Source organism: Streptomyces rubellomurinus (assembly GCF_000961885.1).
GTDB lineage: Bacteria > Actinomycetota > Actinomycetes > Streptomycetales > Streptomycetaceae > Kitasatospora > Kitasatospora rubellomurina.
Genome location: NZ_JZKH01000031.1, coordinates 1 through 56,678 on the forward strand (window position 1 = coordinate 1; position 56,678 = coordinate 56,678).

The window sequence follows — 56,678 nt, forward strand, 5'->3', positions numbered from 1 at the left end:
GATGCGGGACGCGAAGATCACGCAGATCTACGAGGGCACCAACCAGGTCCAGCGCATCGTGATGGCCCGCAACCTGCCGTAACGACCCCACGAACCGACACCCCGGCGGCCGGACCGGCGAACGGCCGGCCGCCGGGGCCGATGCCGCCGGTCGTCGGCGCGGGCCGATGCCGCGCGGCGGTGTTAAGTTGCCGGGAATGAGCGAGAAGGAAGAGCAGGACCAGCCCATGAACGACGGGCCCTCGAAGCCGGCGATGCGCGAGGCGCTGGTGGCCGCGGCCTTCGAGCTCTTCCTGGAGCGCGGCTTCGAGCAGACGACCGTCGACGACATCGTCTCGCTCGCCGGCGTCGGCCGGCGCTCCTTCTTCCGCTACTTCCCGGCGAAGGAGGACGTGGTCTTCCCCGACCACGAGCGCAGCCTCGCCGAGATGACGGAGTTCCTCGCCTCCGGCACCGGCGAGGAGGACCCGGTCAAGCACGCCTGCGACGCCGCCCGCCTGGTCCTGCGGATGTACGCCGAGCAGCCCTCCTTCTCCGTCCAGCGCTACCGCCTCACCCGCAAGGTGCCCGGCCTGCGGGCCTACGAGCTGTCGGTGGTCTGGCGCTACGAGCACACCCTCGCCGCCTACCTGCGCGGCCGCTTCGCCGACCGCCCGGACGGGCCGCTGCGCGCCGACGTGATCGCCGCCGCCGTGGTCTCCGCGCACAACCACGCCCTGCGCACCTGGCTGCGCTCGGGCGGCGAGAGCGACTGGGTGGCCGAGGTGGACGCGGCGATGGCCTTCGTCACCGAGACCTGGAGCGACCGCCCGGCCGAGCCCGCCGGGCCGGAGGGCGGGGCGCCGGACGACGACGTGGTGGTGCTGGTCGCCAGCCGCCGGGCCCCGCTGTGGCGGATGGTCCAGGGCATCGAGAGCGCCCTCGACGACCCCCGGCGGATCTAGGTCCGCTCCAGGTCTTCTGAACCGCCCCTCGGCACGGCCGTGTTGCGCCGTGTCAATCTCCTGTGTCGGTCAACCTCCTCGGGGGGACGGCAGGTGAACATCTCCCGATTCGGCCGTCCCGGCCGGCCTCGGTGCGCGATAAACGGAGGGACCCCCGCCCGGTCGGGCCGTCCCGGCCGACCGGTCGCCGACGCACCGAGGAACAGAGGCCCCACCCATGCCGATCAGCGACTACGGCGTGCTCGCCGCGAGCGCCGTCGACCGGCGCCGCGAGGGCGGCACCGACACCCCGCACTACCAGATCCACCTGCGCGACGAGCAGGGCACCGACTACCGCGCGGCGGTCAACGTGCTGTCCCAGCAGGCCCCGCCGGACCTGCGCTACTTCGCCTCCGAGGACTTCCGCCACCCCGTCACCGCCCTGCTGCCCAAGGCCGGCAGCGGCTGGACGGCGCTGCCCTCGCGGCCCGGCGCGGCGAGCCTGGACTTCGTCCGCGGGCACCTCTTCGACCCGGCCGCCATGCGGGTGCTGCCGCCGGACGGCCCGGGCCCGGACGACCTCGGGGACCAGCTCGACGCCCACGTCCGGCGGGCGATCGGGGACAGCTCCGCCGCGGTGTACGTGTTCGGGCAGCGCTTCGGCCCCGAACCCGGCGTCCCGGACAAGGTGTTCGGCTTCCTGCCCGGCAACGGCGTGCACGACGTCCACATGAACCAGGGCAACAGCGGCCGGTTCAAGGCGGACGACGGCGTCTACCAGGACGGCGCCCTGCTCATCCACTTCCCCGCCGAGAACCGCTGGGCGGCGGTCTTCCTCGCCTTCCAGTCCCAGTCCTGGCACACCGACGACCGCACCGGCCACGCCGGTTCCGCGTCCGTCCCGCACCAGCCCGGCGCCCCGCGGCCCACCACCCACCCCACCCACTGAACCCGGCCCGCTGAACCGGCAGTCGACACCGGGCCCCTCGGCTGAACCGGAGGGGCCCGCCCGACGTTGCGTCAAGGGGGCCTGGGCAGCGGGTTTGCCCTACCTGTCATGTTCTGGTCGGATGGTGGCGAAAGGGCTGGTGTGGGGCGGTTGTTGACGGACGAACAGAGTGCACGTCAACGATCCGCCGAGGCCGGGACGGGCCGAGAGAAGGGCTTCATCCGATGATATGATCACGGCGCTTGCCGGGGGGTGGGGCGGGTGCGAGACAACAAGATCGCAGGGACGGTCCGGGCGGTGAACCCGGTACGGACGGTCAGCCGGTCACCCCAGAATTGACGGTAATTCAGCAGCTGGCCGCCAGTCTCCTGAAGTGAGTCCTATGACGCATTCCCTACAGAACCCAGTGCTCTGGGCTCTCCTCGTCGTCCTCCTCGGTGCGATCGCCGTCATTGTCCTCCAGCGCAGGGCGGCAGCGTCGACCCGCCAGGAGTTCGACGGGCTGAGAGCCCATTACGCCGCGTTGGAGAGCGATTTCTCGCAATCCGTCGAGGCGGCCCACGTGCGCGCCGACGAGGAGACCAAGACGGTCCTCAAGTCCGCGATGCGCACCCTCCAGGGCCTCGCCGCGGAGCAGCAGTTGGTCGTCTCCCGACTGCAGAGCAAGTACGGCGACTCGGTCATCCTGGAGGACCTCCTGGAGATCGACCACACGAACTCGCAGTTCGGCCGGCGGGCCCAGTCCATCGCGGTGCTCTGCGACGGCTGGCTCGGGCGCCAGCGCGAGGTGGCGTCGATCTACGACGTGGTGCGCAGCGCGCAGGGCCGGGTGCGGCACTTCCGGCGGGTGGAGATCCTCTCCCAGGTCGACTTCGGCATCACCAGCCGCGCCGTCGAACCGGTCGCGCTGGCACTCGCCGAACTGCTCGACAATGCTACCAGTTACTCCAGCCCCGACACGGTCGTGGAAATCAACATCCGCACCGTTCCGAAGGGCATTTGCATCGTCGTCGACGACGCCGGAATCGGCATGAACGACGAGGAGCGCGCCCGGGCGGAAAAGCTTCTGACGAGTGATCGGGTTTCCGGTGTCTCCGCGCTCGGAAATCCGCCGCAATTCGGTTTCGCGGTGGTCGGCGTGCTCTGCGAGCGATTCGGCTTCGAGGTGTCCGTGGACTCCTCCTCGCCGTACGGCGGCGTCCGCGCGGTGCTCCTCCTGCCGCACGAACTCCTCACCGGCATGCCGGAGCTGAAGCCCGCGGCGCCGGCCCCGGCGGCCGCCGCCACCGGGCCCGCCGACCCGGCCCGGAACGGTTTCGAGACCAGCTCGGCCGTGCCCGCGACCGGCCCGGACGGCCTGCCCAAGCGCCGCCGCAAGCGCCCGATGGCCGTGGTGCCCAGCGCCCCGGCGACCGGCGCGCCCCAGGGCCCCGGCGGGCGGCAGGACTTCGCCCCGCAGGGCTACCCCACGCAGGGCTATGCCGAGCAGGCCCACCCCGAGCAGGGCTACCCCGCGCAGGCCTACGCCGCGCCGGCCTACCCCGGGCAGGGCTACGCAGCGCAGGGCCACGCGGCGCAGGGCTACGACACCCAGGGGCTCGGCGCTCCGGGCTCCGGTGCGCAGACCCGCTCCGGCGCCCGTTCCGGCGCGGAGACGGCGGCGATCATGGGTGCCTTCCAGCGAGGCACGCAGTCGGGTCGGGCGACGAATCCGAACGCCGCGGAAACGACGAGCAGCACACCTGCTGCAGGCAGTGAAGGACATGAGGTTCCGTGAACAACGATCTGTCATGGATGCTTGACAGTGCCTTGGAGATCCCCGGTGCCCTGCACGCCGTCCTGATATCCGCGGACGGCCTGCTGATGGCCCGGACGAAGGACTTCGACAAGGACGACGCGGACAGGGTCGCCGCCGGCATGAGCGGCGTGCAGTCGCTCAGCCGCTCGCTCGCCTTCTTCTGCAACGGCTCCAACCAGCAGTGGCGGCAGACCCTGGTCGAGTTCGACGGCGGCTGGGTCTTCCTGATCTCCGCGGGCGAGGGCGCCTACCTCGGCGTCTCCGCGTCCCCGGACGTCGACATGGCGGACATCACCTTCCGGATGCAGCAGCTCGTCGGCCAGCTGGGCAAGGCGCTGATGACGCCCCCGCGCGAGAATATCGGCGCGCGCCGATGACCACCCCGGACGAGCAGCCGTCCGAGGCGCCGCCGCTGGTGCGGCCGTACGTCATCACGAAGGGCCGCGGCCTGCCCGATGACGAGCAGTTGTCGCTGATCACCCTGGTGACGGCGGCGGACGACGAGCAGCGGCGGCCCACCCGCCGACTGACCCCGGAGGAACAGGGGCTGCTGGAGTTATGTGCCGCGGGCTACCTCACGGTGGCCGAACTCGCGGGACACACCCGGCTGCCCCTGGGGGTGGTGCGGATCCTGCTCTCGGGCCTGACGGAGGGCGGCTTCGTCATCGTCCGGCCGCCGGTCGAGCGTGCCTCCCTGGTGGATGCGCGAATCCTTGAGGAGGTGCTGAATGGACTCCAGGCCAAGTTTGGATGAGCGGGCCTACGTCCGCGGCGGGGAGACCCAGACTGCCGTCAAGATTCTGGTGGTCGGGCACTTCGCGGTGGGCAAGACGACCTTCATCGGGTCGATCTCCGAGATCACGCCGCTCTCCACCGAGGAGCGGATGACCCGGGCCGGCGAGGCGGTCGACGACCTCAAGGGCGTCAAGGGCAAGACCACCACGACCGTCGCGATGGACTTCGGGCGGCTGACCCTCAGCGACCGGGTCGTCCTCTACCTGTTCGGAACGCCCGGGCAGCTGCGTTTCGTGCAGATGTGGGAGGACATGGCCCGCGGCGCCCTCGGCGCGCTGGTGCTGGTCGACCCCGACCGGCTGGCGGACTCCTTCGCCGTGATCGACCTGATCGAGCAGTACGGGCTCGACTACGCGATCGCCGTCAACCGGTTCGACGGCACCCCGGTCTACGAGGAAGCGGCGCTGCGCGACGCCCTGGACCTCCTGGACGACACCCCCGTCGTCACCTGCGACGCCCGGGACGAGAAGTCCTCGGCCGACGCATTGATCACACTGGTCCGCCATCTGCTGGACCGTGCCAACTAGGAGCAGACATGGACGCTGAGTCCACCGCACTCGTGCCCCCGCCCGGGTGCCCCGCCCACGGCACCGGCGCCCGAATACCGCTGTACGGACCGGAGTTCGCGGCCGACCCGCACGCCTACTACGACTACATGCGGCAGTTCGGCGCGACCACGGCCGTCGAGCTCGCGCCGGGCGTCGAGGCGACCCTCGTCACGGACTACACCGCGGCGCTGCAGATGCTGCAGGACCCGGCCTCCTTCCGGAAGGACTCCCGCCGCTGGCGGGACCTCAAGGAGGGCCGCGTCCCCGCCGACAGCCCGGTCCTGCCGCTGCTGGCCTACCGGCCCAGCTGCATGTTCAGTGACGGCGTCGAGCACCTGCGGCTGCGTCAGGCCGTCACCGACAGCCTCGCCAGGGTGGACTCCCGCCGCCTCACCCAGCGCACCCAGCAGATCTCCGACTACCTGATCACCCAGTTCAGTTCGCGCGGCTCCGCCGACCTGGTCGGCGAGTACGCCAAGCAGCTCCCGCTGTTCGTGTTCACCGAACTCTTCGGCTGCCCCGCGGACATCGGCGACCGGGTGCTGTTCGGCATGTCCGGCATGTTCGACGGTGTCAACGCGGGCAAGGCGGCCGAGGTCCTGGTGCAGGCCACCGCCGACCTGGTGACCCTCAAGCGGACCAAGCCCGGCGACGACGTCACGTCCTGGCTGATGCAGCACGAGGCCGGCCTCAGCGACGAGGAGATGGCCCACCAGCTGGCGCTGCTGCTGGGCGCGGGCGCGGAGCCGCTGCGCAACCTGCTCGGCAACACCCTCCACCGGCTGCTCACCCACGACCAGTACGCCCACCGGGGCGGCCTGATCTCGGACGCCCTCGACGACACCCTGTGGGACAACCCGCCGCTGACCAACTTCCTCTGGCACTACCCCGCCGGCGACATGGAGTTCGCCGGGACGAAGCTCGGGACCGGCGAGCTGGTGATGGTCAGCATCGCGGCAGCCAACAACGACCGGGTGCTCACCGCCGCACGACAGTCGGGCAGCAACCGGGCGCACCTGTCGTTCGGCGCCGGCCCGCACGCCTGCCCGTCCAAGGAGATCGCCCGGCACATCATCGTGACGGCGGTCGAGAACCTGCTCAACCAGCTGCCGGACATCGAGCTGGCCGTCCCGTCGGACAGCCTCACCTGGCGCCCCGGCCCGTTCAGCCGGTCGCTGACGGCGCTGCCCACCCGGTTCACCTCGGTCCAGGCGGTGCAGCGGCCGACGACGCAGCAGTCCCGGCAGGAGAGCCCGGCCCGCGAGGAGTTCGTGGCCCCGCCCCGCAAGTCGGAGCGCGGAGGCCTGTGGAGCTCCTTCCTGTCCTGGCTGGCGAAATGACGAGCGGTAGACAGGCCTCCTGCGAGGCGGGGACGCTGGGCGCCCTCACGGCGGGCCAGCTGCAGCGGCTGTGCCGCGTCGCGGGCCTGGAGGCCCGCGACGCGGAGGGGTACGGGCAGGTCCTGCGCGAGTCGCTCGGTCTGGTGGCCGACCGGCCGCTGGACCTGCCGCCGCCGTACCGGACGTTCCTGTCCGACGACCACACGCCGGTGGAGTACTCGCTGTCCTTCCGGGCCGACGCGCCACCCACCCTGCGGGTGCTGCTGGAGCCGGGCTGCGGCGCGGCCGGGTGGGCGGAGAACGGCAAGATCGGGCTCGCCTTCGTCCGCGAGCTGGCCCGGCGCTGGGACTTCGACGCCAGCGGCCTGGACGAGGTGGAGGACCTGTTCTTCCCGTCCGAGCCGGCCGGGCCGCTGGCCCTGTGGTGCGCCCTGGAGCTGTGCTCCGGCGGCGTCCCCAAGGTCAAGGTGTACCTGAACCCCTCCGCGCGCGGCGCGGACCGGGCCGCCGAGACGCTCCGCGAGGCGCTGGAGCGGCTCGGCCATCGGCAGGCGTTCGCCTCGCTGCCGCCGGGTGACGGCTACCCCTTCCTCGCCATGGACCTCGGCGCCTGGGAGGCGCCCCGGCTCAAGGTGTACGTCCTGCACGCCGACCTCTCGGCCACCGAGGCGACCAGCCTGTCCCGGATGCACGCCGGGCCGACGCCGGACATGGTCCGCGAGTTCTTCGCCACCGTCGCCGGCTTCGGGCGGGAGGAGGGCGACGGCACCCGGCTCGCCGGGCTGCCCGCGCAGTCCCACCACGCCTTCACCGACGTCGACGACGACCGGCCGAGCGGGTTCACCCTGTACATACCGGTCCGCGACTACGCGCCGCACGACGGCGAGGCCCTGGCCCGGGGCGTGGCGCTGTGCCGGCAGCACGGCATCGACCCGGCGCCGCTCGCGCAGGCGCTGACCGCCGTCACCGACCGGCGGCTGGAGGACGGCGCGGGCCTGATCTCCTACCTGGCCGTCAACCACCAGCGGGGCAGCCGGCCGAGGGTGACGGCGTACATCTCCTCGGAGGCGTACGCCGTCCGTCCGCCCGCCGGCGGTCGCTGACACACCGAGGGGCGCCGCCGGCGGCGCCCCTCCGGCGTCGGGTCACACGGTGTGGGGCTCCCGCTGGAGTTCCCGCTGGTAGGGCACGACGTCGATCTGGACCGAGGCGCCGAGCCCGTGCCCGTAGCGCTCGGCAATGGACTCCAGGTAGGTGTCGATCTCCTGGCGCATGCCCTCGTAGGGCGGCAGCTCCGCCTCACCGGCGATCAGCCGCGCGACCCAGTCCGCCTGGGCCTCCAGGGAACGGGTCAGCGCGCCGACCGGGCGGATCAGGCCGACGAAGTACAGGCCGGGCCGCTCGGGCGCGACGATCCGCCGGTACAGCTCCACCCGGCCGCTCGGGCCGATCGGGCAGCCGTCCGCCAGGAACGGGTGGGCCATCCGGTAGCCGGTGCACCAGACGATGGCGTCCGCCTCGACCGTCGAGCCGTCGGCGAACCGGACCGACTCGCCGTCCAGGGCCGCGATCGCCGGCTTGGGGGTCACGGCGCCGTGGCGTATCCGGCTGAAGATCTCGTCGGAGACCGTCACGGCGGAGGAGAACAGCGGGTGGTCGGGCTCGGGGAGCCCGTAGTCCGACAGCCGCCCACGGGCGACGAGCAGGGCCTGCTCGATGTACTCGCGCCGCTCGGTCATCGACATCGCGGCGAACCAGGGGGCCTCCGCGATGATGTCGCAGGACATGCCGTACAGCTGCTTCGGGATGACGTGGAGCCCCCGGCGCACCGAGATGACGGTCTGCGCCGCGAAGCGGGACAGGTCCGCGGCGATGTCCACCGCGGACGGCCCCAGGCCCACCACGACCACCCGCCGGTCCTCGAACTCGCGGGCGTCGTGGTAGTCGATGGCGTGCAGCATGCGCCCGGTGAACGACCCGGCCCCGGCCGGCAGGGTGTCCGGCAGCAGCGGTTCGGCGTACGCCCCCGAGGCGACGATCACCCGCGCGAAGCGGCGGCAGAGCGTCTTCCCGTCGGAGCCCCGGCTGTCGACCAGCCAGGAGCCGTCCGAATCCTGGCGCACCGAAAGCACCTCGGTGCCGAATTCGATGTGCGGCAGCAGGCCCGCCCATTCGGCGAACGACCGCAGATAAGCGGCGACCTGGGTGTGCCGCGGATAGGCCGGATAGGAATCCGGCATCGGGAACGCGGCGAAGCCGGTCACTTCCTTCGCGGTGTTGATGTGCAGCGACCGATAACCGGGACCGCGCTCCCCGGCGCCGGGCTGCCGCCAGAGACCGCCGACCTCGGGCGCCCGCTCCAGGCCGACGAACCGGATTCCCCGACTCGCGAGGGCGTGTGCCGTCGCCAGCCCGGACGGCCCCGCACCGATGACGCACACCGGTGCCGTCCCGGGAGCGTCAGTGACGTACGGGCTGCTCAGGAAATCTCCCACGGGAACACCATCCGTCCTCTCCCCCCGGAATGATCGAAGCCCGCCGCGTACCGGCACTGAGCTGCGGAATCGGATGTCCCGGCCCGCCCGCTCCAGTGCCCGCCCGGTACCCGGCGAGCGATGCGGCCCCAGTAAACCGCAAGCGGTGCCGATCGAACAGTGATCGATTGCGATACGGAGAGTGTCCGGGCCGGAAACAGGCCGAGTCTGCTCGCCGGTTGGCTGGAATTCCTCACGGGTGCGGGTGGGAAAAACGAAAAGCGGGCCAGGAGAATCTCCTGACCCGCTTCTTCGGTGTCCGAGGGGGGACTTGAACCCCCACGCCCAATAAAGGGCACTAGCACCTCAAGCTAGCGCGTCTGCCATTCCGCCACCCGGACGGGGTGTCGTCCTCGCGGCTTTCGATCTCTCGTCCGTCGCGCTGACAGATGTAACTGTAGCAAAGATCGGCTTGAGCTCCCAAAACGGCCCCCGGGCCCCCACCCGGGAGGGGTGGCGCGGGGGCGCTTCCGTGGCGGTCGTGTGACCTGGGGGTTTCGGGGCCGGGGAAGGGGGTGGATGCGGAGCGGGGGCTGGGGGAGGATGGGCGGACGTGCTCGTACGGCCCGGGCGGAGGTCCTGGGGGTGGCGCGCTGGCGCGCCGGTGCGGGCCCAAGACGAGGAGTGACCGTGAGCGAGCGGAGCGAGTCGGCGGCGCCGAAGGTGACGGCTGAGTCGGAGGTCGCCGAGATCTGTCGCGACCTGATCCGGATCGACACCAGCAACTACGGTGACGGTTCCGGCCCGGGCGAGCGCAAGGCGGCCGAGTACGTGGCCGAGCAGCTGGCCGAGTTCGGGCTCGAACCGCAGATCTTCGAATCGGCCAAGGGGCGGGCCTCGACGGTGGTCCGGATCGAGGGCGAGGACCGCTCACGCCCCGGCCTGCTGATCCACGGCCACACCGACGTGGTGCCGGCCAACGCCGCGGACTGGACGTACGACCCCTTCGGCGGCGAGATCGCGGACGGCTGCGTCTGGGGGCGCGGCGCGGTCGACATGAAGGACATGGACGCGATGACCCTGGCGGTGGTCCGCGACCGGCTGCGCACCGGGCGCAAGCCCCCGCGCGACCTGGTGCTGGCCTTCCTCGCCGACGAGGAGGCCGGCGGCACCTACGGCGCGCGCTTCCTGGTGGACAAGCACCCGGAGCTGTTCGAGGGCGTGACCGAGGGCATCGGCGAGGTCGGCGGCTTCTCCTTCACCGTCAACGACCAGGCCCGGTTCTACCTGGTGGAGACGGCCGAGAAGGGCATGCACTGGATGCGCCTGACGGTCGAGGGCCGGGCCGGGCACGGCTCGATGGCGAACGACGACAACGCGATCACCGAGTTGTGCGAGGCGGTCGCCCGGCTCGGCCGCCACACCTTCCCGCTGCGGATCACCGACAGCGTCCGGGCCTTCCTGGACGAGCTGTCGGACGTGCTCGGGTACCGCCTGGACCCGGAGGACATGGACGAGGTGGTCCGCGTCCTCGGCGGCATCGCCAAGATGATCGGCACCACGTTCCGCAACACCGCCCAGCCGACCATGCTCGGCGCCGGCTACAAGGTGAACGTGATCCCCGGTCAGGCCACCGCGCACGTGGACGGGCGCTTCCTGCCCGGCTACGAGGAGGAGTTCCTGGCCGAGCTGGACAGCGTGCTCGGCCCGCGCGTCAAGCGGGAGAGCCTGCACTCGGACCGCGCGATCGAGACCTCCTTCGACGGTGCGCTGGTCGAGGCGATGCAGACCGCGCTGCGGGCGGAGGACCCGATCGCCCGCGCGGTGCCGTACTGCCTCTCCGGCGGGACGGACGCCAAGTCCTTCCAGGACCTGGGCATCCGCTGCTTCGGCTTCGCGCCGCTGCAGCTGCCGCCGGAACTGGACTTCGCCGGGATGTTCCACGGCGTGGACGAGCGGGTGCCGGTGGACGGGCTGAAGTTCGGCGTCCGGGTGCTGGACCGCTTCCTCGACGCCTGCTGATCGCGCGACGCCCACTGATCACGCGACTCGGTCGGCCCGCTCCCGGAGTGCCGGGGGCGGGCCGTTCGCATTGTCGGAGTGCCTGATGGTGGGACGGGGTGAGGGAGATCAACAGAAACGATTCTGCCCGAAGTTCCGGGCCGCTCATTCGTGCGAGGCCTCACCGTTGCGGGTGAATGGCAAATCTGTTCCGTACCCCGTTTGCCGCAGCGTCGTTCATTCCTGTGCAGCCCGCCGAACGGGTTGCGTTGTCCATACAGGAGGAATGATGAAGGTCAAGAAGATCGCCGCTGTCGCCGCCGCCACCGGTGGCCTGGTGCTCGCCGCCGCCGGTGCGGCCTCCGCCACCGGCGGTGCCGGTGCCGAGGGTGTGGCCGCCGGCTCCCCGGGCGTCGTGTCCGGCAACCAGATCCAGGTTCCGGTCCACGTCCCGCTGAACCTGTGCGGCAACACCGTCAGCGTGATCGGCGTGCTGAACCCGGCGTTCGGCAACCACTGCGCCAACTTCTGAGCCGGCTTCCGGGTCGCTGAGGCCTGTTGAGCGGACACACTCCAGCCCCCGGGCGGCGGACGCGCCGTGCCGGGGGCGTTCGCCTGTCCGGGGCCTGGCGGTTCCGTGCGAGTGCGGTGTTCGCTCGATCGGGTGAAGACGCTTCATTCGGCCCAACCTCCCCGTTGGCCCCTCGTTAACTCCTGTGCAGTCGAAGACCTTGCGTGATTTCCGGATATACGGAAATTCCGACTTTCCGACAGGTCATGTCAACCGACAGGCCGGTTCGCGAAGGGGACGAGCCAAGGTCGCCACGTCGTCTCGAAAACGTCAGGGGAAAACATGAGGAATGTAGCCAAGAAGGGGCTCCTCACGGCCGTGGCCACCGGCAGCGTGCTGGCCTCGACCGCCGGCTACGCCTACGCGGGCGCCGAGGCGCAAGGCACTGCGACGGGCTCGCCCGGCGTCGCCTCGGGGAACTCGGTCCAGGTGCCGGTCGAAGTACCGGTCAACGCCTGCGGCAACACCGTCGACGTGATCGGCGCGCTCAACCCGGCCTTCGCCAACCGCTGCGCCAACGCGAGCGGCGGCCGCCACGCCGCGCCGGCGCCCGCCCAGGGCGGCCAGCAGGGCGGCGGCTCCGGCCAGGGCTCCAGCACCGGTGGCAGCCGGACCACCACCGCCGGCTCCTCCGCCTCCGGCACCGCGGCGGGCTCGCCCGGTGTGCTCTCCGGCAACAGCGTCCAGGCCCCGGTGCACGTCCCGGTCAACGCCTGCGGCAACTCCGTGAACGTGGTCGGCGCCGGCAACCCGGCGTTCGGCAACAGCTGCGGCAACGTCGCCGCGCCCGCGCCGTCCCCGGCGCCGACCGACGACTGCCCCGAGGGCCACACCCCGCCCGCCACCACCCCGCCGTCGACCAGCCCGACCACCCCGGGCAGCGGGCGCGGCGGCGGACCGTCCGGCGGCGCCACGCCCAGCACCCCGGCCGCGCCGGTGAGCGCGGTCGGCGCCGACACCTCCGGCCCGACCGGCGGCACCCAGGCCGCCCCGGCCGCCGCCCGCACCGCCGGATCGAACACCGCCGTCGGCGGCCAGCTGGCCTCCACCGGCGCCGGCGACGTGGAACTGCTCGGCGCCGCCGGCCTCGCCCTGCTGCTGGGCGGCGGCGTGCTCTACCGCCGCACCCGCGCTGGCGCCCGCTGACAGGAGAGCGCCCGGTCCGCAACGCGACGCGCCCGCGGCCACCCGTTCACCGGGTGGCCGCGGGCGCGTGCGTGCTCGACGCCCCGACCGTCACCAGCTGCGGACCTGCCGGATGATCCTGCGCTTCAGCCGGACCGTCCGACTGCCGTCCGGGAACAGCCGCAGTCGGTCCAGCTCCCAGTGCCCGTACTCGGCGTGCTCGGTGAGCAGTTGGCGCGCCGCGTTGCGCGTGGTACCGCGCGGCATGCGCAGCGACTGGTACTCGTACTCCGGCTGCCGGACCGTCTTCGGTGGGGTCAAAACGCTCCTCCTGAGGATCAACTGCACGCAAGCCTACGGCCTGCCCCCGACAGCCGGTCCGGGTATTTCCGGCCGTCCTCCGGCGGGCCGGGGAGCGGCCGGGCGGCCCGGACCCGACCACCCGACTGACAGTTCATCAGTTCTGTTGCGCCTGTGGAGGGGATACCCCGATCCCGGCGCGCGAAGCGACATCCGGACGGCCCCGCACGGCCCGTCGTGCGCCCCCTCGCGCCGCCCCGGCGCCCTCCGGGTGCGGGGACAGAACGGACCGGATCGGACATCAGGGGGGAAGTTGCGGTGAAATCGCGGGTGTAGGCGACAACCGCTGTGCGTACTCGCGTCGTGGGGAGATAGCGTCTGCACCATGTCTGATGCCGCGCAGCCCACCATTGCCGAGGTACGCGCCGCCGCCGAGGCGGTCAAGGCCGCCATCGACCGTCATCTGGAAGCGGTGTCAAGCCCCAGCGCAGCGGATGATCCCGCTGTGTCCGCCGCCTACGAGCAGCTCGCGACGGCGGCCATCGCCTACGACCAACTCCTCTACGAGGTCTACGACGAGGTCACCCCCTTCGAGATCCCCGGGGACGAGGGGCCGGGTGGCTACCACGGCCCCGAACAGCCCGAGGCGATCAGCGTGTTGATCCGCCGCGACTACCACGTGGTCGACCCCGAGCGGCTGCGCGCCCAGGCGGAGCGGCTCGACGAGACGCTGACCCCGGGCGGGGCCGGCGGCGTCAACGCCGCGCTCGGCGTGCTGTTCGGCGAGTACGAGCCGGACGAGATCGCCGCCCGCAGCGAGGAGTTCGGCCTGGAGGAGGCGGACTCGACGCTGTGGGTCGCCGCGGCCGAGCCGACCGAGCCGGGGGAGTGGCTGCCCGAGCCCTTCGAGCACGCCGATCCGCAGCTGCTGATCTGCCGGTTCGACGTGAGCGAGGTCTACGACGACGAGGAGCCGGAGGACTGAGCTCGCACTGCTGAGCCAGGACAGCCCCCGGACGCGACGGGCGGGCCCCCGAGGAGGCGGGCCCGCCCGTCGCGCGCGTTCGGATCAGCCCTCCGGGACGGCGTTCTCGGCCAGGATCGCCCGGAGCCGGGTGGTGCGCGGCTGCGCCGGGCGCTCGGCGACGGCCTGGGCGAGCGCCGGGCCGGCCGCGTGCACCACCGACAAGTGCCGCTCGCCCCGGCCGAAGGCCGTGTACACCCACTGCCGGGTGAGCGCCGGGCCGGCGTCCTCCGGCAGCACGACCACCGCGCCGGGCCAGCGGCGGCCGAGCGCCTGGTGGACGGTCAGCGCCCAGCCGTGCCGCAGCCGGCCGGCCTCGGCCGGCGGGACGGTCCGGCGCGAGCCGTCCGCGTACTCCAGGTGCAGCCCGCTCGCGTCGCCGTCCAGCACCCGCGCCGCGCGGGTGACGCCGGGCGCGGGGGAGTCGACCACCCGGTCGCCCGGGTCGAAGCCGCCGAACCGGCCGGGGCCGGGGTTCAGCCGGGCCTTGGCGGCGGCGTTCAGCGCCCGCGTGCCGCCCGGGCCGCCGTGGCCCGGGGTGAGCAGCACCACCTGCTCGGCCGGGATGCCGAGTGCGCGCGGGATGGAGTCGGTGAGCAGCTGGATCGCCCGGTGGACGGCCTCGGCGCCGTCCTTGGCGGTCAGGAGGACCACCTCCTTGTCCGGCGCTTCGACCGGTTGCAGCTCGCCGACGCCGACCCCGGAGACCAGCTCGCCGATCGGGCCGAAGTCCGGGGTGCGGGAGGCGACCGCCGGGCAGGCCCTGGCGGCCAGCAGGTCGGCGAAGAACCGGCCGGGGCCGGGCGACCAGAGCTGGCCCGGGTCGCCGCTGAGGACGAGCCGGGTGCCGTCGGCGATCGACTCCAGCACGGTGGCGGCCAGTTCGACGTCCAGCAGGGGCGCGTCCAGGACGACGAGCAGGTCGAGCGCCAGCGTGCCGTCCGGGGCGCGGCCGGGGCCGGCGGAGCCGGACAGCAGCTCGGCGAGGGTGACCACCGGGGTGTCGGCGGCCCCGCCGAGCGCGGCGAAGGAGTCCCGGCCCTGGTCGGTCCAGGTGGCGGCCCAGGCCCGCAGGCCGAGGCCGGTGGCGGCGGCGACCAGCGCGGCCGGTTCGGCGCGGGCGGCCTCGCCGCCGGTGTGCAGCACCAGGGCGGCGTCGGCGACGGCCCGGATCAGGGCCTTGGCGGAGGAGGAGGGCGCGGCTTCGGCGGCGGCCCCCCAGGCGGCCGGGCCGGGGGCGGCGGGGGTGCCCTCCCGGTCGGACTCCTCCGACTCCTCCGGCTCCTCGGATCCCGCCGGCGCCTCGGCCGTGTCCTCGGTCGTGTCCTCGGCCGTGTCCTCGCCCGGGACGAAGGTGGCCATCAGCTGGAGCAGCTTCTCGGCGAGGCTGTCCTCGGCCATCGCCGGCCCCTCCAGCGCGAGCAGGGTCCGGGTCGGCGCCTCCTCCTCGTCGTCGCCCTGCGAGCCGTGGGCCTCGGCGCCGGTCAGCTCCTCCTGGAAGGACAGCACCTGCCCGTCCAGCACGGCGGCCGCGATCGCTCCGGCCGGGTCGGGCACCCGGAGCCGGCCGAGCTCGGCCGCCACCTCGGTGAGCTCCAGGGCCGAGTTCCCGCGGAAGGTCGCCTGGGCCAGCAGCCACACCACCAGCGCGCCGGCGCGGCGCGGGTCGTCGGGCCGGGCCTCGGCGCCGAGCAGGCCGCGGGCGAAGCCGTCCGCGTGCTCCGGGCGGACCCCGGGCAGGCCGAGCACCGCCCACGGGTCCTCGCGCAGCCGTTCGGCGGCGTCGTTCCCGAGGGCGGTCACGGCCGGTGCCGCGAGCTCGGCGGGGGCGCCGCCGGCGGCCAGCACCTCGGCGACGGCCCGGAGCGCGTCGCCGTCCGCCGGAGCGGGTGCGGCGGGCCGGGCCGGGGCGGGTGCGGCCGGCCGGGGCACGGCCGGGGCGGGCGCCGGCGCCTTCGGTGCCGCCGCCTCGGCGGCCTCGGCGGTCTCGCCGGCTTCAGCGGCTTCGTCGGCCTCCGGCGCGGCCGTCGGCTCCGGGAGGACGACCGGCGGGGGCGTGCCCGCCTTCTTGAACGGCGCCATCCCCCGGATCTGCTCCGCCAGCTGCGCGAATTTCGCCGCCTTCTCGGCGTCCCCGGGAGCGCCGCCGCCCGTCTCAGTCATCGTCGTCCGCTCCAAAGGTCACTCCACGTGCTCGACGGACCGGGCCTAGAGCTCGCTCCAGCCCTGGTCCGGGTAGCGGTGCACCGGGGACGAGATGTCGTCCAGCGCGCCGCGGATCTCATCCGGAAGCGTAAGCGCCTCCACCGACAGTGCCGCCTGCAGCTGGGTCACCGTCCGGGCCCCGACCAGGGCGCTCGCCACGCCGGGGCGGTCGCGGACCCAGGCGAGGGCGACGGCCAGCGGGCTGCTGGCGAGCCCGTCCGCGGCGGTGGCGACGGCGTCCACGATCCGCCGCGACCGCTCCCCGAGGTACGGCTGGACGAATCCGGCCAGGTACGGCGAGGCGCCGCGCGAGTCCTGCGGGACGCCGTGCCGGTACTTGCCGGTCAGCACCCCGCGCCCGAGCGGCGAGCCGGCCAGGATCCCGACCCCGGCGTCCAGTGCGGCGGGCAGCGCCTCGCGCTCGATGCCGCGCTGCAGCAGCGAGTACTCCAGCTGCGCCCCGGCGAGCGGCACCCGGCCGTGGTGGGCGCGCTGCCAGGTGGCCGCCCTGGCGAGCTGCCACCCGCTGAAGTCGCAGACCCCGACGTAGCGGGCGCGCCCGGAGGTGACGGCGATGTCGAGGGCGCTCAGCGTCTCCTCGACCGGGGTCGCCGGGTCGAAGGCGTGCACCTGCCACAGGTCCACGTAGTCGGTGCCGAGCCGGCGCAGCGAGGCGTCCAGGGCGGCGAGCAGGTGGCCGCGCGAGCCGTCGAAGCGGCGGGCGGACTCGGGGGCGCTGCCGGCCTTGGTGGCGATGACGAGTTCGGAGCGCGGGATCAGGCTGTCGGTGAGGCGGGAGAGCAGGTACTCGGCGCCGCCGTCCGCGTACACGTCGGCGGTGTCGACCAGGTCGCCGCCGGCGTCGACGAACTCCTTGAGCTGCTCGGCGGCCTCGTGCTCGTCCGTGTCGCGGCCCCAGGTCATGGTGCCGAGGCCGAGCCGGGAGACCTGCAGGCCGGTTCGGCCGAGGTGACGCTTTTCCATCGGACGGGCCCTCCACTGGCCTGTAAACGCGCAGGTGGGGAGAGCGCTCCCCACGTCGGCAGAGCGTAGCGGCCGGTGTACGGGCAGGAGCGGAGACCCGCAGAAGGATCACGGCGGCCACGCGGCGGCGGTGTGACCCACCCCACTACTACCCGTCAGTATCCGACCGGCCGGGACACGATTACCCTCACCCCAAATCCCCCGACTGGAAGGTTCGGCAGATGCGACTGGGTATCAACCTCGGCTACTGGGGACTGGGCATGGACGCCGACAACATCGCCGTCGCCCAGGAGGCGGACCGGCTCGGCTACTCGGTCTGCTGGGCCGCCGAGGCGTACGGCTCGGACGCCGCGACGGTGCTCAGCTTCGTCGCCGCCAGGACCGAGCGGATCGACGTCGGCTCGGCCATCTTCCAGATCCCGGCCCGCACCCCCGCCATGACCGCGATGACCGCCGCGACGCTCGACACCCTCTCCGGCGGCCGCTTCCGCCTCGGCCTCGGCGTCTCCGGCCCGCAGGTCTCCGAGGGCTGGTACGGCGTGAAGTTCGACAAGCCGCTGGCCCGCACCCGCGAGTACGTGGAGATCGTCCGCAAGGCGATGTCCCGGGAGCGTCTGGTCCACGAGGGCGCGCACTGGACGCTGCCGCTGCCCGGCGGCCCCGGCAAGCCGATCAAGCTGACCGTGCACCCGGTGCGCGAGCGGATCCCGCTGTACATCGCCGCGATCGGCCCGAAGAACCTGGAGCTGACCGGCGAGATCGCGGACGGCTGGCTCGGCATCTTCTTCTCGCCCGAGCATGCCGCGCTCTCCCTCGACCCGCTGGCGGCCGGCCGGGCCAGGGCCGGCGCGACGCTGGACGGCTTCGACCTCTGCCCGACCGTCAACCTCGCGGTCGGCGAGGACATCGAGGCCGGCGTCGACGGCCTGCGCTCGTACGCCGCGCTCTACATCGGCGGCATGGGCAGCAAGGAGAAGAACTTCTACAACCAGCTGACCCGGCGCATGGGTTACGAGCGGGCCGCCGACGAGATCCAGGAGAAGTACCTGGCCAAGGACTACGCCGGCGCCGCGGCCGCCGTCCCGCACGACCTGATCGACGCCACCTCGCTGATCGGCGACACCGCCCGGATCGCCGACCGGATGCAGGCCTACGCCGAGGCGGGCGTCAGCACGCTCACCCTGGCCCCGTCCGGGCCCACCCTGGACGAGCGGGTCCGGGCGCTGCGCACCGGCGTCGAGGCCCTGGAGCGCGCCGGCCTCGCGTAGCGCAGCCACCCCGGTCCGCAGTCGCCCCGGCCCGCGGCCGTCCGGCCGCGGACCGGGGCTCCCCGCCCGGCCCGCGGAGGCCGTAGGCTGAGCCCCATGCCCACCTTGCTGCTCGTTCGTCACGGCCGCTCGACCGCGAACACCGCCGGGATCCTGGCCGGTTGGACGCCCGGTGTGGACCTCGACGACACCGGGCGCGGGCAGGCGGCCGCGCTGGCCGGCCGGCTCGCCGGCATCCCGCTGGTCCAGGTGGTGAGCAGCCCGCTGGAGCGCTGCCGGCAGACGCTGGAGCCGCTGCTGGCCGCTCGGCCGGAGCTGGGCCCGGCGACCGAGGACGAGCGGCTGGGGGAGTGCCACTACGGCGAGTGGACCGGCCGGCCGCTGGCCGAGCTGGCGAAGGAGCCGCTCTGGCGCACCGTGCAGGACCACGCCGCCGCCGCGGCCTTCCCCGGCGGCGAGTCGCTGCGCGAGCTGAGCCACCGTACGGTGAGCGCCGTCCGCGAGTGGAACGCCAAGGTCGCCGCCGAGCACGGCGAGGACGCGGTCTGGATCGCCTGTTCGCACGGTGACGTGATCAAGGCGGTGGTGGCCGACGCGCTCGGCCTGCACCTGGACCACTTCCAGCGGATCAGCGTCGAGCCGTGCTCGGTCACCGCGATCCGCTACACCCCGCAGCGGCCCTTCGTGTTGCGGATGGGCGACACCGGCGACCTCGCCTCACTGGCGCCGAAGCCGCACGCCGCCCCGGCCGCGCCGGCCGGTGACGCCGTGGTGGGCGGCACCGCCTGAGGCGGCGGGTGCCAGGGCCGTTCCGGGGGCCGTTCGGGTCCCCGGGGACGGCCCGGAGGTCGTAGGGTGAGTCAGGGGCGCCCGTACGGCCCACCCCGCCCCCCGACGTCCGAACGACATCCGAACGACCCGGTGATCCGCGAGATCCCCGCGACCGACACGATCCGGAGCGAGAGCGTGCCCCGTCAGGTGTTCTTCTACGACCAGCCCGAGCGGTTCGTGGCCGGCACCGTCGGCCAGCCCGGCGCCCGGGCGTTCTACCTCCAGGCCAGCGCCCGCGGCCGGATCACCAGCGTGCTGCTGGAGAAGACCCAGGTCGCCGCGCTCGCCGAGCGGATCGAGGAGGTCCTGGACGAGGCGCTGCGGCGCAGCGGCGGCGACGCCGCCATCCCGGCCGCCGCCCCGAAGGACCTGCTCGACACCGCCCCGCTGGACCTGCCGCTGGAGCAGGAGTTCCGGGTCGGCACGATGGCGCTGGCCTGGGACAGCGCGGACGGCTGCCTGGTGGTCGAGGCGCAGGCGCTGATCGAGGAGGACGAGGAGGAGGAGGGCGCCGAGGCGATCTTCCGGGACGACGACACCGGCCCGGACATGCTGCGGGTGCGGCTGACCGGCGCGATGGCCCGGGTGTTCGCCAAGCGCGCGCTGGATCTGGTCGCGGCCGGCCGCAAGCCCTGCCCGTTCTGCAACCTGCCGCTCGACCCGGAGGGCCACCTGTGCCCGCGCGCGAACGGCTACCGGCGCTGAGCACCGACACCCCGCCGCAGGCGGACCCGGCGGCCGCGGCCGCCCTGGCCGCCGACGTGCCGGCCGCGCTCGACCTGCTGCGCCGGGGCGAACTGACCGTGCACGGCCGCCTCACCGAGGCCTCCAACGCCGCGCTGTACTGCACCGTCGAGCACGGGCCGCTCAGCGCGCAGGCCGTCTACAAGCCGGTGGCCGGCGAGCGCCCGCTGTGGGACTTCCCGGACGGCACGCTGGCCGGCCGCGAGGTCGCCGCGTACGAGGTGTCGGCCGCGACCGGCTGGGCGCTGATCCCGCCGACCGTGCTGCGCGAGGGCCCGCACGGGCCGGGCATGGTGCAGCTGTGGGTCGAGCCGGATCCGGGGGCCGAGCCGCTGCTCGCGCTGCAGGACCCGCGCGGCCCCGAGGAGGGCTGGCTGCCGATCGTCCGGGCCGAGGTGGAGGGCGGCCGCACCGCGCTGCTGGTGCACCACGACGACGGGCGGCTGCGCCGGCTCGCCGTGCTGGACGCGGTGCTGAACAACGCGGACCGCAAGGGCGGTCACCTGATCCCGGCCGCGGACGGCCGGGTGTACGGCATCGACCACGGCGTCACCTTCAACACCGAGGACAAGTTGCGCACCCTGCTGTGGGGTTGGGCGGGGGACCCGCTGCCCGCCGAGGCGCTGGAGGTGCTGGCCCGGCTGGCCGGGCAGTTGGAGGGCGAGCTGGCCGAGCGGCTGGCCCCGCACCTGACGGCGGCCGAACTGGACGCCACCCGGGCCCGGGTGGCCGCCCTGCGCGACTCGGGCCGGCACCCGCTGCCCTCCCGCGACTGGCCGGCGATCCCCTGGCCGCCGGTCTGATCCGCGCCCGGCGTCCGTGGTCTGGACCTGTCGCCGGAACAGGTCGCACACTGCTCCGATGGACGCGCGACGGACCACCCCCACCACCCCCGCCCCTCCCACCGCCACGCCCCGGGCCGCGCCGGACCTGCCGCTGCACCGCTTACAGGTCCCGCTGCCCCACCTGCTCCCCTTCGCCATCGGCAGCTTCGACACGATCGGCCCGCTCTCCCGCGCCGGCTTCCCCCACCGGCACTCCTTCTACGAGATCGTGCACGTCACCGGCGGGCGCGGCGCCCACGTCCTGGACCTGGTCCACCGGCCGCTGGCGCCACCGCAGTTGTGCGTGATCACGCCCGGCCAGGTGCACCACTGGGCGGACGGCGACGAACTCGCCGGCCGGGTGGTGCTGTTCAACGAGGACTTCCTGCTCGGCGACCCGCAGGACCTGGCCGCGCTGCGCGCCCTGGCCTCCCGCCCGGCCATCGACCTCGGCGAACACGCCGGGACGGTCGGCGCGTTGCTCGCCGACATGGAGCACGAGTACCGGACGCTGGCGCCCGGCTACCAGGGCGTGCTGCGGGCCAGCCTGCACATCCTGATCGTCCGGGCGCTGCGCGCCTGCGCGCCGGGCGAGCCGCCCGCGGTGGCCAGCCGGCCGGCCGAACTGGCCGCCGCCTTCACCCGGTTGATCGCCCGGCCGGGCGGGGTGCGGCACTCGGTGGCCTCCACGGCGCACGAACTCGGCGTCTCCCCGGGCCACTTGCAGAGCCTGGTGAAGCAGGCCACCGGGCACACCCCGGGCGGGCTGATCCGCCGGCAGCAGACGCTGGAGGCCAAACGGCTGCTGGCCTGTACGGATTTGACGATCCGTCAGGTCGCCCGGGAGGCAGGCTTCGCCGATCCGGCGTACTTCTGCCGCTTCTTCCGCCGGGAGACCGGGATGACGCCGGGGGAGTTCCGTTCGCGGGTCGACGGAAATCACCACGATCCCCGGATCATGTCCATCGCGGTCGCCCCGGACGGGCCGTAGGTTCGTACTCGGCCACCGGCCGATCCCCGACGCGCGCGGTCGGGTCGGCCGGTTCGGCCCTTGTCATGCCCCCACCATGGCAAGGGCCGCCCCCACTCCCGGCACCCCCACCCGTTCCGACACCCCCGAAGAGGAGAGGGCGCATGTCCGACGGCATGATCAGTCGCAAGACCGTCCTGAAGGCCGCCGCCGCGCTCGGGGCCGCGCCGCTGCTGATCGGCGGCGGGGTCGCACTCGCCCGCGACCAGGCCGGCGCCGGCCGCACTCCCGGCTTGACCCCGGAGTGCCACGACGGCGACGACCCCACCATCGAGCAGACCGAGGGGCCGTACTTCAAGCCCGACTCACCGCTGCGCAGCTCCATGGCCGGCGACGGCCCGGGCACCCGGCTGACCGTCAGCGGCTACGTCTTCGGCCGCGCCTGCTGGCCGATCCCCGGCGTGCTGCTGGACTTCTGGCAGGCCGACGACGGCGGCACCTACGACAACTCCGGCTACACCTTCCGCGGGCACCAGTTCAGCGACGCGAACGGCGCGTTCAGGCTGGACACCATCGTCCCCGGCCTCTACCCGGGCCGCACCCGGCACATCCACGTCAAACTGCAGGCCCCCGGCCGCCCGATCCTCACCACCCAGCTCTACTTCCCGGGCGAGCCGCGCAACAGCACCGACACCATCTACGACGCCCGGCTGCTGATGAACGTCCGACAGAACGGCCCCGGCCGGGAGGGGACCTTCGACTTCGTCCTGGACGTGCCGCAGACCCCGGGCCCGACGCCCACGCCCACCGCGACGCCCACGCCCACCGCGACCCCGACCGGCGGCCCGACCACTCCGCCGAGCGGCAGCTGGGCCGCCGGCCGGTCGTACAATGCGGGCGACCGGGTCACCTACTCCGGCGTCTCCTACGTCTGCCTCCAGGCGCACACCGCCCTGGTGGGCTGGGAGCCGCCGAACGTGCCGGCCCTCTGGCGGCGGGTGTAGCGGCTCCGCCCGTCCACCCGGGGGAGCCGGGCGCCCGGTCGGCGGCAGGGCCGGCCGGGCGCTCACCCGTGCTCCCGGGGCCTGAACCGGCAGCGCGAGAACCGCTCACTACCAGTCGACAACCGGTCAGGCAACGACAGGAAGTGATTCCAGTCGATCTTTGTTACTGGTTAGGCTTTCAAATGTTCTCAAGGTTAAAGTCGATCCCATGCATGCCTGGCCCGCCTCCGAGGTTCCCGCCCTGCCTGGTCAGGGGCTCCCCCTCCGTATCTTCGACACCGCAGCGGGCACGGTCCGCGAGGTGGTGCCGCAGGACGGCACCGCCCGGATCTACGTCTGCGGCATCACGCCCTACGACGCGACCCACATGGGCCACGCCGCCACCTACAACGCGTTCGACCTGGTGCAGCGCGTCTGGAAGGACGCCGGCCACGACGTCCTGTACATCCAGAACGTCACCGACGTCGACGACCCCCTGCTGCAGCGCGCGGTCGAGACCGGCCAGGACTGGGTGGCCTTGGCCGAGCGCGAGACGGCCCTGTTCCGCGAGGACATGACCGCCCTGCGGCTGCTCCCCCCGGCGCACTACGTCGGCGCCGTCGAGTCGATCCCGTGGATCGTCCCGCTGGTCCAGAAGCTGCTGGCCTCCGGCGCCGCCTACAAGGTCGACGAGGACATCTACTTCTCCGTCGACGCCGACCCGCACTTCGGCGAGGTCTCCGGCCTCACCCGCGAGGCCATGCGCCCGGTCTTCGCCGAGCGCGGCGGCGACCCGGACCGCCCCGGCAAGCGCAACCCGCTCGACGCGCTGCTCTGGCTGGCCGCCCGCCCGGGCGAGCCCGCCTGGGACACCGAGCTCGGCCACGGCCGCCCCGGCTGGCACATCGAGTGCGTGGCCATCGCGCTGCAGTACCTGGGCATGTCCTTCGACCTCCAGGGCGGCGGCAGCGACCTGTCCTTCCCGCACCACGAGATGGGCGCCTCGCACGCCCAGGTCGCCACCGGCGGCCACCCGTACGCCAAGGCGTACGTGCACGCCGGCATGGTCGCCCTGGACGGCAAGAAGATGTCCAAGTCCCGCGGCAACCTGGTCTTCGTCTCCACCCTGCGCCGCGAGGGCGTCGACCCGGCGGCGATCCGCCTGGCGCTGCTCTCGCACCACTACCGCCAGGACTGGGAGTGGACCAAGGGCGTCCTGGACGAGGCCGTCGAGCGCCTCGCCCGCTGGCGCGCCGCCGTCTCCCGGCCGGACGGTCCGGCCGCCGAGCAGCTGCTCGCCGAGGTCCGCTCGGCGCTGGCGAACGACCTGGACGCGCCCGCCGCGCTGGCCGCCGTCGACCGCTGGGCGGCGCAGCAGGAGACCGAGGGCGGCACCGACATCGGCGCCCCCGGCCTGGTCACCCGCACCGTGGACGCCCTGCTCGGCGTCGCGCTGTAACCGACTCGTACGCAACGCCGAAGGGGCGTCAGGACAGCTGGTCCTGACGCCCCTTCGGCGTTCCCGCCCCGAAGTGCGGCGACTACTCCTCCTCGGCCCCGTCCGGGCTCTCCCGGGCCGGGCCCGGCGCCTCCGGCTCGGCCGGTCGTTCCGCCGTCGCGTGCCCGGCCACCGGCTTCTCGCCGGTCGGCCCGACGTTCTCCCGGCGGCGCAGGTAGCGCTCGAACTCGCGGGCGATGGCGTCGCCCGAGGCCTCCGGCAGCTCGGCGGTGTCCTGCGCCTCCTCCAGCTGCTGCACGTACTCGGCGACCTCGCTGTCCTCGGCGGCCAGCTGGTCCACACCGATCTGCCAGGCCCGGGCGTCCTCGCCGAGCTCGCCCGGCGGGATCCGCAGGTCCAGCAGGTCCTCCAGCTTGTTGACCAGCGCGAGGGTCGCCTTCGGGTTCGGCGGCTGCGACACGTAGTGCGGCACCGCCGCCCAGAGCGTCACGGCCGGCACCCCGGCGTGCGTGCAGGCCTCCTGCAGCACCCCGACGATCCCGGTCGGGCCCTCGTAGCGGCTCTCCTCCAGGTCCAGCCGGCGGGCCAGCTCCGGGTCGGAGGTGACGCCGCTGACCGGCACCGGGCGGCTGTGCGGAGTGTCCCCGAGCAGCGCGCCCAGGATCACCACCAGCTCGATGCCCAGCTCGTGCGCGAAGCCCAGCAGCTCGTTGCAGAACGAGCGCCAGCGCATGCTCGGCTCGATCCCGCGCACCAGCACGACGTCGCGGGTGGTCGGCTCGGTCACCCGGATCACCGAGAGCCTGGTGGTGGGCCAGGTGATCCGGCGGATGCCGCCGTCCAGCCAGATCGTCGGCCGGTTGACCTGGAAGTCGTAGTAGTCCTCAGCGTCCAGGGCGGCGATCACCTTGCCGCCCCAGGTCTCGTCCAGGTGGGCGAGTGCGGCGGAGGCGGCGTCGCCCGCGTCGTTCCAGCCCTCGAAGGCGCAGACCATCACCGGGTCGATCAACTCGGGAACATCTTCCAGCTCGATCACCCAGCGTCTCCCTCCGGTCGGTGGCCCCACCGGCGCCGCCCCGGCTGTCCTGCCGGGCCGCGACGGATCGGCCGCCGACGGTCGAACCTCTCGTCTCCCGTGGAACGCCTGGCTCCACGGTCCCTACCTGCCCAGCCTACGGGCTTTGATGCGCCCGGGGCCCCGGGCGTCCGGGCACCGGGACAGTCTGGGGGAGCGGGCCGCCCCGATCCAGCGGATATCGGGACGGGCCGGTCCGTCGGGCCGTCGGCCCGCGCACGGTGGCCGGCCGGTGACCCGGTGCGACGGGCGTGCCGCCCGGGCCCGGCGGCGCGATGATGAACGGGCGGGGGCCGGGCGGAAGGGGCCGGAGCGATGAGGCGATGGCTGTGGATCGGCGCGGGAACGGCGACGGTGACGGCGGCCGGCGCCGGGCTGCTGCTGGCGGATCGGGCCGGCCGGCGGCTGCCCGTCGAGCACGTCACCGAGGGCGGGCTGGAGCTGGCCCAGTCGCCCGGCGCGGTCTGGGAGGTGCTGACCGACATCGACCTGTACCCGGCCTGGCGCCCCGAGCTCACCCACGTCGAGCGGCTGCCCGCCGCGGCCGGCGGCCGCCCGCGCTGGCGCGAGTACGGCCGGCACGGCCACACCACGTACGAGGTGGTGGCGGACGAGGCGCCGCACCGGCTGGTGACCGGCATCGCGGACCCGGACCTGCCGTACGGCGGCACCTGGACCTTCCAGCTGGCCCCTGCGGGGGAGGGCTGCTCGCTGACCGTCACCGAGCGCGGCGAGGTCCGCAAGCCGCTGTACCGGGCCGTCTCGCACTACCTGACCGGCGAGGACGCCGGGGTGCACCGGTTCCTGGCCGCGCTGGCCCACCGGATGGCCGCGCCGGCCGAGGCCGCTTAGGGCTCGACCCAGCCGCGCCGGTAGTCCGCCCAGTTCTCGGGCGTCGCGGCGAAGTCCACGTACAGCGCGACGCCGAAGTTGCGCCGCCCCGGGTCCTGCCGGCCGAGGCCCAGCCGGACGCCGCGCACGGCCGCCGGGACCGTCTCGGCGTCGCCCCAGTGGCCCCACTTGTCGTCCCGGAAGAACGGCAGGCCCATCAGCAGGTCGACGTCCGGCGGGGTGGCCTCCAGCGCCAGCTCGGTCTGCAGCGCGACGTAGCCGCCGTACAGCGGTTCGGTGGGCATCGAGGTGTCATAGCTCATCACCGCGATCTGGTCGACCCGGCGGGCGGTCGCGCGGAAGTAGTCCTGGTCCCACCACTTGCCGTGGTCGGTGAGCAGGATGCCGGCGGTGTGCAGCCCGGGCACCGGGTCGATCTGCGGGACGGCCACCGACAGCAGGGCGCCGCGCGCGGCCGTCACCGGGCGGACCTGGTCCAGCAGGGCGAGCCAGCCGGCCGTGCCGGGGCGGATCGGTTCCATGTCGAAGTGCACGCCGTCGAAGCCCTGGTCCAGCACCTGCCGGGCGGCGGCGGTGACCCGCTCCCGGGTGGGGGCGTCGTCGAGGTCCAGGGCGTCCTTCTCCGGCTTGACCTCGTCGCCCAGCCAGCCCTGCACCCGTACGCCGGGCAGCACCCGGTGCGCGGCCTCGGTGAACCAGCGGGCCTTCGGGTGGACGGCGGGCGGCAGCGAGCCGTCGTGCTCCAGCGGGCCGGTGTGGACGTACAGGTCGCGGATGCCGGTGCCGGCCAGCTGCCGGGCGAGCGCCGCGACGTCGGCCTCGGTCTTGCGGCCGTCCACCCAGGCGTGGCCGAGCCAGACGGCGTCCTTGCCCCGGGTGCGGGCGTCGGCGGACGGTTCACCCGAGTAGTGCAGCCGGATCGCGGCGAACGCCGAGCCCAGCGTGGCGGCCGGGACGGCCGCCGCGACGACCAGGACCAGGAGCGTCCGGCGCCACCAGGACCAGGCGCGCCAGCGGTCGCGCACCGTACGGAACGGAGCCGCCAGAGCCCGGCCGACACGTCGCGGAACTGTCCGGAATCGGCTCACGCGGATGCTCCCCCCAAGCAGTCGAACGCTCAGCATACGGAATGCGGCGGCGCGGGCCTGGACAAGCCGGATACGCTGGCGACGTGCGCGCCCGATCAAGCGGGCCGCAAAGCCGACAGCCGTCGCACCAGGGAGAAGCCCCATGGCCACTGCAGCCGATCCGTCCATCACCCAGCAGAGCCGCGCGAACGCGCTGCGTGAAGCACTCGCCACCCGGGTGGTGGTGGCCGATGGTGCGATGGGCACCATGCTCCAGGCGCAGGATCCGACCATGGAGGACTTCCAGAACCTCGAGGGCTGCAACGAGGTCCTGAACATCACCCGGCCCGACATCGTCCGTTCCGTCCACGAGGCCTACTTCGGCGTCGGCGTGGACTGCGTGGAGACCAACACCTTCGGCGCCAACTTCTCGGCGCTCGGCGAGTACGAGATCTCGGAGCGCATCTTCGAGCTGTCCGAGGCCGGCGCCCGGATCGCCCGTGAGGTCGCGGACGGGCACGCCGCCGCGGACGGCCGCACCCGCTGGGTGCTCGGCTCGATCGGCCCCGGCACCAAGCTGCCGACCCTCGGCCACGCCCCGTACGAGGTCCTGCGGGACGGCTTCCAGCAGAACGCGGCCGGCCTGATCGCGGGCGGCGCCGACGCGCTGCTGGTCGAGACCAGCCAGGACCTGCTGCAGACCAAGGCCGCCATCCTCGGCTCCAAGCGTGCCCTCGCCGAGGCCGGGCTGGACCTGCCGGTGCTGGTGCAGGTGACGGTCGAGACCACCGGCACCATGCTGCTCGGCTCGGAGATCGGCGCCGCGCTCACCGCGCTGGAGCCGCTGGGCGTCGACTACATCGGCCTGAACTGCGCCACCGGCCCGGCCGAGATGAGCGAGCACCTGCGCTACCTGGCCAAGAACGCCCGGATCGGCCTGTCCTGCATGCCGAACGCGGGCCTGCCGGTGCTCGGCAAGGACGGCGCCCACTACCCGCTGTCCCCGGCCGAACTGGCCGACGCGCACGACGTGTTCACCCGCGAGTACGGCCTCTCGCTGGTCGGCGGCTGCTGCGGCACCACCCCCGAGCACCTGCGCCAGGTGGTCGAGCGCGTCCAGGGCCGCCCGATCTCCCCGCGCGACCCGCAGCCCGAGCCCGCGGCCGCCTCGCTGTACCAGGCGGTGCCGTTCCGTCAGGACACCTCGTACCTGGCGATCGGCGAGCGCACCAACGCCAACGGCTCGAAGAAGTTCCGCGAGTCGATGCTGGCCGGCGACTGGCAGGCCTGCGTGGAGATCGCCCGCGACCAGATCCGGGACGGCTCCCACCTGCTGGACCTGTGCGTCGACTACGTCGGCCGCGACGGCGTCGCCGACATGAAGGAGATCGCGGGCCGGCTGGCCACCGCCTCCACCCTGCCGATCGTGCTGGACTCCACCGAGCCGGACGTCCTGCGGGCCGGCCTGGAGGCCCTGGGCGGCCGCGCGGTGCTCAACTCGGTCAACTACGAGGACGGCAACGCCCCGGACTCCCGCTTCGGCCGGATCGCCTCGCTGGCCCGCGAACACGGCGCCGGCCTGATCGCGCTGACCATCGACGAGCAGGGCCAGGCCCGCACCGCCGACGCCAAGGTGGAGATCGCCGAGCGGCTCATCGCCGAACTCACCGCCGACTACGGCATCGACGAGGGCTCGATCCTGGTCGACTGCCTCACCTTCACCCTGGCCACCGGCCAGGAGGAGTCCCGCAAGGACGGCATCGAGACCATCGAGGCGATCCGCGAGCTCAAGCGCCGCCACCCGAAGGTGCAGACCACCCTCGGCCTGTCGAACATCTCCTTCGGCCTCAACCCGGCCGCCCGCGTGGTGCTCAACTCGGTCTTCCTGCACGAGTGCGTGGAGGCCGGCCTGGACTCGGCGATCGTGCACGCCTCCAAGATCCTGCCGATCTCCCGGATCCCCGAGGAGCAGCGCGAGGTCGCCCTCGACCTGATCCACGACCGCCGCCGGGACGGCTACGACCCGCTGCAGCGCCTGCTGGAGCTGTTCGCCAACGTCTCCAGCGCCGACGTCAAGGCCTCCAAGGCCGAGGAGCTGGCCGCCCTCCCGCTGGACGAGCGGCTGCAGCGCCGGATCATCGACGGCGAGCGCAACGGCCTGGAGGCCGACCTGGACGAGGCGCTGGCCGGGCGCCCCGCGCTGGAGATCATCAACGAGACCCTGCTGGCCGGCATGAAGGTGGTCGGCGAGCTCTTCGGCTCCGGCCAGATGCAGCTGCCGTTCGTGCTCCAGTCCGCCGAGGTGATGAAGACCGCGGTGGCCCACCTGGAGCCGCACATGGAGAAGTCCGACAGCGAGGGCAAGGGCACCATCGTGCTGGCCACCGTCAAGGGCGACGTCCACGACATCGGCAAGAACCTGGTCGACATCATCCTGTCCAACAACGGCTACAACGTGGTCAACCTGGGCATCAAGCAGCCGGTCTCGGCGATCCTGGACGCCGCCAAGGAGCACAACGCGGACGTGATCGGCATGTCCGGCCTGCTGGTGAAGTCCACCGTGATCATGAAGGAGAACCTGGAGGAGCTGAACCAGCGCAAGCTGGCGTCCAGTTACCCGGTGATCCTCGGCGGCGCGGCGCTCACCCGCGCCTACGTCGAGCAGGACCTGCACGAGATCTACGAGGGCGAGGTCCGCTACGCCCGGGACGCCTTCGAGGGCCTGCGGCTGATGGACGCGCTGATCGCGGTCAAGCGCGGCGTGCCCGGCGCGACCCTGCCGGAGCTGAAGCAGCGCCGGCACGCCCGGGCGGAGGTCCAGGAGCCGGAGCCCGAGGTCAACCTCGGCCAGATCCGCTCGGACGTCGCGGTCGACAACCGGGTCCCGACCCCGCCGTTCTGGGGCGACCGGATCGTCAAGGGCATCCCGTTCGCCGACTACGCCTCCTGGCTGGACGAGGACGCGCTGTTCAAGGGGCAGTGGGGCCTGAAGGCCGCCCGCTCCGGCGAGGGCCCGTCCTACGAGGAGCTGGTGGAGACCGAGGGCCGGCCGCGGCTGCGCGCCTGGCTGGACCGGCTGCAGACCGAGGGCTGGCTGGAGCCGGCCGTCGTCTACGGCTACTACCCGGCGAACTCCAAGGGCGACGACCTGGTCGTCTTCCACGAGGACGGCACCGAGCGCACCCGCTTCACCTTCCCCCGCCAGCGGCGCGGGCGCCGGCTCTGCCTGGCCGACTTCTTCCGCCCGGAGGAGTCCGGCGAGCGGGACGTCCTCGGCCTGCAGGTGGTCACCATGGGCAACCGGATCTCCGAGGCGGCCAACGAGCTGTTCGCCGGGAACTCCTACCGCGACTACCTGGAGCTGCACGGCCTGTCCGTCCAACTGGCCGAGGCGCTGGCCGAGTTCTGGCACGCCCGGGTCCGCTTCGAGCTGGGCTTCTCGGACGAGGACCCGCAGGACGTCAGGGACATGTTCGCGCTCAAGTACCGCGGCGCGCGCTTCTCGCTCGGCTACGGGGCCTGCCCCGAGCTGGAGGACCGCGCCAAGATCACCGAGCTGCTGAAGCCGGAGCGGATCGGCGTGGTGCTGTCCGAGGAGTTCCAGCTGCACCCGGAGCAGTCCACCGACGCGATCGTGATCCACCACCCGGAGGCGAAGTACTTCAACGCGCGGTAACCCGGCTGCCCCGTTCCGTTCGCTCTTTCCGGAGGCGGCGGGCGTATCCTTGATGATCCTGAACGGGCCGGTCCGCTCACCAGCGGGCCGGCCTGTGCCATCCCCGAGGTGCGCCGTGGCGCAGCGAGGGGCACTGCCGGAAGGACTCCCGCCATGACCACCATCTCCACCGCCACGCGCGTGCTCGACCACGGTGACCGGGGCCTGCAGGCGGTGCTGCTGGACATGGACGGGACGCTGGTGGACACCGAGGACTTCTGGTGGCAGGCCGAGGCCTCGCTCTTCGCCGAGCTGGGCCACCGGCTGGACGAGGCGGACCGCGCCCACGTGGTCGGCGGCCCGATGACCCGGGTGATGGAGTACCTGGTCGCCCGCACCGGGGCGGACATCTCCCCGGCCGACCTCGGCGTCCTGGTGAACGAGCGCTTCGTGGAGCTGCTGGCCGGCGGCGTGCCGCTCATGCCGGGCGCCGAGCGGCTGCTCAACACCCTTGACGCGCACGGGATCCCGGCCGCCCTGGTGTCCGCCTCGCACCGGCACGTGATCGACATCGTGCTGCGCTCGCTGGGCGCCGAGCACTTCGCCTTCAGCATCGGCGGGGACGAGGTGGCGCGCACCAAGCCCTTCCCGGACCCGTACCTGGAGGCGGCCCGCCGGCTGGGCGCCGAGCCGGCCCGCTGCGTGGTGGTCGAGGACACCCCGACCGGGGTGCGCGCGGGCGAGGCGGCCGGCTGCCAGGTGATCGCGGTGCCCTCGGTGGCGCCGATCGAGCCGGCGCCGGGGCGGCTGGTGGTCTCCTCGCTGGAGCAGGTGGACCTCGACCTGCTGCGGTCGCTGGTCACCGCGCGAGTGTGATTGTCATCTCATTGCGGGCGCGCCCTACTCGCCGGTAAGGGGCCCGGGCCTCCACGTCACGCACGGTGACCGGGGGAGAAAACGGTCATTGTCTGACAAGTCGTCGGGGCGGGCGCACTGCCCACAAGGGCCGTGTCCCAAACGTCATCTTCGCGGGTATCGGTCGTACATGTTCGATATGGCACGCTACTCGGGTTCGCCGCCGGCTCCGCCGGACCGCACCCAGAAGGAACACGTGCCCGTGAAGACTCCCGCCAGACGCCTGTCAGTTCTCGGCTGCGCCGGTCTGGTCGCCGTGACGGTGGCCGGCTGCGGATCGGTCACCGACGCCGTCAACGGCGACGGCGGCAGCAAGTCGATCACCATGGGCACCCGCGGCCTCACCAGCGTCCTGGACCCGGCCGGCGCCTACGACACCGGCTCGTGGCTGGTGCTCTCCAACACCTTCCAGTCGCTGCTCGCCTTCCCTCCCGCCGCCAGCGCCCCGACCCCGGACGCCGCCCAGTCCTGCGAGTTCGTCAGCGGTGACACCACCCAGTACCACTGCGTGCTCCGCCCCGGTCAGAAGTTCGCCAACGGCCACGCCCTCACCGCCGCCGACGTCGTGTTCTCGATCCAGCGGACCAAGAAGATCAAGGACCCGAACGGTCCGGGCGGCCTGCTGGACACGATCAAGTCGGTCGAGGCGAAGGGCGACAACGAGGTGGTCTTCCACCTCTCCGCACCCGACGCGACCCTGCCGGCCAAGCTGGCCACCCCGGCCGGCGCCATCGTCGACCACGAGGTCTACCCGGCCGACAAGCTGCTCGACAACGACAAGGTCGTCGGCTCCGGCCCGTACAAGCTCGACTCGGTCGAGACCATGACCCCCCAGGGCGGTAGCGCCAAGGTCCTCGCCAAGGTCGTGCTGACTCCCAACGGCAAGTACGCGGGCGACGCCAAGCTGCAGAACGACAAGTTCACCGTGCGGTACTTCGACAGCCCCACCGCGCTGAAGGACGAGTTGGACAAGGGCGGTGTCGACCTCACCGACAACAGCCTGGAGCCGAACACCGCCGCCCGGATCCTCGACGACCAGCAGAGCGGCAAGGGCGACCTGACCGTCGTCGAGGGCGAGAGCTCCGACACCAACTCGATCGCCTTCAACACCAAGGACGCCACCACCGGGAACCTCGCCGTCCGTCAGGCCGTGGCGCAGCTGGTCGACCGGAAGGCCCTCGCCCGCGACGTCTTCGCGCGCACCGTCCAGCCGCTGTACTCGATGGTCCCGACCGGCATCACCGGCCACAACACCGCCTTCTACGACAAGTACGGCGACCCCGACGTCGCCAAGGCCAAGGCGATCCTCGCCGCCGCCAAGGTCCCCCTGCCGGTCAAGCTCAACCTCGCCTCGGGGCGCTCGCGCACCGGCACCAACGAGATCGACACGCTGAAGCGCCAGTTGGAGACCGGCGGCCTGTTCCAGGTCACCGCCCAGGTGGAGAACGACTCGGCCGCCTACCAGAAGGGCCGGAGCGAGGGCAAGTACCAGGCGTACCTGGTCGGTTGGACCGCGGACTACCCGGACCCCGACAACTACATCGGGCCGCTGGTCACCGAGGACAGCGTCTACCGCACCGGGTGGGAGGACGACCGGATCAGTCAGAAGCTGCTGCCGGACGGCCTCAAGCAGGCCGACCGCGGCGCCACGAACGGGATCTACAACCAGGTCCAGGGCATCGTCGCGGAGAACGTGCCGCTGATCCCGATGTTCCAGACCAAGGCCTTCTTCGCGGCCAAGCCGTACGTCACCGGCGTCGAGTCGACCATCGACACCACCGGCGTCTTCCGCTTCTGGGAGATCGGCCGCAACAAGAAGAAGTAGCGCCCCGCGCACGGCGGCCCGCCGCCTCCCCCGAGCCCGGGGGAGGCGGCGGGCCGCTCGGCGTCCTACAGGGTGCCCGGGCGCACCAGCCCGCTCTCGTACGCGTACACCGCCGCCTGCACCCGGTCGCGCAGCTGGAGCTTGGTCAGCACGTGGCCCACGTGGGTCTTCACCGTGGTCTCGCTGACGAACAGCTCGGCCGCGATCTCCGCGTTCGACAGGCCGCGCGCCACCAGCTTCAGCACCTCCAACTCCCGCTCGGTCAGGGCCCCGAGGGCCTGCGGCGGGGCCTCCTCGCCGGACGGCAGCTTGGTGGCGTACATGTCCAGCAGTCGGCGGGTGATGCTCGGCGCCAGCATCGCCGCGCCGTCCGCGACCACCCGGATCGCCTGCACCAGCTCCTCCGCCGGGACGTCCTTCAGCAGGAAGCCGCTGGCGCCCGCGCGCAGCGCCTCCACCACGTACTCGTCCAGGTCGAAGGTGGTCAGCACCAGCACCTTGGCCGGGCCGTCGCGCCCCGGCCCGGCGATCCGGCGGGTCGCCTCGACGCCGTCCATCCGCGGCATCCGGATGTCCATCAGCACCACGTCGGGCTGCAGCGCCCGCACCTGGTCCAGCGCCTGCTGGCCGTCACCGGCCTCGCCGACCACCACCAGGTCGGACTCGGCCTCCAGGATCATCCGGAAACCGGTGCGCAGCAGCGGCTGGTCGTCGACCAGCAGCACTCGGATCGTCACTCGGACTCCTTGCTCATCGGATCCCCCGTGGGATCGTGCTCATTCCGACGTTCGGGCCTGCAGCGGCAGCGGGTACGGCGGCGGGGTGCCGCCGAACTCCGGGCAGCTGGCCTGGTGGTCGCACCAGTCGCAGAGCCGGTTGCGGGTCGCCGGGAAGTCCCCGGTGGCCACCGCGTGGCTGATCCGCTCCCAGAGCGCCTGCAGCTTGCGCTCCACCGCCAGCAGGTCGGCCTCGTCCGGGTCGTAGCTCACCACGTTCCCGCCGCCGCCGAGGTAGACCAGCTGCAGCCGCTTGGGGACCACGCCCTTCCACCGCCACACGACCAGCGCGTAGAACTTCATCTGGAACATCGCCTTGCCCTCGAAGTCCCGCGAGGGCGCCCGGCCGGTCTTGTAGTCCACCAGCCGGACCTCGCCGGTCGGGGCGACGTCGACCCGGTCGATGTAGCCGCGCAGCAGCAGCCCCGACTCCAGCGCCGTCTCCACGTACAGCTCGCGCTCCACCGGGTGCAGCCGGGTCGGGTCCTCCAGCGCGAACCACTGGCCGACCAGCTTCTCGGCGTCCGCCAGCCAGCGGGTCAGCGCCGCGCCGTCCGGGTCCTCCGGGAACAACCCGCCCAGCTCCGGCCGTTCCCCCAGCAGCCGCTCCCACTGGGGGCGCAGCAGGCCCAGCGCCCGCTCCGGCGTCCGCTCGGCCGCCGGGCTGTCGAACAGCCGCTCCAGCACCGCGTGCACCAGGGTGCCCCGGGTCGCGGCGGCGCTCGGCGGCTCCGGCAGCCGGTCGATCACCCTCAGCCGGTACAGCAGGGGGCAGGTCAGGAAGTCCCCCGCGCGGGACGGGGACAGGCCGGTCGGCGGCGCCGCCGGGCGGGGCGCGGCCCCGGCGGCGGCGGGGGTGTCGGTCTGCTGCATGCCTACGACCCTATTGCCCCTCGCTGCCATCCCGCTGCCACCCGACTGCCACGGCGGCCGCGCAGTGGGTATGAAGGGAGCGTGGGGCGCGGGGCGGCGCCGGGCCGCGATCACGTAGCGTGGGCGCACCGGGGCACGACGGGGGATGACGACCGAAGGGATCACGGTGAGCGACAGCAGGGGGCAGCAGACCTCCGACCAGCCACCGCGGGACGACCGCGGGCGCCCGGCGGGCGGCCCGCCGGAGCGGCCCGAACGCGGCGGCGGCATCCTGATGGGCCGCCCCTTCGGCGTGCCCGTCTACGTCACCCCCTCCTGGTTCGTCATCGCCGCGCTGATCACCTGGGTCTTCGGCGGCCAGCTCGGCGACGTCCTGCCCGACCTGGGCACCGCCCGCTACCTGGTCGCGTTCTTCTTCGCCGTCGCCTTCTACGCCTCCGTCCTGGTCCACGAACTCGCCCACACCCTCGTCGCGCTGCGCTACCGGCTCGGGGTCCGGCGGATCCAGCTGCAGTTCTTCGGCGGGGTGTCCGAGATCGAGAACGAGGCCACCTCGCCCTGGCGGGAGTTCTGGCTGGCCTTCGTCGGCCCGCTGCTCTCGCTGCTGCTCGGCGGGGTGTTCTACCTCGGGGTGCGGGCAGTGGAGCTGTCCACCGTCCCCGGGGTGCTGCTCACCGGGCTGATGGTCTCCAACCTGGTGGTCGCCGCCTTCAACCTGCTGCCCGGCCTGCCGCTGGACGGCGGCCGGATGCTGCGCGCCGTGGTCTGGGCGGCCACCGGCCGGCCGATGGCCGGCACCGTCGCCGCCGCCTGGGCCGGCCGGGCGCTGGCGATCGCCGTCCTGATCGGCCTGCCGCTGGTCAGCGCCGCGCGCAACGTCGAGCGCACCACCACCGACACCCTGGTGGACGCGGTGCTGGCCGCCGTCCTCGCCGCGATCATCTGGAACGGCGCCACCGGCAGCCTGCGCAACGCCCGGCTCAAGGAGGTGCTGCCCGGCCTGCGGCTGCGCGACCTCGCCCGCCGGGCCGTCGAGGTCACCGCCGACACCCCGCTCGGCGAGGCGCTGCGGCGCGCCCGCGAGGCCCAGGCCGGCGCGGTCGTCTTGGTGGACGGCCGGGGCGAGCCGATCGCCATCGTTCGCGAGTCCGCGGTACGGGCCGTACCGGAGCACCGCCGCCCCTGGGTCGCGGTCGGGGCGCTCTCCCGCGACCTCGAACCGGGGATGCGGCTGGACGCCGATCTCAGCGGCGAGGCCCTGCTGCGGGCCGTCCAGGCGACCCCGGCGGGGGAGTACCTGGTGGTCGAGGCGGACGGCCGGATGTACGGCGTCGCCGCGCTCACCGACATCGAGCAGCGCCTGACCGCCGCCGTCGCCGGGCACTGATCGGCCCCGGTCGGGAAGGGGGACGCACTTCCCGTAGGATTGCCCGCATGTCCGAACCGACCGGTGCCGCCCGCCGACGCGGGCCCTTCCAGGTCGGGGACCAGGTCCAGCTGACCGACCCCAAGGGTCGCCACTACACGTTCACGCTCCAGGCCGGGAACCAGTTCCACACCCACAAGGGTGCGTTCCCCCACGACGAGCTGATCGGCGCCCCCGAGGGCACGGTCGTGCGCACCACGGGGAACGTCCCGTACCTCGCGCTGCGCCCCCTGCTCCCCGACTACGTCCTGTCCATGCCGCGCGGCGCCGCCGTGATCTACCCCAAGGACGCGGGTCAGATCCTGGCGATGGCCGACATCTTCGCGGGTGCCCGCGTGGTCGAGGCCGGCGTCGGCTCGGGCGCGCTCAGCACGTACCTGCTGCGCGCCGTCGGCGAGCAGGGCATGCTCGCCTCCTACGAGCGCCGGCAGGACTTCGCCGACATCGCGCAGGGGAACGTCGAGCGCTACTTCGGCGGCCCGCACCCGGCGTGGAAGCTCACCGTGGGCGACCTCCAGGACAACCTGGTCGAGACCGACGTCGACCGCGTCATCCTCGACATGCTGGCCCCCTGGGAGTGCCTGGACGTCGCCGCCAAGGCGCTCGTCCCCGGCGGCCTGATCTGCTGCTACGTGGCCACCACCACGCAGATGTCGCGGACCGTCGAGGCGCTGCGCGAGCACGGCAGCTTCACCGAGCCGCAGGCCTGGGAGACCATGGTCCGCACCTGGCACCTGGAGGGCCTGGCCGTCCGCCCGGACCACCGGATGATCGGCCACACCGGCTTCCTGCTCACCGCCCGCCGCCTGGCGGACGGCGTCGAGCCGCCGCTGCGCCGCCGCCGTCCGGCCAAGGGCGCGTACGGCGAGGACTACGACAACGGGGCGCCGGAGCCCACCCTGCAGGAGCGCGCCGCGGCCCGCAAGGCCGCCCGCGAGAGCGGGACCGAGCAGCCCGACCTGGGCTGAGCACCTGTGCACGCGTGAGGGGTGGCACGAGCAAGAGCTCGCGCCACCCCTTCGCCGTTCACGCCACCCGCGTGTGGGACGATGCTCGCTCACCCACACCACTGGAGGGGACGCCTGGTGGAGACCGCGGTCAAGGCGACGGCTGGACAGCAGACCCCGCAGGGCCGGAACCGGCCCGGGCACGTGCGGACTTCCCCCTGGCACTGGGCCCTCGCCCTGGCCGGCTGCGGCGCGGTGGTCGCCGCCACCCTCGCCGCCGCCCCGGCGACCGGCACCCCGGCTCCCCTGCACCACACCGCGGCGGCCCTGCCGCCGAGTGCCGCACCCGACCCGGCGAAGGCCCAACTCCCGCTCGACTGCGGCCCGTTCCCGGTGAAGACGGTGCTGGCCGTGCCCGCCACGCTGGCCGACGGGCGGCCCGCCACGGTCGTCGCCGCACGCTGTGACGCCGTCAACGGCACCCCGCCGGACGCCGTCTACCTGCTCGGCTTCGGCGCCGACCACCGCCCGGCGGTGCTGGCCACCCTGCTCTCCGAGCGCGAAAACCTCACCGTGGGCCGGCTCGCGCTGCGTTCGGACGGCGCCATCACCGGCCACGCGCAGGGGTATTCGAGCGAGGACGTGCCGCGCTTCAGCCCGGACATCTCACTCGACCTCACCTGGAAGCAGAAGGGCGGCGGCTGGGAACGCTCCCAGTCCGCCGCCCCGACGACCCTCAGCTAGCGCTAGTCGGCGTCCGGCCCGTACACCTCGACCCGGTCCGAGACCCGGCGCACGTGGATGCACTCGCCCGGGCACTCCTTGGCCGAATCCACCACGTCCTGAAGGAGCGTCAGCGGCACCGGGGCGGTCTCCCCGGGCTGCTGGCGCAGTTCGTCGTCCGGGCCCTTCACGTAGGCCAGGCCGTCGATGTCCAGTTCGAAGACCTCTGGGGCGTACTGCACGCAGATGCCGTCACCGGTGCACAGGTCCTGGTCGATCCACACCTCCAGAGGCTCGGTCGCCACCGCGGTCCGCTCGGTCACCGACATCGTTCCCTGCCGTTTCTGTCCCGGGTCGCCCGCATTCCTGGGGCAATCCCGCCATTCGTACAACGATCGGAGCCGGCACTGCGGTCGCGATCGGATATCACTTCGCTCGACGATACATCTGGCCCGCTTTGGCCGGTGCGCGGTGGGTATCCCCTTAGCAGAGGGGAAGCACGCTGGGGCGAAGATCGGACACGCCCGTTCCATCTTTCTTGATCTAGGGGTTTACGGACCCCTGGTCCCAGGTAGGGTCTGGAAGCGTCCAGCTCCCCGGAGGAGGTGAGGACCGTGGCAGCCCACGATGACGACTACAACCGCAGCACCGGCAGGCCCGCTCGTGGTTCCGACGAGGCCGCTCAGGTCTCGTTCCTTGAGCAGGAAATCGCCGTGCTGCGCCGCAAGCTCGCCGACTCGCCGCGCAATTCGAGAATCCTCGAAGAGCGGATCGTCGAGCTCCAGACCAACCTGGCCGGCGTGACCGCCCAGAACGAACGGCTCGCCTCCACCCTGCGCGAGGCCCGCGACCAGATCGTGGCCCTCAAGGAGGAAGTGGACCGGCTGGCCCAGCCCCCGGCCGGGTTCGGCACCTTCCTCGAGGCGAACGAGGACGGCACCGCCGACATCTTCACCGGCGGGCGCAAGCTCCGCGTGAACGTCAGCCCCACCGTCGCCCTCGACGAGCTGCGGCGCGGCCAGGAAGTGATGCTCAACGAGGCCCTCAACATCGTGGACGCGATGGCCTTCGAGCGCATCGGCGAGATCGTCACCCTCAAGGAGGTCCTCGAGGACGGCGAGCGCGCCCTGGTCATCGGCCACACCGACGAGGAGCGGGTGGTGCGCCTCGCCGAACCGCTGCGCGAGGCCACCGTCAGGGCGGGGGACGCCCTGCTGCTGGAGCCCCGCTCCGGCTACGTGTACGAGGTGGTGCCGAAGTCCGAGGTCGAGGAGCTGGTCCTCGAGGAGGTCCCGGACATCGACTACCGGCAGATCGGCGGCCTGAGCAACCAGATCGAGCTGATCCGCGACGCGGTCGAGCTGCCGTACCTGCACGCCGACCTCTTCCGGGAGTACGAGCTGCGCCCGCCCAAGGGCGTGCTGCTCTACGGCCCGCCCGGCTGCGGCAAGACGCTGATCGCCAAGGCGGTCGCCAACTCGTTGGCCAAGAAGGTCGCCGAGGTGACCGGCCGCCCGCAGGGGAAGAGCTACTTCCTCAACATCAAGGGCCCCGAGCTGCTCAACAAGTACGTCGGCGAGACCGAGCGGCAGATCCGGCTGGTGTTCCAGCGGGCCCGGGAGAAGGCGAGCGAGGGCACGCCCGTCATCGTCTTCTTCGACGAGATGGAGTCGCTGTTCCGCACCCGCGGCTCCGGCGTCAGCTCGGACGTGGAGAACACCATCGTCCCGCAGCTGCTCGCCGAGATCGACGGCGTGGAGGGCCTGGAGAACGTCATCGTCATCGGCGCCTCGAACCGCGAGGACATGATCGACCCGGCGATCCTGCGGCCCGGCCGCCTGGACGTCAAGATCAAGATCGAGCGCCCGGACGCCGAGGCCGCGAAGGACATCTTCTCCAAGTACCTGAAGGACTCGCTGCCGTTCCACCCGGACGACCTGAAGGAGCACGACGGCTCGGTCGACACCACGGTGGCCGCGATGATCCAGTCGGTCGTGGAGCGGATGTACTCCGAGACGGAGGAGAACCGCTTCCTGGAGGTCACCTACGCCAATGGTGACAAGGAGGTCCTGTACTTCAAGGACTTCAACTCCGGCGCGATGATCCAGAACATCGTCGACCGCGCGAAGAAGATGGCCATCAAGGACTTCCTCGACCACGGCCAGCGCGGTCTGCGCGTCTCCCACCTGCTCGCCGCCTGCGTGGACGAGTTCAAGGAGAACGAGGACCTGCCCAACACCACCAACCCGGACGACTGGGCCCGCATCTCCGGCAAGAAGGGCGAGCGGATCGTCTTCATCCGCACGCTCGTCACCGGCAAGCAGGGCGCCGAGTCCGGCCGCTCGATCGACACCGTCGCCAACACGGGCCAGTACCTGTAAGGCACGCGGTGACCCGGGCCGGCAGCGGTCCCCGGAGCAGTACGCACACCGTCCGGCTGTGGCGCCTCGCGGCCCCGCAGCCGGACGGCGCGTCTCGGGGCCCGCCGTCCGGCGCCGGGTTCTAGGCTCGACCCACCGTTCGCGGGCAGAGGAGCGCCGGCGCCGGTGTTGTTCAGCGGGACGTCGGCGTGTTCCGTCCGTGGGGGCGGGACACCAGGCAAGGAGGGCCGCATGACCGTACGGCGCGTGATGGGCATCGAGACCGAGTACGGGATCTCCGTGCCCGGGCACCCCAACGCCAACGCCATGCTCACCTCGTCCCAGATCGTCAACGCGTACGCGGCGGCGATGCACCGGGCACGGCGGGCCCGCTGGGACTTCGAGGAGGAGAACCCGCTGCGCGACGCGCGGGGCTTCGACCTCGCGCGGGAGGTGGCGGACGCCAGCCAGCTGACCGACGAGGACATCGGCCTCGCCAACGTCATCCTGACCAACGGGGCCCGGTTCTACGTGGACCACGCGCACCCCGAGTACAGCTCGCCCGAGGTGACCAACCCGCGCGACGCCGTGCTCTGGGACAAGGCCGGCGAACGGATCATGGCGGCCGCCGCGCGGCGCGCGCTGGAGCTGCCCAACGGGCAGACCATCCACCTGTACAAGAACAACACCGACAACAAGGGCGCCTCCTACGGCACCCACGAGAACTACCTGATGAAGCGGGCGACGCCGTTCGCCGACATCGTCCGCCACCTCACCCCGTTCTTCGTCTCCCGCCAGGTGATGACCGGCGCCGGCCGGGTCGGCATCGGCCAGGACGGCTCGGCGCACGGCTTCCAGATCAGTCAGCGGGCGGACTACTTCGAGGTCGAGGTCGGCCTGGAGACCACCCTCAAGCGGCCGATCATCAACACCCGGGACGAGCCGCACGCGGACGCCGAGAAGTACCGCCGGCTGCACGTGATCATCGGGGACGCCAACCTCTCCGAGATCTCCACCTACCTCAAGCTGGGCACCACCTCGCTGGTCCTGTCGATGATCGAGGACTCCTTCATCGCCTCCGACCTCGCCGTCGACCAGCCGGTGCGCACCCTGCACCGGGTCTCCCACGACCCGGACCTCAAGCACCTGATCACCCTGCGCAACGGGCGCAAGCTCACCGCCGTCCAGCTCCAGCTGGAGTACTTCGAGCTGGCCCGCAAGTACGTCGAGGACCGCTTCGGCACCGACGCCGACGAGCAGACCGTGGACGTGCTGGCCCGCTGGGAGGACGTCCTCGGGCGGCTGGAGCGCGACCCGATGTCGCTCTCCCGGCAGCTGGACTGGATCGCCAAGCGGGAGATCCTGGAGGGCTACCGCAGCCGGGACGCCCTGGAGTGGGACAACCCGCGGCTGCACCTGGTCGACCTCCAGTACAGCGACGTACGGGCCGAGAAGGGCCTCTACAACCGCCTGGTGGCCCGCGGCCGCTTCGAGCGGCTGGTCACCGAGGAGGAGGTCGAGCGGGCCGTCACGCAGCCCCCGGAGGACACCCGGGCGTACTTCCGCGGGCGCTGCCTCGACCAGTACGCCGAGCACGTCGCGGCGGCCTCCTGGGACTCGGTGATCTTCGACCTGCCGGGCCGGGACTCGCTGCAGCGGGTGCCCACGCTGGAGCCGCTGCGCGGCACCCGCAACCACGTCAAGGAGCTGCTGGACCGCTGCCGCACCGCGGAGGACCTGCTCCGCGTCCTGGCCGGCGGGTAACTTTTCGATCACCACGGGTGAACGTCCGCCGAATGGGAATCATCCGGGGTGGCAGCGGGTGTTGGACAGGAAGCGCCACCGGTGAACCGGGAGCAGCAGTCGCACCTTGTGTATAGGGTCGGTGCAGCAGCACCGATCGAACCGTGCCAGACGAATCGAGCGGGGTGAGGGAAATGGCGAGCAAGGACACCGGCGGCGGCCAGCAGCGGGCGAACCGCTCCTCCGAGGAGGTCGAGGAACAGGCCGCGGAAACCCAGAATTCCGACGACCTCAAGGAGCGCCAGGAAAAGCTGAGCGACGACGTCGACGCGGTACTGGACGAAATCGACGAGGTGCTCGAGTCGAATGCGGAGGATTTCGTCCGCGGATTCGTTCAGAAGGGCGGGCAGTAGCCCCTCCCCGGAATTCCGGAATTCACGGTCGCGACCGTCGAACGCGGCCGGGCGGCGCCGTCCGCCCGGCCGTCCGGCACCGGCCCCTCCGAGCGTGGACGATGATCGTCGGCCGGTAGGGTGCGGGCAGCGTGCGCTTCAAGCTACCTGGAAGGAATCGTGTGGAAGCCAACACTCGCGGCACCGGGCGTCTACCGGCTGCCTTCCTGACCCCGGGGTCGTCCTCGTTCCTCGACTTCCTCGCCGAGCACAAGCCGGAGCTCCTGCCGGGCCACGGCGGGCTCCCCGCGGGCACCGTGGTCGAGGCCCCGCACGGGACCACGATCGTCGCCGCGGTCTTCGACGGCGGCGTGGTGATCGCGGGTGACCGCCGGGCGACGATGGGCAACGTGATCGCCCAGCGCGACATCGAGAAGGTGTTCCCGGCCGACGAGTACAGCGCGGTCGGCATCGCCGGCACCGCCGGCCTCGCGGTCGAGATGGTCCGGCTGTTCCAGCTGGAGCTGGAGCACTACGAGAAGATCGAGGGCACCACGCTCTCCCTGGAGGGCAAGGCCAACCGCCTCACCACCATGATCCGGGGCAACCTCGGCATGGCGATGCAGGGCCTGGCCGTCGTCCCGATGTTCGCCGGCTACGACCTCGACCGGGGCCGCGGCCGGATCTTCAACTACGACGTCACCGGCGGGCGTTCGGAGGAGCGGGGCTTCGCGGCCACCGGCTCCGGCTCGGTCTTCGCCCGCGGCTCCCTGAAGAAGCTCTACCGCGAGGACCTGACGGCCGAGCAGGCCGCCACCCTGGTCGTCCAGGCGCTGTACGACGCGGCCGACGACGACTCCGCCACCGGCGGCCCGGACCTCGCCCGCAAGATCTACCCGATCGTCTCGCTGATCACCGAGGACGGCTTCCGCCGGCTCACCGAGGCGGAGGTCGCCGAGATCGCCGTCGCCATCACGGACGAGCGCCTGGCCCGTCCGAACGGCCCGCAGGCCCCGCTGATCTAGCCATCACCTCACCAGGAAGGGACGACCGCCGGTGTCGACACCGTTCTACGTCTCGCCCCAGCAGGCCATGGCGGACCGCGCGGAGTACGCCCGCAAGGGCATCGCGCGCGGCCGCAGCGTGGTCGTGCTCACCTACGCCGACGGCATCGTCTTCGTCGCCGAGAACACCTCGCGGGCGCTGCACAAGGTCTCCGAGATCTACGACAAGATCGCCTTCGCGGCGGTCGGCCGCTACAACGAGTTCGAGAACCTGCGCATCGGCGGCGTCCGCTACGCCGACCTGCGCGGCTACTCCTACGACCGGGCCGACGTCACCGCCCGCGGGCTCGCCAACGTCTACGCCCAGACCCTGGGCACCATCTTCTCCTCGGTCGGCGAGAAGCCGTACGAGGTCGAGCTGATCGTGGCCGAGGTCGGCCGCGGCGTCGACCAGGACCAGATCTACCGGCTCACCCCGGACGGCTCGGTCGTCGACGAGAAGAACTACGTGGTGGTCGGCGGCAACGCCGACTCCATCGGCAACTACCTGGGCCAGCGCCACCGCGCGGGGCTGAGCCTGACCGAGGCGGTCAGGGTCGCCGTGGACTCGCTCGCCCGCGACCCCAACGGGGGCAGCCCGCGCACCCTCACGCCGGAGCAGCTGGAGGTGGCCGTCCTCGACCGCCAGCGGTTCCAGCAGCGCAAGTTCAAGCGGATCCTGGGCAACCAGCTCGGCCGGTTGCTCGACGGGGACCAGTCCGCCGAGGCGGACGACGAGGAGCCGGCGGCCACCCCGCCGGCCGGCGAGTAGTACGGCGGAGTCCCGTGCGGCGGCGCGACCGCCGTGCGGGACTCCGGTGCCCCTGCGGCGGCCCAGTCGTCGTGGAGGCGGTTTCGGACAGCTCCACAAGCAAAGGAGTGCTCATGGACCGCCGGATTTTCGGGCTGGAGAACGAGTACGGCGTGACCTGCACGTTCCGCGGGCAGCGACGGCTGTCGCCGGACGAGGTGGCGCGGTACCTGTTCCGCCGGGTCGTCTCCTGGGGCCGAAGCAGCAACGTCTTCCTGCGCAACGGCGCCCGGCTCTACCTCGACGTCGGCTCGCACCCCGAGTACGCCACCCCCGAGTGCGACGACGTCGTCGAGCTCGTGACCCACGACAAGGCCGGCGAGCGGATCCTCGAAGGCCTGCTGGTGGACGCCGAGCGGCGACTGCACGAGGAGGGCATCGCCGGCGACGTCTACCTCTTCAAGAACAACACCGACTCGGCCGGGAACTCCTACGGTTGCCACGAGAACTACCTGGTGGCCCGGCACGGCGAGTTCTCCCGGATCGCGGACGTGCTGATCCCGTTCCTGGTCACCCGGCAGCTGATCTGCGGCGCGGGCAAGGTGCTGCAGACCCCGCGCGGCGCGGTGTACTGCGTCAGCCAGCGGGCCGAGCACATCTGGGAGGGCGTCAGCTCCGCCACCACCCGCTCCCGCCCGATCATCAACACCCGGGACGAGCCGCACGCGGACGCCGAGCGCTACCGCCGGCTGCACGTGATCGTCGGCGACTCCAACATGTCCGAGACCACCACGCTGCTCAAGGTCGGCGCCACCGACCTGGTGCTGCGGCTGATCGAGGCCGGCGTGGTGATGCGCGATCTCACCCTGGAGAACCCGATCCGGGCGATCCGCGAGGTCAGCCACGACCTCACCGGCACCCACCAGGTGCGGCTCGCCAACGGCCGCGAGGCCAGCGCGCTGGACATCCAGGAGGAGTACTACAGCAAGGCCCTGGAGTTCGCCGACCGCAAGGGCCTCAACACCGGCACCGTCGCGCAGGTCCTCGACCTGTGGGGCCGCACCCTGGAGGCCGTCCGCACCGAGCGGCTGGACGGGGTGGCCACCGAGATCGACTGGATCATGAAGTACAAGCTCATCGAGCGCTACCGCGAGAAGCACCAGATGAGCATGTCCAACCCGCGGGTGGCGCAGATCGACCTCGCGTACCACGACATCCACCGCCGGCGCGGCCTGTTCTACCTGCTCCAGGGCAAGGGGCAGGCGCGGCGGGTGACCACCGACCTGAAGACCTTCGAGGCGAAGTCGGTGCCGCCGCAGACCACCCGGGCCCGGCTGCGCGGGGACTTCATCCGCCGGGCGCAGGAGCAGCGGCGGGACTTCACGGTGGACTGGGTGCACCTGAAGCTGAACGACCAGGCGCAGCGGACGGTGCTCTGCAAGGACCCGTTCCGTTCGGTGGACGAGCGGGTGGAGAAGCTGATCGCGGGGATGTAGCCCGCGCGTTCGTGATCAAGGTGCGGTCCGGCCCCGGTGGTGTCTACCGGGGCCGGACGCGTGCCGGGCATACGCTGTCCGTCGAGTCTGGAGAGCCGACTTCGATCGACAGTTAGGACCACCGTGCGCCGCACCGCCGGTTTGCTTCTCACCCTGCCGCTGCTGCTCGCGGTCGCCTGCAGCAGCTCGCCCAAGGCGGCCTCCCCGGCGACGCCGTCCGCGGCGAGCGCGCCCCCGACCGTGCCCGCTCCGGTCAACGAGGCGTCGCCGATGCCGACCCTGTCGGGCGGCGGGTTCGGGAGCAAGGCGACCATCACGATCCCCGAAGGCGCCCAGCCCGGCGGGCAGTTCGTGGTGAACACGGTGAGCGAGGGCGATCGCGCGGCGGTCGCCAAGGGCGACTGGGTGACGGTCAACTACACGGCGAAGGACTGGACCACCGGCAAGGACCTGCCCAGTTCGTACGACCCGAGCGGCAAGCCGCAGCTCTACCAGGCGGGCAGTGGGCAGCTGGTGCCGGCGCTCGACCAGAGCGTGATCGGCAAGAAGGTCGGCAGCCGGCTGCTGGTGGTGGCCCCGCCGGCCGCCGCCTTCGGCGACTCGGGCTCCGAGCAACTCGGGGTGGCCAAGGGCGACACCGTGGTGTTCGTGCTGGACATCGTGGAGAGCCTGCCGCAGGACTCCACGCTGACCGGGAACATGACCGAGCCGGCCGCGACCCTGCCGCAGGTCAAGGACAACGGCAAGGCGGCGACGACGATCACCGTCCCGACCGGGCAGGCCGCGCCGACCGACCTCCAGCAGGCGGTGCTGATCAAGGGCGAGGGCAAGCAGGTCAAGAGCGGGCAGACCCTGGTGGTGCAGTACACCGGGGTGCTGTGGAGCAACGGCCAGCAGTTCGACGCCTCCTGGACGCACGGCGGCGCGCAGGCCGTGCAGATCGGCACCGGCAGCGTGATCGAGGGCTGGGACAAGGGCCTGGTGGGGCAGGCCGTGGGCAGCCGGGTGCTGCTGGTGGTGCCGCCCGCGCAGGGGTACAAGGACCAGGCGCAGGGGGCGGTGCCGGCGAACTCCACGCTGGTCTTCGTGATCGACATTCTGGAAGCGGTCTAGGAACTCGGCCCGGGGATTCCGTACTCTTGGGCGGACGCTCGTACAACAACGACGCGTCCGTCCTCATCCTGAGCTGTCATACTGCCCCTCGCACTGTGGCAGGCGCCGCCCGGCGCGAAGGTCCGGGGCGGGCGGTGCGACGGCAGCCCGGCGCTCACCACGCCGGGTCCGGATCTGGAAGACCTCGTGGCGAGATGGATGGGGAGTCATGACTGAGAAGACGCCGAGCCCGGGCGGGGCCGGCACCGCCGACAGCTCTGCGGGTGACCCGGCCGCCTCGCGTCCCGGCGGCGCGGTCGCGGGCGATCGCGAGTCGATCGTCGTTCCGCCGTCGATCCTGGCGCAGCAGGCCGGCTGGGCGCAGCCCGGCGAGCGGCCGGCCGCGGCCGGTGGCGGGACCAGGACCGACGACGACACCCCGCAGATCTTCGCCTCCACGGTGCGCCGGGCCGAGCTCTCCGAGGCCGGCTACGACGAGAACCCGCCCGGTGTGGGCCGGCTCGGCGTGATCCTCGGCACGGTGCTGGCCGTGCTGCTGGCCGGCAGCGCGGTGACGCTCTACCTGGTGAACAAGGACGGCGGGTCCAAGGACAGCAGCCCCTCGGCCGCCAAGCCGGACGCGGTGAAGACCGCGCCGCCGACCCCCACCGCCGACCCGGTGCCGCCGATCAAGGACGACGCCAAGGTGCTGCCGACGATCACCGGCGACTTCGGCAAGAAGGCCGAGATCCAGGTGCCCGGCGACAAGTCGGACGGCTCCTTCGTGGTCAAGGTCCTCTCCGAGGGCAGCGGTGCCAAGGTGGAGAAGGGCAACTGGACCTCGGTGGACTACACCGCCAAGGACTGGACCACCGGCAAGGACATCCCGAGCTCGTACGACAACAGCGGCAAGCCGCAGATCTTCCAGGCCGGCTCGGACGCGCTGATCCCGGCGCTGGACCAGGCCGTGGTCGGGAAGAAGGCCGGCTCCCGGGTGCTGGTGGTGGCCCCGCCGGCCGCCGCGTTCGGCGCCCAGGGCAAGGCCGACATGTCGATCGGTGCCAAGGACGACCTGGTCTTCGTGATCGACATCCGCAACACCAACGCGCCCGACGCGGTGGTCAGCGGCACCGTCACCCCGCCGCCGGCGGACTTCCCGCAGGTCAAGGACAACGGCAAGAAGCCGGCCGAGATCACCCCGGTGGCCGGCGCCAAGGACCCGACCGAGCTGAGGAGCCACGTCCTGATCAAGGGCACCGGCCCGGCGGTGGAGAAGGGCGAGAAGGTCGTCGTCCAGTACACCGGCGCGCTGTTCAAGGACGGCAAGGTCTTCGACTCCTCGCTGAGCAAGGGCCAGGCGTTCTCCTTCCCGGTCGGCGGCGGCCAGGTCATCCAGGGCTGGGACCAGGGGCTGGCCGGCCAGACCGTGGGCAGCCGGGTCGAGCTGGTCATCCCGGCCGCGCTGGCCTACGGGGACAAGGGCCAGGGCGACATCCCGCCCGGCTCGACGCTGGTCTTCGTGGTGGACATCCTGGACGCCGGTCAGGGCTGATCCACTTTCGGGTGACAATGGTGTGCGTGTGACCTTCGGGTCCGGCCGCGTGGCCGGGCCCGGACGGGCGGCGGGCGCCCGTATCGTGGTCCGCCCCGACGAGGTCGGGGCGGACCGGGTGCGGGCGCCCGCCGCTTGGTCGTGTCTGGAATTGCGAACGTGAGAAGAGGGACCCAGTGACCGTGAACCTCAACGAGAAGCCCGAGATCGACTTCCCGATCGGTGACGCTCCGACCAAGCTGCAGATCCGCGACATCGTCGTGGGCGACGGCGAGGAGGCCAAGGAGGGCCAGGTCGTCAGCGTCCGCTACGTCGGCGTGACCTTCGAGACCGGCGAGGAGTTCGACGCGAGCTGGAACCGGAGCCCCAACGAGTTCCGCTTCCCGCTCGGCGCCGGCCGGGTCATCCAGGGCTGGGACAAGGGCGTCGTCGGCATGAAGGTCGGCGGCCGCCGCGAGCTGACCATCCCGTCGACGATGGCGTACGGCGCCCAGTCGCCGTCGCCGCTCATCCCGCCGCACTCGACCCTGATCTTCGTGGTCGACCTGCTGGCCGTCTGAGCCTGCTCCAGCCGTGGGCCGGACCCCTCCGGGGGCCCGGCCCACGGGCGTGTCCGGGGCCTCCGGGGACGCTGTTGCGGACGCGGCTTTTGCAGTGCGTACCGCTACCGGTACGGTCGGTCCCGCCGGGTGTGGATCGCCCGGTTGGCGCACCCCGCGCGCGGCGCGGCACACCGGAAGGGTCAGCGATGGCGATCGCCAAGGCAGAGCGGCTGATGAATCTCGCCCTGTGCCTGATGAACACCAGACGTCCGCTCTCCAAGAAGGAGCTGCGGGAATCCATCGAGGCGTACCGCGAGGCCTGGCAGCACAGCAGCGAGGACGCCTTCAACCGGATGTTCGAGCGGGACAAGGACGACCTGCGCGAGCTCGGCCTGGTGATCGACGTCGACGAGAACGCGCTGGACGGCGAGCTGGGCTACCTGGCCCGCGCGGACCGCAACCGGCTGCCCGAGATCGCGCTGGACGCCGAGGAGGCCGCCGCGCTGACCCTGGCCGCCCGGGTCTGGCAGCAGGCCAAGATGTCCGGCGCGGCCAGCGGCGCGCTGCAGAAGCTGCGCGCGGCCGGGGTGCCGTTCGCCGAGGCCGGCGGCCGTACCGCGCTGGAGCCGCGGATCCCCGCCCGGGAGGCCGCGTTCGAGCCGCTGCTCACCGCCGCCCGGGACCGCCGCCCGGTCACCTTCGAGTACCGCAAGGCCGGCGCGGCCGCCGTCGAGCAGCGCACCGTCGAGCCGTGGGCGCTGGAGTGCTGGCGCGGGCACTGGTACCTGGCCGGGTACGACCGCGACCGCGGCGACGCCCGGGTGTTCCGGCTCAGCCGGATCACCGGCAAGGTGCGGGCGAAGGGCGGCGCCTTCGCGCAGGCGGTGCCCGAGCACGTCGACGTCCGCGCCACCGTGGCCAAGTTCGCCGGGGAGGGGGCCACCGCGACGGCGACCGTGCGGGTCCGCCGGGGCGCGGGCTTCCCGCTGCGCACCAAGGCGCTGGCCAGCGAGCGGGTCGACGAGACCTGGGACGAGCTGGAGATCCCGTACGGCAACGGGCTGGGCGCCGACCTGGCGGAGTTCGGGCCGGACGTGCTGGTGCTCGGGCCGGAGGAGCTGCGGGCGGATGTGGTCGACCGACTGCGGGCGGTCGCGGGGATTGCTGAGGGAGAAGGCGCGTGAGCAACGCGATCGACCAGACGCGGCGGATGCTGTCGCTGGTGACCTACCTGCGGGAGCGGCCCGGGGCCGAGGTGGCCGAGGTGGCCCGCGCGTTCGGGATCTCCGAGCGCGAGCTGATCGGGGACCTCAACGTGCTGCCGATGTGCGGCACCAGCTTCCGCGGCGGCGACCTGCTCGACATCGACACCGACGGCGAGCGGATCTGGTGGCACAACGTGGACGACGTCGCCCAGCCGCTGCGGCTGGCCGCCGACGAGGCCACCGCGCTGCTGGTGGCCGCCCGCGCGGTGGCCGGGCTGCCCGGGCTGCGGGCCGGCGACCGCGAGGCGCTCACCCGGGCCGTCGCCAAGATCGAGAACGCGGCCGGGGAGAGCGCCGAGAGCAGCGCCCGGGTCGGCGTGACCTTCGAGGCGGAGAGCCACGTCTTCGCCGACATCGACCGCGCGCTCAGCGAGGGCCGGCGGCTCTGGCTGCGCTACTACTCGCACGGGCGCGGCGGGATGACCGAGCGGGAGGTCGACCCCATCCGGCTGCTCACCGAGGGGCACACCTACCTGGAGGCCTGGTGCCGCACCTCGGAGGACCACCGGATGTTCCGGCTCGACCGGGTCGCCGAGATCCGCGTGCTGGACGTCCCGGCCGACCCGCCCCGGCGTGAGCCGCGCGACCTGAGCGGCGGGCTGGTCAACCCGGCCGCGGACGACCCGGAGGTCGTCGTCGAGGTCTCCTCCGGCGGGCGCTGGGTGGCCGAGTACTACACCCACGACAAGGCCGAGGAACTGCCGGACGGCGGGCTGCGGATCACCCTGCGCAGCGCCGACCCCTCCCAGCTGCGCCCGCTGGCGCTGCGGCTGGGCCGGGACGGGCGGATCGTGTCGCCGCCCGAGCTGGCCGAGCAGGCGCGCTCGGCGGCGGCGGAGGCGCTGGCCGCGTACGGGGAGGGGCGGGTCTGAGCGGTGGAAGCCGGGACCAGATTCAAGGTGTACTGCTCCGAGTGCCGGGAGAAGGTGGAGCTCCCGGCCGAGGAGTTCCGGCTGACCCTGGGCCGCACCCCGGCCCAGGCGCACTACAGCTTCGGCTGCCCGCGCTGCGGGGCGGCGGTGCGCAAGCCGGCCGGGGAGAAGATCGTCGAGGCGCTGACCGAGGCGGGGGTGCGCACCATGCGGCTCGTCCCGGCGGAGGGGTAGCGCCTGCTCGGCGGGGGTGCGGGCGGCCCGTATAGGGTGGGGCGCATGTCCTGGATGCTGGTCGCCGCCGTCCTGCTCGCCACCGCGGGCCTGCTGGTCCTCGGGCTCCTCGCGATCCGGCTGTGGCTGGACGTGCGGGTGCTGGCCAAGGGCGTGGACGAGGCCTCGCGGGCGCTGACCGAGGCGGCGGGCGAGCTGGCCGACTCGGCCGCGGTGGCCGCCGCCCGATAGCACGGCCGGGGCATCCGCCGTACGGGGGCTGCTGCGCGGGTGTGAGGGCGGGTTACGCTCTCAGCTGGTCCCCGTGACGCCTGTCGGGGGCCGCCGTCCCGTTCGGGCGGCCGTCGTCGGGGCGTCATCCGCAGCGGTTACCATCCGCGCGGACGGCCCGCCGGGCCGCCATGACTGAAGGTGGTCGTGCATGCGCGTCTCGATGACCGCGATCGTGGTGGTCGTGGTGTTCGCCGTCGTGCTGTTCGGAGCCAAGCGGCTGCCCGAGCTGGCACGCTCGCTCGGACAGTCGCTGCGGATCCTGAAGAGCGAGGCCAAGGCGATGCGCACGGACGGCGAGGAGACGGCCGCGCCGCCGCCGGCGGGCGTCGAGGGCGGCGCCGGCGCGGGTGGTACGGCGTCGGGTGGCGGTCGGGTGATCCAGTCCGCGCCGGGCGCCACGGGCACCGCCCGTCCGGTGGCCGGGCCCGAGGGCGACCGCCCGCACTGAGCGCGGCGCCCGCACGTGACGTCCGCCGCGCGCGCGATGTCCGCGACCACGGAGGCCCGTCGACCGGCGGGCCTCTACGCACGATCTGAGGACCGGGGTTGAGCAAGCTCTCCAAGGCGTCGAAGGCGCCCAAGAATCCTGAGGGGCGGATGGCCCTCGCCGACCACCTGCGGGAACTGCGCAACCGGGTGATCAAGTCGGTCCTGGCGATCGTGGTGATCGCCATCGTCGCCCTGATCTTCCACAAGCAGATCGAGACGTTCCTGCTCAAGCCGCTGCCGCAGTGCAACACCCCGGAGGAGCAGGCGCACTACCACGGCAAGTGCGCGCAGGTCTCGAACATCGGTCTGACCTCAGGATTCACGTGGATGCTCCAGGTGGCGCTGACGACCGGTGTGGTGGGTGCGGTGCCGGTCTGGCTCTGGCAGGTGTGGGCGTTCGTGGCGCCCGGTCTGCACCGGCACGAGAAGAAGTACACCGTCATCTTCATGGCCTGCGGGGCGCCGCTGTTCCTGGCGGGCGTGGGCGTGGCCTTCCTGGTGCTGCCGACGACCGTCGAGGTCCTGGTCAGCTTCACCCCGGACAAGACCACGCCGATCCTGCCGCCGAACGACTACTTCGACGTCGCGACGCGGATGGTGCTGGTCTTCGGCCTGGCCTTCGAGTTCCCGCTGCTGCTCGTGATGATGAACATGGTCGGCATGGTCACCGGCAAGCGGCTGCTGGGCTGGTGGCGCGGGATGATCATGGCGATCACCGTGTTCGCGGCCTTCGCGATGCCGAGCGCCGACCCGGTGAGCATGCTGGCGCTGGCCGCGCCGATCTGGGGGCTGTACTTCATCGCGGTGGGCATCGCGCTGCTCAACGACCGGCGCAAGCGGCGCCGGAACCCGGACGCGGACCTGGACGACGAGGAGGCCTCGCACCTGGACCTCAGCGTGCAGGCGGTCGAGGGCGCGGAGGTGGTCCGGGCCTCCGGCGCGCCGGTGGCGAGCCCGGCGCCGGTGCCGGGCGCGCGCCGGGAGCAGATGGACGACATCACCTGAGCCGCCGGTAGGCGTTCCTGATCGTGGGCCCCGGTCCGCCGCTCGACGCGGCGGGCCGGGGTTCTTCGTGCTGGGGGTACTTCGCGCTGCGGGGTGCTTCGCGCGGCGGGGGCGGTCCGGGTGCGGGGCGCTCTTGGCACCGTCGATGGCATGTGACATATTACTGGCGTGCTGAAGAGCCAGAGACCCCCCTTGGACGCCGTCGTGGTCGGCGCCGGCGTCGTCGGCGCGGCCTGCGCCTACTACGCCGCCCGCGCCGGGCTCGCCGTCGCCGTCGTCGACCGCGGACCGGTGTCCGGCGGGACCACCGGCGCCGGCGAGGGCAACCTGCTGGTCTCCGACAAGGAGCCCGGGCCCGAACTCGACCTCGCCCTGCTGAGCACCCGGCTCTGGCGCGACCTCGCCGAGCAGCTCGGCCCCGAGGCCGAGTACGAGCCCAAGGGCGGCCTCGTCGTCGCCGCCACCGAGGCCGGGCAGGACGCGCTGCGCACCTTCGCCGCCGAGCAGGGCCACGCCGGGGTGACGGCCGAGGAGGTCCCCGGCGAGCGGCTGCGCGAGCTGGAACCGCACCTGGCCCCCGGGCTCGCCGGCGGCTTCCACTACCCGCAGGACGCCCAGGTCCAGCCCGCCCTCGCGGCCGCCCACCTGCTGCGCGAGGCCCGCCGGCTCGGCGCCGTGCTGATCACCGGCGAGGCCGTCACCTCCGTCGAGCGGGGGCCGGACGGCGCCGTGCGCGGCGTGCGCACGGCGCACCGCGAACTGCTCGCCCCCGCCGTCGTCAACGCGGCCGGGACGTGGGGCGGCGAGCTGGCCGCGCTGGCCGGCGTGCACCTGCCGGTGCTGCCCAGGCGCGGCTTCGTGCTGGTCACCGAGCCGCTGCCGCGGATCGTCCGGCACAAGGTCTACGCCGCCGACTACGTGGCCGACGTCGCCAGCGGCTCGGCCGCGCTGCAGACCTCCGCCGTGGTGGAGGGCACCCCCGGCGGGCCGGTGCTGATCGGCGCCAGCCGGGAGCGCGTCGGCTTCGACCGCACGATGTCCCAGGAGGTGCTGCGGCGGCTGGCCGGCCAGGCCGCGGCGCTGTTCCCGGTGCTGGAGGACGTCACCGTGATGCGGTTCTACCGGGGCTTCCGCCCGTACCTGCCGGACCACCTGCCGGCCATCGGCGAGGACCCCCGGGTGCCCGGGCTGTACCACGCCTGCGGGCACGAGGGGGCCGGCATCGGGCTGGCCCCGGCCACCGGGCTGCTGATCAGCGAGCAGCTGGCCGGGAAGCGGCCCGAGCTGGACCTCGCGCCGTTCCGGCCGGACCGGTTCCGCGAGGCCGCCTGAGGGGCCCCTGGCCCGGGGTGGTCCGGGTGCGCCCCCGGGTCCGTCCCGGGCCGTGCCGGAGGCGTTCCGCGGGCGTCGCGGAGGCGTCGTGGGGCCGCTTCGGAGGTGTCCCGGATCCGTGCTGGATCCGTGCTGAATCCGTGCTGGACCAGCGCTTGGTCCGTCAGTGTCGTCAGTGCTGTCAGTGCTGTCAGTGCTGTCAGTGCTGTCAGAGCCGTCAGATCATCAGATTGGAGAAGCCGCCGATGCGTCGCCGCACCCCCGCCGGGCTGGTCGGGGCCGAGCCCGGGCCCGCCCACCACATCGTGTTCGACGGCCGGGCCGTGCCCGCGCTGTCCGGGCAGTCGATCGCCGCCGCGCTCTGGGCGGACGGCGTGCTCGCCTGGCGCACCACCCGCTTCGGCGGGCGGCCGCGCGGGGTGTTCTGCGGCATCGGCGCCTGCTTCGACTGCCTGGCCACCGTCGACGGCCGGGCCAACCAGCGCACCTGCCTGGTGCCCGCCGAGCCGGGCACCGTCGTCACCACCCAGGAGGGCCACGGCCGTGCCGACCTCGCCGTATGAGTTCCTCGACCTGGTGGTGATCGGTGCCGGTCCGGGCGGGCTGGCCGGCGCCGTCACCGCCGCCGACCTCGGGAAGCGCTGTGTCCTGCTGGACGGCGGGCACAGCACGGGCGGGCAGTACTACCGGCACCCCGCGCCCGGCCTCGGCGCCGCCCGGCCCGACCGGCTGCACCACGGCTGGTCCGTCTACACCGGGCTGGCCGAGCGGCTGGCCGAGCACGAGCGGGCCGGACGGGTCGAGTTCCGGGGCGGCCACCACGTCTGGGCGCTGGAGCGCACCGACGAGGGCTTCACCGTGCACGCCACCCGCGGGCCGGACGCCGGGGACCGGGTCGCCGTCCGGGCGCGGGCGGTGCTGCTCGCCACCGGCGCGTACGAGCGGCAGCTGCCGTTCCCCGGCTGGACCCTGCCCGGGGTGGTCACCGCGGGCGGCGCGCAGGCCATGCTGAAGTCCGGGCTGGTGCTGCCCGGGCAGCGGATCGTGGTGGCCGGCAGCGGGCCGCTGCTGCTCGCGGCGGCGTCCTCGCTGGTCACCGCCGGGGCCCGGGTGCCGGCCGTGGTCGAGGCCACCGGCTACCTCGCGTACGCCCGGCGCCCGCACGTGGTGGCGGCCGTCCCCGCCAAGCTCGTGGAGGGCGCCGGGCACGGCACCGCGCTGCTGCGCCACCGGGTCCGGCCGCGGCTGCGCAGCGCCGTCGTCGAGGCGCACGGGACCGACCGGGTCACCGGCGTCACGGTGGCCCGGCTGGACGCCGACTGGCGGCCGAAGCCCGGCACCGAGCGGCGGATCGACTGCGACGCGATCGCGGTCGGCCACGGGCTGCTGCCGCAGATCGACCTGGCCACCGAACTCGGCGCGGACACCCTGGCCGGGCCGGACGGCGCCGTCGCGCTGGCCGTCGACGCGGGCATGCGCACCAGCGTGCCCGGCCTCTGGTCGGCGGGGGAGACCAACGGCGTCGGCGGCGCGGACCTCGCGATCGCCGAGGGCGAGCTGGCCGCGCACGACCTCGCCGGGGCCGAGCCGAAGCGGTCGCTGCGGCGCCGGCGGGCCCGGCTGCGGGCCTTCGCGGACCTGATGGCGGCCGCCCACCGGCCCGGACCGGGCTGGACGGGCTGGCTGCGCCCCGACACCGACGTGTGCCGGTGCGAGGAGGTGCCGGTCGCGAAGGTGCGGGAGGCGGTGGAGGAGCTGGGCGCGGGCGACCCGCGCACGGTGAAGCTGCTCACCCGGGCCGGGATGGGCTGGTGCCAGGGGCGGATGTGCGGGCCGGCGGTGGCCTGCCTGTCCGCCGGATCCGGCTCCGCCGCGTCGGAGTCCGGGGCCGGGGTCGGTGCCGCCGGTCCGGACCGGCGGCCGTTCGGATGCCCGGTGCCGCTCTCGCAGCTGGCAGCCGGGGAGCCCGACGCGTAAATCCTCCGGG

54 protein-coding genes and 1 tRNA gene are annotated in these 56,678 nt (G+C 72.8%); 45 read left to right on the forward strand and 10 right to left on the reverse strand.

Annotated elements, in window-relative coordinates; translation table 11 throughout:
• From VM95_RS40400 to VM95_RS16825, 9 genes are all read left to right on the forward strand, one after another.
• Positions 1-82: acyl-CoA dehydrogenase family protein (locus tag VM95_RS40400; RefSeq protein ID WP_157882129.1), on the forward strand; the 82-nt coding region annotated here is incomplete at its 5' end.
• Positions 83-197: 115 nt separating this feature from the next.
• The gene (locus VM95_RS16790) at positions 198-944 is read left to right on the forward strand and encodes a TetR family transcriptional regulator (protein WP_244178813.1); all 747 of its coding nucleotides are present in this window, start codon (positions 198-200) and stop codon (positions 942-944) included.
• A 217-nt stretch (positions 945-1,161) separates the two neighbouring features.
• Positions 1,162-1,872 (forward strand): YukJ family protein, encoded by a 711-nt coding sequence (locus VM95_RS16795; protein ID WP_045697483.1) that lies wholly within the window; start codon positions 1,162-1,164, stop codon positions 1,870-1,872.
• A 382-nt stretch (positions 1,873-2,254) separates the two neighbouring features.
• Positions 2,255-3,649 (forward strand): sensor histidine kinase, encoded by a 1,395-nt coding sequence (locus VM95_RS16800; protein ID WP_045697485.1) that lies wholly within the window; start codon positions 2,255-2,257, stop codon positions 3,647-3,649.
• Positions 3,646-4,047: a roadblock/LC7 domain-containing protein gene (locus VM95_RS16805; RefSeq protein WP_045697487.1), complete on the forward strand. Its 402-nt coding sequence runs from the start codon at positions 3,646-3,648 to the stop codon at positions 4,045-4,047. Before VM95_RS16800 ends, VM95_RS16805 begins: the two co-directional genes overlap by 4 nt.
• Entirely contained in the window at positions 4,044-4,424 is a 381-nt protein-coding gene (locus tag VM95_RS16810; RefSeq protein WP_045697489.1) for a DUF742 domain-containing protein, read from the forward strand. The genes VM95_RS16805 and VM95_RS16810 overlap by 4 nt, the downstream gene beginning before the upstream one ends.
• On the forward strand, positions 4,399-4,992 hold the full coding sequence (locus VM95_RS16815) for a GTP-binding protein (protein ID WP_045697491.1): 594 nt from the start codon (positions 4,399-4,401) through the stop codon (positions 4,990-4,992). The genes VM95_RS16810 and VM95_RS16815 overlap by 26 nt, the downstream gene beginning before the upstream one ends.
• A gap of 8 nt (positions 4,993-5,000) precedes the next feature.
• Entirely contained in the window at positions 5,001-6,353 is a 1,353-nt protein-coding gene (locus VM95_RS16820) for a cytochrome P450 (RefSeq protein WP_045697493.1), read from the forward strand.
• Positions 6,350-7,456, forward strand: coding sequence for a tryptophan dimethylallyltransferase family protein (locus tag VM95_RS16825; protein ID WP_045697495.1), 1,107 nt, complete (start codon positions 6,350-6,352; stop codon positions 7,454-7,456). Before VM95_RS16820 ends, VM95_RS16825 begins: the two co-directional genes overlap by 4 nt.
• Positions 7,457-7,498: 42 nt before the next feature.
• Here the strand turns inward: VM95_RS16825 and VM95_RS16830 are convergent, their stop codons facing one another.
• Positions 7,499-8,848, reverse strand: a complete 1,350-nt coding sequence (locus VM95_RS16830) for a flavin-containing monooxygenase (protein ID WP_244178814.1) — start codon at positions 8,846-8,848, stop codon at positions 7,499-7,501.
• A 295-nt stretch (positions 8,849-9,143) separates the two neighbouring features.
• Positions 9,144-9,228: transfer RNA gene (locus VM95_RS16835), tRNA-Leu, on the reverse strand.
• A 289-nt stretch (positions 9,229-9,517) separates the two neighbouring features.
• Between VM95_RS16835 and VM95_RS16840 the strand changes: the two genes are divergently transcribed.
• The 3 genes from VM95_RS16840 (at position 9,518) to VM95_RS16850 (ending at position 12,545) form a co-directional block, all read left to right on the forward strand.
• Positions 9,518-10,849: a M20/M25/M40 family metallo-hydrolase gene (locus tag VM95_RS16840; RefSeq protein WP_045697607.1), complete on the forward strand. Its 1,332-nt coding sequence runs from the start codon at positions 9,518-9,520 to the stop codon at positions 10,847-10,849.
• Positions 10,850-11,117: 268 nt separating this feature from the next.
• On the forward strand, positions 11,118-11,360 hold the full coding sequence (locus VM95_RS16845) for a chaplin (RefSeq protein ID WP_244178815.1): 243 nt from the start codon (positions 11,118-11,120) through the stop codon (positions 11,358-11,360).
• Positions 11,361-11,681: 321 nt separating this feature from the next.
• Positions 11,682-12,545, forward strand: coding sequence for a chaplin (locus VM95_RS16850; RefSeq protein ID WP_045697499.1), 864 nt, complete (start codon positions 11,682-11,684; stop codon positions 12,543-12,545).
• A gap of 90 nt (positions 12,546-12,635) precedes the next feature.
• Here VM95_RS16850 and VM95_RS16855 read toward each other — a convergent pair whose 3' ends face one another.
• On the reverse strand, positions 12,636-12,845 hold the full coding sequence (locus tag VM95_RS16855) for a DUF5703 family protein (protein ID WP_045697500.1): 210 nt from the start codon (positions 12,843-12,845) through the stop codon (positions 12,636-12,638).
• Positions 12,846-13,209: 364 nt separating this feature from the next.
• On the opposite strand from VM95_RS16855, the gene VM95_RS16860 reads away from it, so the two are divergent.
• The gene (locus VM95_RS16860) at positions 13,210-13,809 is read left to right on the forward strand and encodes a hypothetical protein (RefSeq protein ID WP_045697501.1); all 600 of its coding nucleotides are present in this window, start codon (positions 13,210-13,212) and stop codon (positions 13,807-13,809) included.
• Positions 13,810-13,893: 84 nt separating this feature from the next.
• Here VM95_RS16860 and VM95_RS16865 read toward each other — a convergent pair whose 3' ends face one another.
• Positions 13,894-16,011 (reverse strand): helix-hairpin-helix domain-containing protein, encoded by a 2,118-nt coding sequence (locus VM95_RS16865; protein WP_052707411.1) that lies wholly within the window; start codon positions 16,009-16,011, stop codon positions 13,894-13,896.
• A 45-nt stretch (positions 16,012-16,056) separates the two neighbouring features.
• Entirely contained in the window at positions 16,057-17,037 is a 981-nt protein-coding gene (locus VM95_RS16870; protein WP_045697503.1) for an aldo/keto reductase, read from the reverse strand.
• A 221-nt stretch (positions 17,038-17,258) separates the two neighbouring features.
• On the opposite strand from VM95_RS16870, the gene VM95_RS16875 reads away from it, so the two are divergent.
• The 7 genes from VM95_RS16875 to mshC all read left to right on the forward strand — a co-directional run bounded on the left by VM95_RS16875 (position 17,259) and on the right by mshC (position 24,116).
• The gene (locus VM95_RS16875; protein WP_045697505.1) at positions 17,259-18,305 is read left to right on the forward strand and encodes an LLM class F420-dependent oxidoreductase; all 1,047 of its coding nucleotides are present in this window, start codon (positions 17,259-17,261) and stop codon (positions 18,303-18,305) included.
• A 96-nt stretch (positions 18,306-18,401) separates the two neighbouring features.
• Positions 18,402-19,094 carry a histidine phosphatase family protein gene (locus tag VM95_RS16880; protein ID WP_045697507.1) on the forward strand — a complete coding sequence of 231 codons (693 nt, stop codon included), beginning with the start codon at positions 18,402-18,404 and terminating at the stop codon, positions 19,092-19,094.
• Between the two features lie 177 nt (positions 19,095-19,271).
• The gene (locus VM95_RS16885) at positions 19,272-19,841 is read left to right on the forward strand and encodes a DUF3090 domain-containing protein (RefSeq protein WP_045697610.1); all 570 of its coding nucleotides are present in this window, start codon (positions 19,272-19,274) and stop codon (positions 19,839-19,841) included.
• Positions 19,811-20,683, forward strand: coding sequence for an SCO1664 family protein (locus tag VM95_RS16890; RefSeq protein ID WP_425265316.1), 873 nt, complete (start codon positions 19,811-19,813; stop codon positions 20,681-20,683). Before VM95_RS16885 ends, VM95_RS16890 begins: the two co-directional genes overlap by 31 nt.
• 58 nt (positions 20,684-20,741) lie before the next feature.
• The gene (locus tag VM95_RS16895; RefSeq protein WP_107072986.1) at positions 20,742-21,695 is read left to right on the forward strand and encodes a helix-turn-helix transcriptional regulator; all 954 of its coding nucleotides are present in this window, start codon (positions 20,742-20,744) and stop codon (positions 21,693-21,695) included.
• A 143-nt stretch (positions 21,696-21,838) separates the two neighbouring features.
• Positions 21,839-22,678 (forward strand): dioxygenase family protein, encoded by an 840-nt coding sequence (locus VM95_RS16900; RefSeq protein WP_045697509.1) that lies wholly within the window; start codon positions 21,839-21,841, stop codon positions 22,676-22,678.
• A gap of 208 nt (positions 22,679-22,886) precedes the next feature.
• Positions 22,887-24,116: a cysteine--1-D-myo-inosityl 2-amino-2-deoxy-alpha-D-glucopyranoside ligase gene (mshC, locus tag VM95_RS16905; protein ID WP_045697512.1), complete on the forward strand. Its 1,230-nt coding sequence runs from the start codon at positions 22,887-22,889 to the stop codon at positions 24,114-24,116.
• 82 nt (positions 24,117-24,198) lie between these two features.
• Here mshC and VM95_RS16910 read toward each other — a convergent pair whose 3' ends face one another.
• A complete protein-coding gene (locus VM95_RS16910; RefSeq protein WP_045697514.1) occupies positions 24,199-25,152 on the reverse strand; it encodes a PAC2 family protein in 954 nt (317 codons plus the stop codon).
• Positions 25,153-25,506: 354 nt separating this feature from the next.
• Here VM95_RS16910 and VM95_RS16920 point away from each other — a divergent pair, with 354 nt between their 5' ends.
• Positions 25,507-26,043, forward strand: a complete 537-nt coding sequence (locus VM95_RS16920) for an SRPBCC family protein (protein ID WP_078860030.1) — start codon at positions 25,507-25,509, stop codon at positions 26,041-26,043.
• Here VM95_RS16920 and VM95_RS16925 read toward each other — a convergent pair.
• Positions 26,040-27,068 (reverse strand): glycoside hydrolase family 18 protein, encoded by a 1,029-nt coding sequence (locus VM95_RS16925; RefSeq protein WP_341846011.1) that lies wholly within the window; start codon positions 27,066-27,068, stop codon positions 26,040-26,042. The genes VM95_RS16920 and VM95_RS16925 overlap by 4 nt on opposite strands.
• Positions 27,069-27,273: 205 nt before the next feature.
• Between VM95_RS16925 and metH the strand changes: the two genes are divergently transcribed.
• The 3 genes from metH to VM95_RS16940 all read left to right on the forward strand — a co-directional run bounded on the left by metH (position 27,274) and on the right by VM95_RS16940 (position 33,505).
• Positions 27,274-30,786: a methionine synthase gene (metH, locus tag VM95_RS16930; RefSeq protein ID WP_045697520.1), complete on the forward strand. Its 3,513-nt coding sequence runs from the start codon at positions 27,274-27,276 to the stop codon at positions 30,784-30,786.
• Positions 30,787-30,939: 153 nt separating this feature from the next.
• A complete protein-coding gene (locus VM95_RS16935) occupies positions 30,940-31,641 on the forward strand; it encodes an HAD family hydrolase (protein WP_045697524.1) in 702 nt (233 codons plus the stop codon).
• Between the two features lie 241 nt (positions 31,642-31,882).
• Positions 31,883-33,505, forward strand: a complete 1,623-nt coding sequence (locus VM95_RS16940) for an ABC transporter substrate-binding protein (protein WP_063773513.1) — start codon at positions 31,883-31,885, stop codon at positions 33,503-33,505.
• Positions 33,506-33,570: 65 nt separating this feature from the next.
• Here VM95_RS16940 and VM95_RS16945 read toward each other — a convergent pair whose 3' ends face one another.
• Entirely contained in the window at positions 33,571-34,242 is a 672-nt protein-coding gene (locus VM95_RS16945; RefSeq protein ID WP_045697526.1) for a response regulator, read from the reverse strand.
• A gap of 39 nt (positions 34,243-34,281) precedes the next feature.
• Positions 34,282-35,154 (reverse strand): RecB family exonuclease, encoded by an 873-nt coding sequence (locus VM95_RS16950; protein WP_052706588.1) that lies wholly within the window; start codon positions 35,152-35,154, stop codon positions 34,282-34,284.
• Between the two features lie 145 nt (positions 35,155-35,299).
• Here VM95_RS16950 and VM95_RS16955 point away from each other — a divergent pair, with 145 nt between their 5' ends.
• The 3 genes from VM95_RS16955 to VM95_RS16965 all read left to right on the forward strand — a co-directional run bounded on the left by VM95_RS16955 (position 35,300) and on the right by VM95_RS16965 (position 38,271).
• Positions 35,300-36,541, forward strand: coding sequence for a site-2 protease family protein (locus VM95_RS16955; protein WP_107072987.1), 1,242 nt, complete (start codon positions 35,300-35,302; stop codon positions 36,539-36,541).
• 47 nt (positions 36,542-36,588) lie between these two features.
• On the forward strand, positions 36,589-37,548 hold the full coding sequence (locus tag VM95_RS16960; protein WP_045697530.1) for a tRNA (adenine-N1)-methyltransferase: 960 nt from the start codon (positions 36,589-36,591) through the stop codon (positions 37,546-37,548).
• Between the two features lie 117 nt (positions 37,549-37,665).
• Positions 37,666-38,271 carry a hypothetical protein gene (locus VM95_RS16965; RefSeq protein ID WP_052707413.1) on the forward strand — a complete coding sequence of 202 codons (606 nt, stop codon included), beginning with the start codon at positions 37,666-37,668 and terminating at the stop codon, positions 38,269-38,271.
• 2 nt (positions 38,272-38,273) lie between these two features.
• On the opposite strand, the gene VM95_RS16970 is transcribed toward VM95_RS16965, so the two are convergent.
• The gene (locus VM95_RS16970) at positions 38,274-38,579 is read right to left on the reverse strand and encodes a ferredoxin (protein WP_045697532.1); all 306 of its coding nucleotides are present in this window, start codon (positions 38,577-38,579) and stop codon (positions 38,274-38,276) included.
• 285 nt (positions 38,580-38,864) lie between these two features.
• Here VM95_RS16970 and arc point away from each other — a divergent pair, with 285 nt between their 5' ends.
• The 18 genes from arc to VM95_RS17060 all read left to right on the forward strand — a co-directional run bounded on the left by arc (position 38,865) and on the right by VM95_RS17060 (position 56,668).
• The gene (gene arc, locus VM95_RS16975) at positions 38,865-40,631 is read left to right on the forward strand and encodes a proteasome ATPase (protein ID WP_045697534.1); all 1,767 of its coding nucleotides are present in this window, start codon (positions 38,865-38,867) and stop codon (positions 40,629-40,631) included.
• A 231-nt stretch (positions 40,632-40,862) separates the two neighbouring features.
• A complete protein-coding gene (gene dop / locus VM95_RS16980; RefSeq protein ID WP_045697537.1) occupies positions 40,863-42,374 on the forward strand; it encodes a depupylase/deamidase Dop in 1,512 nt (503 codons plus the stop codon).
• A gap of 173 nt (positions 42,375-42,547) precedes the next feature.
• Positions 42,548-42,766 carry a ubiquitin-like protein Pup gene (locus VM95_RS16985; RefSeq protein ID WP_031069167.1) on the forward strand — a complete coding sequence of 73 codons (219 nt, stop codon included), beginning with the start codon at positions 42,548-42,550 and terminating at the stop codon, positions 42,764-42,766.
• A gap of 161 nt (positions 42,767-42,927) precedes the next feature.
• Positions 42,928-43,770 carry a proteasome subunit beta gene (gene prcB / locus VM95_RS16990; protein WP_045697539.1) on the forward strand — a complete coding sequence of 281 codons (843 nt, stop codon included), beginning with the start codon at positions 42,928-42,930 and terminating at the stop codon, positions 43,768-43,770.
• Positions 43,771-43,801: 31 nt separating this feature from the next.
• Positions 43,802-44,560 carry a proteasome subunit alpha gene (gene prcA / locus VM95_RS16995; protein WP_045697540.1) on the forward strand — a complete coding sequence of 253 codons (759 nt, stop codon included), beginning with the start codon at positions 43,802-43,804 and terminating at the stop codon, positions 44,558-44,560.
• A 113-nt stretch (positions 44,561-44,673) separates the two neighbouring features.
• Entirely contained in the window at positions 44,674-46,035 is a 1,362-nt protein-coding gene (gene pafA, locus VM95_RS17000) for a Pup--protein ligase (RefSeq protein WP_045697542.1), read from the forward strand.
• Positions 46,036-46,158: 123 nt separating this feature from the next.
• Positions 46,159-47,148, forward strand: coding sequence for an FKBP-type peptidyl-prolyl cis-trans isomerase (locus VM95_RS17005; RefSeq protein WP_052706590.1), 990 nt, complete (start codon positions 46,159-46,161; stop codon positions 47,146-47,148).
• Positions 47,149-47,356: 208 nt separating this feature from the next.
• Complete coding sequence (locus tag VM95_RS17010) at positions 47,357-48,679, forward strand: FKBP-type peptidyl-prolyl cis-trans isomerase (RefSeq protein ID WP_052707414.1); 1,323 nt, start codon at positions 47,357-47,359, stop codon at positions 48,677-48,679.
• 182 nt (positions 48,680-48,861) lie between these two features.
• The gene (locus VM95_RS17015) at positions 48,862-49,239 is read left to right on the forward strand and encodes an FKBP-type peptidyl-prolyl cis-trans isomerase (protein WP_045697631.1); all 378 of its coding nucleotides are present in this window, start codon (positions 48,862-48,864) and stop codon (positions 49,237-49,239) included.
• Between the two features lie 188 nt (positions 49,240-49,427).
• The gene (locus tag VM95_RS17020) at positions 49,428-50,405 is read left to right on the forward strand and encodes a helix-turn-helix transcriptional regulator (RefSeq protein ID WP_045697543.1); all 978 of its coding nucleotides are present in this window, start codon (positions 49,428-49,430) and stop codon (positions 50,403-50,405) included.
• Positions 50,406-50,431: 26 nt separating this feature from the next.
• The gene (locus VM95_RS17025; RefSeq protein ID WP_208615472.1) at positions 50,432-51,358 is read left to right on the forward strand and encodes a helix-turn-helix transcriptional regulator; all 927 of its coding nucleotides are present in this window, start codon (positions 50,432-50,434) and stop codon (positions 51,356-51,358) included.
• Between the two features lie 27 nt (positions 51,359-51,385).
• Positions 51,386-51,592: a hypothetical protein gene (locus VM95_RS17030; RefSeq protein ID WP_244178816.1), complete on the forward strand. Its 207-nt coding sequence runs from the start codon at positions 51,386-51,388 to the stop codon at positions 51,590-51,592.
• A 45-nt stretch (positions 51,593-51,637) separates the two neighbouring features.
• Positions 51,638-51,823 (forward strand): hypothetical protein, encoded by a 186-nt coding sequence (locus tag VM95_RS17035; protein ID WP_045697550.1) that lies wholly within the window; start codon positions 51,638-51,640, stop codon positions 51,821-51,823.
• A gap of 190 nt (positions 51,824-52,013) precedes the next feature.
• Positions 52,014-52,313: a Sec-independent protein translocase subunit TatA gene (tatA, locus tag VM95_RS17040; RefSeq protein ID WP_045697553.1), complete on the forward strand. Its 300-nt coding sequence runs from the start codon at positions 52,014-52,016 to the stop codon at positions 52,311-52,313.
• A 98-nt stretch (positions 52,314-52,411) separates the two neighbouring features.
• Positions 52,412-53,359 carry a twin-arginine translocase subunit TatC gene (gene tatC, locus VM95_RS17045; protein ID WP_244178817.1) on the forward strand — a complete coding sequence of 316 codons (948 nt, stop codon included), beginning with the start codon at positions 52,412-52,414 and terminating at the stop codon, positions 53,357-53,359.
• Between the two features lie 168 nt (positions 53,360-53,527).
• The gene (locus VM95_RS17050; RefSeq protein WP_244178818.1) at positions 53,528-54,691 is read left to right on the forward strand and encodes an NAD(P)/FAD-dependent oxidoreductase; all 1,164 of its coding nucleotides are present in this window, start codon (positions 53,528-53,530) and stop codon (positions 54,689-54,691) included.
• 245 nt (positions 54,692-54,936) lie between these two features.
• Positions 54,937-55,254 carry a (2Fe-2S)-binding protein gene (locus VM95_RS17055; protein ID WP_045697558.1) on the forward strand — a complete coding sequence of 106 codons (318 nt, stop codon included), beginning with the start codon at positions 54,937-54,939 and terminating at the stop codon, positions 55,252-55,254.
• Positions 55,235-56,668 (forward strand): NAD(P)/FAD-dependent oxidoreductase, encoded by a 1,434-nt coding sequence (locus VM95_RS17060; protein WP_045697560.1) that lies wholly within the window; start codon positions 55,235-55,237, stop codon positions 56,666-56,668. The genes VM95_RS17055 and VM95_RS17060 overlap by 20 nt, the downstream gene beginning before the upstream one ends.
• Positions 56,669-56,678: the final 10 nt, after the last annotated feature.

What these genes read in the sequence shown, in the direction of transcription:
- VM95_RS16790 (WP_244178813.1), top strand. Translation starts at nt 198, where the DNA reads ATGAGCGAGAAGGAAGAGCAGGACCAGCCCATGAACGACGGGCCCTCG.
- VM95_RS16795 (WP_045697483.1), top strand. Translation starts at nt 1,162, where the DNA reads ATGCCGATCAGCGACTACGGCGTGCTCGCCGCGAGCGCCGTCGACCGG.
- VM95_RS16800 (WP_045697485.1), top strand. Translation starts at nt 2,255, where the DNA reads ATGACGCATTCCCTACAGAACCCAGTGCTCTGGGCTCTCCTCGTCGTC.
- VM95_RS16810 (WP_045697489.1), top strand. Translation starts at nt 4,044, where the DNA reads ATGACCACCCCGGACGAGCAGCCGTCCGAGGCGCCGCCGCTGGTGCGG.
- VM95_RS16815 (WP_045697491.1), top strand. Translation starts at nt 4,399, where the DNA reads ATGGACTCCAGGCCAAGTTTGGATGAGCGGGCCTACGTCCGCGGCGGG.
- VM95_RS16820 (WP_045697493.1), top strand. Translation starts at nt 5,001, where the DNA reads ATGGACGCTGAGTCCACCGCACTCGTGCCCCCGCCCGGGTGCCCCGCC.
- VM95_RS16825 (WP_045697495.1), top strand. Translation starts at nt 6,350, where the DNA reads ATGACGAGCGGTAGACAGGCCTCCTGCGAGGCGGGGACGCTGGGCGCC.
- VM95_RS16845 (WP_244178815.1), top strand. Translation starts at nt 11,118, where the DNA reads ATGAAGGTCAAGAAGATCGCCGCTGTCGCCGCCGCCACCGGTGGCCTG.
- VM95_RS16850 (WP_045697499.1), top strand. Translation starts at nt 11,682, where the DNA reads ATGAGGAATGTAGCCAAGAAGGGGCTCCTCACGGCCGTGGCCACCGGC.
- VM95_RS16860 (WP_045697501.1), top strand. Translation starts at nt 13,210, where the DNA reads ATGTCTGATGCCGCGCAGCCCACCATTGCCGAGGTACGCGCCGCCGCC.
- VM95_RS16865 (WP_052707411.1), bottom strand. Translation starts at nt 16,011, where the DNA reads ATGACTGAGACGGGCGGCGGCGCTCCCGGGGACGCCGAGAAGGCGGCG.
- VM95_RS16870 (WP_045697503.1), bottom strand. Translation starts at nt 17,037, where the DNA reads ATGGAAAAGCGTCACCTCGGCCGAACCGGCCTGCAGGTCTCCCGGCTC.
- VM95_RS16875 (WP_045697505.1), top strand. Translation starts at nt 17,259, where the DNA reads ATGCGACTGGGTATCAACCTCGGCTACTGGGGACTGGGCATGGACGCC.
- VM95_RS16880 (WP_045697507.1), top strand. Translation starts at nt 18,402, where the DNA reads ATGCCCACCTTGCTGCTCGTTCGTCACGGCCGCTCGACCGCGAACACC.
- VM95_RS16895 (WP_107072986.1), top strand. Translation starts at nt 20,742, where the DNA reads ATGGACGCGCGACGGACCACCCCCACCACCCCCGCCCCTCCCACCGCC.
- VM95_RS16900 (WP_045697509.1), top strand. Translation starts at nt 21,839, where the DNA reads ATGTCCGACGGCATGATCAGTCGCAAGACCGTCCTGAAGGCCGCCGCC.
- mshC (WP_045697512.1), top strand. Translation starts at nt 22,887, where the DNA reads ATGCATGCCTGGCCCGCCTCCGAGGTTCCCGCCCTGCCTGGTCAGGGG.
- VM95_RS16920 (WP_078860030.1), top strand. Translation starts at nt 25,507, where the DNA reads ATGAGGCGATGGCTGTGGATCGGCGCGGGAACGGCGACGGTGACGGCG.
- metH (WP_045697520.1), top strand. Translation starts at nt 27,274, where the DNA reads ATGGCCACTGCAGCCGATCCGTCCATCACCCAGCAGAGCCGCGCGAAC.
- VM95_RS16935 (WP_045697524.1), top strand. Translation starts at nt 30,940, where the DNA reads ATGACCACCATCTCCACCGCCACGCGCGTGCTCGACCACGGTGACCGG.
- VM95_RS16950 (WP_052706588.1), bottom strand. Translation starts at nt 35,154, where the DNA reads ATGCAGCAGACCGACACCCCCGCCGCCGCCGGGGCCGCGCCCCGCCCG.
- VM95_RS16955 (WP_107072987.1), top strand. Translation starts at nt 35,300, where the DNA reads ATGACGACCGAAGGGATCACGGTGAGCGACAGCAGGGGGCAGCAGACC.
- VM95_RS16960 (WP_045697530.1), top strand. Translation starts at nt 36,589, where the DNA reads ATGTCCGAACCGACCGGTGCCGCCCGCCGACGCGGGCCCTTCCAGGTC.
- VM95_RS16970 (WP_045697532.1), bottom strand. Translation starts at nt 38,579, where the DNA reads ATGTCGGTGACCGAGCGGACCGCGGTGGCGACCGAGCCTCTGGAGGTG.
- dop (WP_045697537.1), top strand. Translation starts at nt 40,863, where the DNA reads ATGACCGTACGGCGCGTGATGGGCATCGAGACCGAGTACGGGATCTCC.
- VM95_RS16985 (WP_031069167.1), top strand. Translation starts at nt 42,548, where the DNA reads ATGGCGAGCAAGGACACCGGCGGCGGCCAGCAGCGGGCGAACCGCTCC.
- pafA (WP_045697542.1), top strand. Translation starts at nt 44,674, where the DNA reads ATGGACCGCCGGATTTTCGGGCTGGAGAACGAGTACGGCGTGACCTGC.
- VM95_RS17010 (WP_052707414.1), top strand. Translation starts at nt 47,357, where the DNA reads ATGACTGAGAAGACGCCGAGCCCGGGCGGGGCCGGCACCGCCGACAGC.
- VM95_RS17020 (WP_045697543.1), top strand. Translation starts at nt 49,428, where the DNA reads ATGGCGATCGCCAAGGCAGAGCGGCTGATGAATCTCGCCCTGTGCCTG.
- VM95_RS17025 (WP_208615472.1), top strand. Translation starts at nt 50,432, where the DNA reads ATGCTGTCGCTGGTGACCTACCTGCGGGAGCGGCCCGGGGCCGAGGTG.
- VM95_RS17035 (WP_045697550.1), top strand. Translation starts at nt 51,638, where the DNA reads ATGTCCTGGATGCTGGTCGCCGCCGTCCTGCTCGCCACCGCGGGCCTG.
- tatA (WP_045697553.1), top strand. Translation starts at nt 52,014, where the DNA reads ATGCGCGTCTCGATGACCGCGATCGTGGTGGTCGTGGTGTTCGCCGTC.
- VM95_RS17055 (WP_045697558.1), top strand. Translation starts at nt 54,937, where the DNA reads ATGCGTCGCCGCACCCCCGCCGGGCTGGTCGGGGCCGAGCCCGGGCCC.